This window comes from uncultured Acetobacterium sp. (assembly GCF_927416815.1).
Taxonomy (GTDB): Bacteria; Bacillota; Clostridia; order Eubacteriales; family Eubacteriaceae; genus Acetobacterium.
This window is the reverse complement of the sequence record NZ_CAKMJU010000064.1, coordinates 1-43,482: the sequence shown is the minus strand read 5'-3', so window position 1 is coordinate 43,482 and position 43,482 is coordinate 1. Positions and strand designations below refer to the sequence as shown.

General features: G+C 44.0%; 48 protein-coding genes. 13 read left to right on the top strand and 35 right to left on the bottom strand.

The window, feature by feature from the left end:
* Positions 1-134 (bottom strand): EAL domain-containing protein (locus QZ998_RS16925; RefSeq protein WP_366512430.1); only part of this gene is annotated, 134 nt, incomplete at its 3' end.
* Positions 135-228: 94 nt separating this feature from the next.
* Positions 229-387 carry a hypothetical protein gene (locus tag QZ998_RS10140; protein ID WP_296560246.1) on the bottom strand — a complete coding sequence of 53 codons (159 nt, stop codon included), beginning with the start codon at positions 385-387 and terminating at the stop codon, positions 229-231.
* A 142-nt stretch (positions 388-529) separates the two neighbouring features.
* Here QZ998_RS10140 and ybaK point away from each other — a divergent pair, with 142 nt between their 5' ends.
* The gene (gene ybaK, locus QZ998_RS10135) at positions 530-1,015 is read left to right on the top strand and encodes a Cys-tRNA(Pro) deacylase (RefSeq protein WP_296560244.1); all 486 of its coding nucleotides are present in this window, start codon (positions 530-532) and stop codon (positions 1,013-1,015) included.
* 126 nt (positions 1,016-1,141) lie between these two features.
* Here the strand turns inward: ybaK and QZ998_RS10130 are convergent, their stop codons facing one another.
* The 8 genes from QZ998_RS10130 to QZ998_RS10095 all read right to left on the bottom strand — a co-directional run bounded on the left by QZ998_RS10130 (position 1,142) and on the right by QZ998_RS10095 (position 8,057).
* Positions 1,142-1,798 (bottom strand): MBL fold metallo-hydrolase, encoded by a 657-nt coding sequence (locus tag QZ998_RS10130; protein ID WP_296560242.1) that lies wholly within the window; start codon positions 1,796-1,798, stop codon positions 1,142-1,144.
* A 199-nt stretch (positions 1,799-1,997) separates the two neighbouring features.
* Positions 1,998-2,309: a type II toxin-antitoxin system RelE/ParE family toxin gene (locus tag QZ998_RS10125; RefSeq protein ID WP_296560241.1), complete on the bottom strand. Its 312-nt coding sequence runs from the start codon at positions 2,307-2,309 to the stop codon at positions 1,998-2,000.
* A 2-nt stretch (positions 2,310-2,311) separates the two neighbouring features.
* Positions 2,312-2,584 carry a type II toxin-antitoxin system prevent-host-death family antitoxin gene (locus QZ998_RS10120; protein WP_296560240.1) on the bottom strand — a complete coding sequence of 91 codons (273 nt, stop codon included), beginning with the start codon at positions 2,582-2,584 and terminating at the stop codon, positions 2,312-2,314.
* 229 nt (positions 2,585-2,813) lie between these two features.
* On the bottom strand, positions 2,814-3,518 hold the full coding sequence (locus tag QZ998_RS10115) for a TVP38/TMEM64 family protein (protein ID WP_296560238.1): 705 nt from the start codon (positions 3,516-3,518) through the stop codon (positions 2,814-2,816).
* Positions 3,519-3,637: 119 nt separating this feature from the next.
* Positions 3,638-4,630, bottom strand: coding sequence for a DUF3089 domain-containing protein (locus QZ998_RS10110; RefSeq protein ID WP_296560236.1), 993 nt, complete (start codon positions 4,628-4,630; stop codon positions 3,638-3,640).
* Positions 4,631-4,780: 150 nt separating this feature from the next.
* Positions 4,781-5,686 carry a chitobiase/beta-hexosaminidase C-terminal domain-containing protein gene (locus QZ998_RS10105; RefSeq protein WP_296560234.1) on the bottom strand — a complete coding sequence of 302 codons (906 nt, stop codon included), beginning with the start codon at positions 5,684-5,686 and terminating at the stop codon, positions 4,781-4,783.
* A gap of 330 nt (positions 5,687-6,016) precedes the next feature.
* The gene (locus QZ998_RS10100) at positions 6,017-6,694 is read right to left on the bottom strand and encodes a hypothetical protein (RefSeq protein WP_296560233.1); all 678 of its coding nucleotides are present in this window, start codon (positions 6,692-6,694) and stop codon (positions 6,017-6,019) included.
* Positions 6,687-8,057, bottom strand: coding sequence for an AAA family ATPase (locus tag QZ998_RS10095; protein ID WP_296560231.1), 1,371 nt, complete (start codon positions 8,055-8,057; stop codon positions 6,687-6,689). Before QZ998_RS10095 ends, QZ998_RS10100 begins: the two co-directional genes overlap by 8 nt.
* A 432-nt stretch (positions 8,058-8,489) precedes the next feature.
* On the opposite strand from QZ998_RS10095, the gene QZ998_RS10090 reads away from it, so the two are divergent.
* The 3 genes from QZ998_RS10090 to QZ998_RS10080 all read left to right on the top strand — a co-directional run bounded on the left by QZ998_RS10090 (position 8,490) and on the right by QZ998_RS10080 (position 9,213).
* Positions 8,490-8,609 carry a cell filamentation protein Fic gene (locus QZ998_RS10090; RefSeq protein WP_296560229.1) on the top strand — a complete coding sequence of 40 codons (120 nt, stop codon included), beginning with the start codon at positions 8,490-8,492 and terminating at the stop codon, positions 8,607-8,609.
* A 129-nt stretch (positions 8,610-8,738) separates the two neighbouring features.
* Positions 8,739-8,903 carry a hypothetical protein gene (locus QZ998_RS10085; protein WP_296560227.1) on the top strand — a complete coding sequence of 55 codons (165 nt, stop codon included), beginning with the start codon at positions 8,739-8,741 and terminating at the stop codon, positions 8,901-8,903.
* A complete protein-coding gene (locus QZ998_RS10080) occupies positions 8,893-9,213 on the top strand; it encodes a type II toxin-antitoxin system RelE/ParE family toxin (protein WP_296560225.1) in 321 nt (106 codons plus the stop codon). Before QZ998_RS10085 ends, QZ998_RS10080 begins: the two co-directional genes overlap by 11 nt.
* A gap of 291 nt (positions 9,214-9,504) precedes the next feature.
* Here the strand turns inward: QZ998_RS10080 and QZ998_RS10075 are convergent, their stop codons facing one another.
* The 14 genes from QZ998_RS10075 to QZ998_RS10010 form a co-directional block, all read right to left on the bottom strand.
* The gene (locus QZ998_RS10075; RefSeq protein ID WP_296560224.1) at positions 9,505-9,798 is read right to left on the bottom strand and encodes a hypothetical protein; all 294 of its coding nucleotides are present in this window, start codon (positions 9,796-9,798) and stop codon (positions 9,505-9,507) included.
* Between the two features lie 127 nt (positions 9,799-9,925).
* The gene (locus QZ998_RS10070) at positions 9,926-10,240 is read right to left on the bottom strand and encodes a type II toxin-antitoxin system RelE/ParE family toxin (protein WP_296560222.1); all 315 of its coding nucleotides are present in this window, start codon (positions 10,238-10,240) and stop codon (positions 9,926-9,928) included.
* On the bottom strand, positions 10,227-10,499 hold the full coding sequence (locus QZ998_RS10065) for a type II toxin-antitoxin system prevent-host-death family antitoxin (RefSeq protein WP_296560220.1): 273 nt from the start codon (positions 10,497-10,499) through the stop codon (positions 10,227-10,229). The genes QZ998_RS10070 and QZ998_RS10065 overlap by 14 nt, the downstream gene beginning before the upstream one ends.
* An 81-nt stretch (positions 10,500-10,580) precedes the next feature.
* A complete protein-coding gene (locus tag QZ998_RS10060) occupies positions 10,581-10,715 on the bottom strand; it encodes a hypothetical protein (protein WP_296560218.1) in 135 nt (44 codons plus the stop codon).
* Positions 10,716-10,825: 110 nt separating this feature from the next.
* Positions 10,826-11,389 (bottom strand): carboxymuconolactone decarboxylase family protein, encoded by a 564-nt coding sequence (locus QZ998_RS10055; protein WP_296560216.1) that lies wholly within the window; start codon positions 11,387-11,389, stop codon positions 10,826-10,828.
* Positions 11,390-11,549: 160 nt separating this feature from the next.
* On the bottom strand, positions 11,550-12,509 hold the full coding sequence (locus QZ998_RS10050) for a hypothetical protein (protein WP_296560214.1): 960 nt from the start codon (positions 12,507-12,509) through the stop codon (positions 11,550-11,552).
* Between the two features lie 65 nt (positions 12,510-12,574).
* Positions 12,575-15,700, bottom strand: a complete 3,126-nt coding sequence (locus tag QZ998_RS10045; RefSeq protein ID WP_296560212.1) for a DEAD/DEAH box helicase family protein — start codon at positions 15,698-15,700, stop codon at positions 12,575-12,577.
* Positions 15,701-15,712: 12 nt separating this feature from the next.
* The gene (locus QZ998_RS10040; protein WP_296560211.1) at positions 15,713-17,551 is read right to left on the bottom strand and encodes a site-specific DNA-methyltransferase; all 1,839 of its coding nucleotides are present in this window, start codon (positions 17,549-17,551) and stop codon (positions 15,713-15,715) included.
* The gene (locus QZ998_RS10035; protein WP_296560209.1) at positions 17,544-18,428 is read right to left on the bottom strand and encodes a toll/interleukin-1 receptor domain-containing protein; all 885 of its coding nucleotides are present in this window, start codon (positions 18,426-18,428) and stop codon (positions 17,544-17,546) included. The genes QZ998_RS10040 and QZ998_RS10035 overlap by 8 nt, the downstream gene beginning before the upstream one ends.
* Before the next feature lie 186 nt (positions 18,429-18,614).
* Positions 18,615-19,058 (bottom strand): Fic family protein, encoded by a 444-nt coding sequence (locus QZ998_RS10030; RefSeq protein WP_296560208.1) that lies wholly within the window; start codon positions 19,056-19,058, stop codon positions 18,615-18,617.
* 1 nt (position 19,059) lies between these two features.
* On the bottom strand, positions 19,060-20,079 hold the full coding sequence (locus tag QZ998_RS10025; protein WP_296560205.1) for a DNA-binding protein: 1,020 nt from the start codon (positions 20,077-20,079) through the stop codon (positions 19,060-19,062).
* 72 nt (positions 20,080-20,151) lie between these two features.
* Positions 20,152-20,760: a DUF4391 domain-containing protein gene (locus QZ998_RS10020; protein WP_296560203.1), complete on the bottom strand. Its 609-nt coding sequence runs from the start codon at positions 20,758-20,760 to the stop codon at positions 20,152-20,154.
* 22 nt (positions 20,761-20,782) lie between these two features.
* Complete coding sequence (locus QZ998_RS10015) at positions 20,783-24,019, bottom strand: helicase-related protein (RefSeq protein WP_296560201.1); 3,237 nt, start codon at positions 24,017-24,019, stop codon at positions 20,783-20,785.
* Between the two features lie 548 nt (positions 24,020-24,567).
* Positions 24,568-24,882 (bottom strand): hypothetical protein, encoded by a 315-nt coding sequence (locus QZ998_RS10010; RefSeq protein ID WP_296560199.1) that lies wholly within the window; start codon positions 24,880-24,882, stop codon positions 24,568-24,570.
* A 673-nt stretch (positions 24,883-25,555) separates the two neighbouring features.
* Between QZ998_RS10010 and QZ998_RS10005 the strand changes: the two genes are divergently transcribed.
* The 9 genes from QZ998_RS10005 to QZ998_RS09965 all read left to right on the top strand — a co-directional run bounded on the left by QZ998_RS10005 (position 25,556) and on the right by QZ998_RS09965 (position 29,279).
* Positions 25,556-25,795, top strand: coding sequence for a helix-turn-helix transcriptional regulator (locus tag QZ998_RS10005; protein ID WP_296560198.1), 240 nt, complete (start codon positions 25,556-25,558; stop codon positions 25,793-25,795).
* A gap of 52 nt (positions 25,796-25,847) precedes the next feature.
* A complete protein-coding gene (locus QZ998_RS10000; RefSeq protein ID WP_296560196.1) occupies positions 25,848-26,639 on the top strand; it encodes a hypothetical protein in 792 nt (263 codons plus the stop codon).
* 78 nt (positions 26,640-26,717) lie between these two features.
* Entirely contained in the window at positions 26,718-27,032 is a 315-nt protein-coding gene (locus tag QZ998_RS09995) for a hypothetical protein (protein ID WP_296560194.1), read from the top strand.
* 4 nt (positions 27,033-27,036) lie between these two features.
* The gene (locus QZ998_RS09990; RefSeq protein WP_296560192.1) at positions 27,037-27,333 is read left to right on the top strand and encodes a hypothetical protein; all 297 of its coding nucleotides are present in this window, start codon (positions 27,037-27,039) and stop codon (positions 27,331-27,333) included.
* Between the two features lie 116 nt (positions 27,334-27,449).
* Positions 27,450-27,632, top strand: coding sequence for a hypothetical protein (locus QZ998_RS09985; RefSeq protein ID WP_296560190.1), 183 nt, complete (start codon positions 27,450-27,452; stop codon positions 27,630-27,632).
* A 48-nt stretch (positions 27,633-27,680) separates the two neighbouring features.
* Positions 27,681-27,905: a DUF1659 domain-containing protein gene (locus tag QZ998_RS09980; RefSeq protein WP_296560188.1), complete on the top strand. Its 225-nt coding sequence runs from the start codon at positions 27,681-27,683 to the stop codon at positions 27,903-27,905.
* A 32-nt stretch (positions 27,906-27,937) separates the two neighbouring features.
* Positions 27,938-28,162, top strand: coding sequence for a DUF2922 domain-containing protein (locus tag QZ998_RS09975; RefSeq protein ID WP_296560187.1), 225 nt, complete (start codon positions 27,938-27,940; stop codon positions 28,160-28,162).
* Positions 28,163-28,269: 107 nt separating this feature from the next.
* Complete coding sequence (locus tag QZ998_RS09970) at positions 28,270-28,695, top strand: phage holin family protein (RefSeq protein ID WP_296560186.1); 426 nt, start codon at positions 28,270-28,272, stop codon at positions 28,693-28,695.
* A complete protein-coding gene (locus QZ998_RS09965) occupies positions 28,581-29,279 on the top strand; it encodes a peptidoglycan-binding protein (RefSeq protein ID WP_366512429.1) in 699 nt (232 codons plus the stop codon). The genes QZ998_RS09970 and QZ998_RS09965 overlap by 115 nt, the downstream gene beginning before the upstream one ends.
* A gap of 109 nt (positions 29,280-29,388) precedes the next feature.
* Here QZ998_RS09965 and QZ998_RS09960 read toward each other — a convergent pair whose 3' ends face one another.
* From QZ998_RS09960 to QZ998_RS09910, 11 genes are all read right to left on the bottom strand, one after another.
* Positions 29,389-32,037 carry a valine--tRNA ligase gene (locus tag QZ998_RS09960; protein ID WP_296560184.1) on the bottom strand — a complete coding sequence of 883 codons (2,649 nt, stop codon included), beginning with the start codon at positions 32,035-32,037 and terminating at the stop codon, positions 29,389-29,391.
* Positions 32,038-32,053: 16 nt separating this feature from the next.
* The gene (locus QZ998_RS09955) at positions 32,054-33,235 is read right to left on the bottom strand and encodes a glycosyltransferase (RefSeq protein WP_296560182.1); all 1,182 of its coding nucleotides are present in this window, start codon (positions 33,233-33,235) and stop codon (positions 32,054-32,056) included.
* A gap of 8 nt (positions 33,236-33,243) precedes the next feature.
* Entirely contained in the window at positions 33,244-33,399 is a 156-nt protein-coding gene (locus QZ998_RS09950) for a stress-responsive transcriptional regulator PspC (RefSeq protein ID WP_296560181.1), read from the bottom strand.
* 91 nt (positions 33,400-33,490) lie between these two features.
* Entirely contained in the window at positions 33,491-34,297 is an 807-nt protein-coding gene (gene proB, locus QZ998_RS09945; protein WP_296560179.1) for a glutamate 5-kinase, read from the bottom strand.
* A gap of 68 nt (positions 34,298-34,365) precedes the next feature.
* On the bottom strand, positions 34,366-37,317 hold the full coding sequence (locus QZ998_RS09940; protein WP_296560250.1) for a vitamin B12-dependent ribonucleotide reductase: 2,952 nt from the start codon (positions 37,315-37,317) through the stop codon (positions 34,366-34,368).
* Positions 37,318-37,518: 201 nt separating this feature from the next.
* Positions 37,519-38,133: a glycerol-3-phosphate 1-O-acyltransferase PlsY gene (plsY, locus tag QZ998_RS09935; protein WP_296560176.1), complete on the bottom strand. Its 615-nt coding sequence runs from the start codon at positions 38,131-38,133 to the stop codon at positions 37,519-37,521.
* Between the two features lie 20 nt (positions 38,134-38,153).
* A complete protein-coding gene (locus QZ998_RS09930) occupies positions 38,154-38,423 on the bottom strand; it encodes a cysteine-rich small domain-containing protein (RefSeq protein ID WP_296560174.1) in 270 nt (89 codons plus the stop codon).
* A gap of 8 nt (positions 38,424-38,431) precedes the next feature.
* A complete protein-coding gene (locus QZ998_RS09925; protein ID WP_296560170.1) occupies positions 38,432-39,004 on the bottom strand; it encodes an indolepyruvate oxidoreductase subunit beta in 573 nt (190 codons plus the stop codon).
* Entirely contained in the window at positions 39,004-40,785 is a 1,782-nt protein-coding gene (iorA, locus tag QZ998_RS09920; RefSeq protein ID WP_296560169.1) for an indolepyruvate ferredoxin oxidoreductase subunit alpha, read from the bottom strand. Before iorA ends, QZ998_RS09925 begins: the two co-directional genes overlap by 1 nt.
* Positions 40,760-41,731, bottom strand: coding sequence for a phosphate acyltransferase (locus QZ998_RS09915; protein WP_296560167.1), 972 nt, complete (start codon positions 41,729-41,731; stop codon positions 40,760-40,762). The genes iorA and QZ998_RS09915 overlap by 26 nt, the downstream gene beginning before the upstream one ends.
* A 292-nt stretch (positions 41,732-42,023) precedes the next feature.
* Positions 42,024-43,388: a citrate/2-methylcitrate synthase gene (locus QZ998_RS09910; RefSeq protein ID WP_366512428.1), complete on the bottom strand. Its 1,365-nt coding sequence runs from the start codon at positions 43,386-43,388 to the stop codon at positions 42,024-42,026.
* Between the last annotated feature and the right edge of the window lie 94 nt (positions 43,389-43,482).

Sequence of the window (43,482 nt, the reverse complement as noted above, 5' to 3'; positions counted from 1 at the left end):
TCGGGTGGTATGCTGCCGTATAAGGGATCATTCCAACGCATCAGTACTTCATATCCCTCTACCATTTTGCTTTCGACCGAAATAATTGGCTGGTATGCAAAAGAAATCCACTTTTCATCGGTACTGCTATGCATTGTCTGTAGGTGTCAATATCGAGATATAGCCAAAAATCCGTTGTATTCCTTCCAATAGGTAGTCCTGGTTTTGAGCTTTGAATACCGCCACAGATCAACCTAGAAATAACAAAACCCCGGCGGACAACCCGCCGGGGCAACACTTCATATCCATCGGATTCTGACGAATGGCCTGAAGCTCTGCAAATTCCAGATAGGCCGTAACCAAGGGGTGCCCAGATCCGAAACTGGGCGCCCCGATGGGATTTAACACTGAGTGGCTCTAAATCGTCGTCACACTCACCAAATTACCTTTTCATTCTTAGCCGCCGTTAAATAAGAAGCATAAAAGCGTATTTTCTGATAAAATAAATGGATTGCACAACGATCTTTATTTAAAGGAGAAAACACCAACTATGGCTAAACAAAAAGAAGTAAAAACCAATGCCATGCGCATTTTGGATAAATTAAAAATTGACTATAGCCACCAAAGCTATCAATGCAATGCATTTGTGGACGGGCCACAGACAGCTGACTTACTGAACTTACCCTATGAACTGGTTTATAAAACCCTGGTAACCGAAGGAAAAAGCAAGAATTATTTTGTCTTTGTGATTCCTATCGACAAAGAACTTGATATGAAAAAAGCCGCCAAAGCGGTAGGCGAAAAGTCGGTAGCGATGATTCAGCTAAAAGATCTGACCGCGATCACCGGCTATGTCCGGGGCGGCTGCACCGCCATTGGCATGAAAAAGCAATTTAAAACGATCATCAATGACACCGCCAAAGAGCTGGATAAAATCTACATCAGCGGCGGTAAAATCGGGTTGCAGATTGAATTGCGACCCGATGATTTCTGCACCGCGGCCGCCGCCGATTATGGCGATGTTATCACTTTCTGAACATGCCACCCTGGTACTTTAATTTGCCGCTGTCGGGTTGTAACAATCGGTGCTGGCCAGACAGCTGCTGCTGTTTAAGTGGGATTTGATGTGTATGCCCAAACCTACGTCCCATTTGTTATTGTTTCAGGGAGATCGGAGTTGGGCTGTTTTGCTTATCGGTGTTGATCGCCCATGACCGTAGTATATCGTTTTTACTGGCAGTTGCAAAACCGCCTGAACACTTTTTTGCATGGCTGTGATATCGTCCCAGAGATAGGCTGGTTGCGGGGAGGTCAGATTCATCAGGGTATCCCCTACAAATAATTCGCCGCTTGGAAAGGAAATCCCGATCGAGCCCCGGGTATGACCAGGCAGCGGATGGATGGTCTCACCGAAACCCAGCCGGTTGGTTTGAGTCCCAGTGATGATTAGATCCGGTTTGAAGCGTTGTGGTGGATGCTTCTTCATCGCACCCTTGCCCACCCATTTAATCATTTTGCCGATCGGATGGGTGGCTTGCATCGGCTGAGACAAGGGATTATCAATCAGTGCGATGTCATTTTCATGGATGACAATCGGGAGTCGATATTTTTCCTGAAAGATAGCGGCATTACCAATATGATCGCTATGGCCATGAGTCAGAACCAGATAACTGATTTGGTCGATGGCAATCTTATTTTGCGCCAGGGTTCGTTCGATTTTGGCGGCCATTCCCGGGGCACCAGCGTCAATCATCAGGTGTCGCTCGCCTTGGGAGAGCAGGTAACAATTAGAACCTGCGGAGATGGTGATGATGTTCATTTTTGATTCTCCTTTTTAAGTCAGCCCTACCCTTTTGGTATCGGTGCACAGGGACATATTAACCGCGTCCCTTTGTGAACCCGGCTACCTGATACAAGCCTCTGTATGAATTTTGCTTTTTAGGTTTTATTTATCCTAAAATTATAGTACAATAGAGCAAATATAAGTTGCTGTCAGGTACATAATATTCCGACACCCCTTAGATTAAATTCAAATATGCTCTCCTGCTATCCACCACAGCATAAAGTGTCACCAGCTGTTTATCTTCATTTACCTTGTAAAAAAGGATGTGCTTTTCAACAATTAAAACCCGATAACCCTGCTTTTTCAAAATGCGATAGCGGGGACTGCTTCCACTCAGCGGGAAATCTTCCAGTAGCTTCACTGCTTTTTCAATTTTTTCAAGATAATGAAGCGCCGCATCAATTGCGTCTGCATCACCAGCGATGTAATTAATGATTTCATAAAGCTGATCATTGAATTTGTCCGTTCTGATAATCGCGTACTTCATGATCACTTTTTCCTGGCGAACAGCGATTGGCGGATTCCTTCAAAGGTCTCTTCGACCGGGGCAACCCGCTGCTGTAAAACATCCTCTTCGGCTTCGGCAAGGGTTCTCAATAATTCAAGCTCTGAGTTCATCTGATGGTAAGTCTGTAAATCAAGTATGGCAGTATCGCCGCGACCGTTGACCGTAATAAAAACCGGTTGCCGCGTTTCATGACAAATCTTTGCAATCTCATTATAATGATTTCTTAAATCAGCCGATGGTCTTATAATTCCCATAATAAACCTCCCGTGTGTGATAGTCAAATTATATCATAATTAGACTATTAATTCAATATGGTCTGGTAAATCCCGACATCGATAAGGTGGAGTCAGGTACCTAAGTTTTCCTAACTCAAGACTTCCATATCGGTTCTGATTTTTTCTTCAATGCCAAATTTCTTTCCATAATAAGTTTATAAATTGGTGTCAGGTAACAGGTTCATACGTCCTCTTGTGTTATTTGTTTTTAAATATCGATTCCTTTTTTCTTCGCAAAGTAATTAGGAATTAGAGAAATAAAAAATAATACGATTCCTGCTATTGTAAATTGAACTAATAATACGATAGAAAAACCGTTTGTCGCTATTTCACCGGCTAAAAATGCATAGATAAAAGATCCTGGTGTCATTGTTATAAATGAGACCAACGCAAATGTAAAAACATTGATGGAGGTAACACCATAGGCGTAATTTTGAACATTATAGGGAAAAAGCGGAACAAGTCGAGTTAAAATTAAAAAATTGGTGCCATTTTTTGCGGCACCTTCCTCAATTTTTTTGAATATCGGATTTGAGCAAAATTTCTCAAGTATTGTATCACGTGCAACATATCTTGCAATGATAAATGCAACCGTTCCACCAATGGTTGCACCGGTAACAGAAAGTAATCCGCCAGCTATTGAACCAAAAGCGATCCCACCAATAATTGTCAGCGCAGATGCGGGCAACATAAAAACAGCAACAACAATGTAGACAAGAATATAAGCCAGATATCCCCATATGCCTAAGCTCTGAAACCAGGCTTGCATCGTTTTAACATCGGTAAGCTTATCCGTTAAACCAAAGGCATTTAACAAAAAAAACACAAGGCCAATAACACAAAGTGTCGCCACTATTTTAATCAATCCGCTATTTTTCTTCATTGATATAGCCATTCCTTTCGTTTCACTCAAGGCACAAATCGTCCTAAAAGGTATTATTGATTTGATTATATCACCTTTCTTTCCTTTTATCTTTAATTTATTCGTCCAAAGCCTTTAAAAAGCTACGCTTAGAGCTACCCTTTATCCGCTTATTTAATATAATTGCCGATCCGTTCTTTAACATTAGCCTGGAGGTTACGGTAAAAAAACTGGTAATCATAAAGATGATACACCCCCTCCTGGAAAATATCGAGGACTGGTGGAAAATCAGCCGGGTTGACACCGGTTACGCGCAGGGTACCCCGATCAGGATCCAGATAGGCTCCGGTCAGGTTGGGCACTTCCTTGACAATCGCCCCGCTATAATCGGTAAATACCGCGCCGCTATTTTCGCTGGCAACAGCTGGGCTACTGTCTGTTCTCCAGTTCAGGGGATTGATCCCCAATGTTTTATCCGGAACAATCAGTGAGCTTTGAATCCCCTCGGCCTCTGAGTTAAAGGAAATGATCACGCCGGTGTCCCCGGAATGCTGGGCCATTTTTAAAAAGGGATAATTGCTTAAATCTTCCGGTGTGACACGCCAGCCAATCAGATAGGCGGCGACCAGCTGGTCGCTTAAAGCCGGATCGGCGAATTTTTCGGCCATCAGGCGCAAGAGCATTTCTGAACCCTGGCTAAAGCCGGCCAGCACAAATGGCCGACCCTGATTGTAATCTTTGATGTACTGATCAAAGGCCTTTGAAACATCCGCGTAGGCCAGATCAAAATACTGATCCGATTGGGATCTATCCATGGTGTAGGCGTTCAGCGCCGCCTGCCGGTAATAAGGAGCAAAAAAATTGGCGTCATCGGCGTAGAGACCTTTTTCCATATTGGTCGCCCCCAGAAACTGGGCCTTTGTTTGTTCATCACCGAGATCCATCGAATGGGAGTCAGCAGTCCCCAGATAAACCGTCGGCGCCACAAAAAAGACATCACAGTTTTTAGTAACAGCTTCGCCAACCGGCAAATACGCCCAGTTCTCGGCTTTGCTGTAATCCACCCCGAGCGGTTCTTGGATGCATCCACCCAGCAACAGGGTCATGATCAGAAAGATCGAGATCATCGCGACGGATACTGAAAGATTGCTTCTTTTTTTCATGGTGTCTCCTTGTTTACGTATTCAATATGGTCTGGTAAAATCCCGAAATCGATTCGGACTGCAGATTAAATTGCGACCCGATGATTTCTGCACCGCGGCCGCCGCTGATTATGGCGATGTCATCTCTTTCTGATCATGCCACACGATCCACTAATAAAAGGATATTTTTGTTAGTGCGGTATCGTATTCGCCATCTTGTGGGCCTTCCTGGACGGCTTTAATTTCAAAAACAATCACACTACCGGGGGCAACCGTACAATTTAAATCTAAATACTGAGGCGATGTTGTCGCTGATAGATAGAGCGTCTTAAGATAGGCACCATTAAGATAAACCCCTAGTTGCGTGACACAACCGTTTTCATAAAATGTCGTGTTCGATTTGGCATAGCCGTTGATAATTTCGACACCCTGTATTTGCGCCGTCTGAGTGCCTTTATAGGAAAAAGTAACCGTTTCGCCATAACCGTTTCCGCTAACACCTTCCACCCAGGCTGTCGCGTTGTCATAGTCGATCAGATTGGCTGCATTGTAATAGAAACCATTGATCGGACTTAAAGTAGATGATGCCCAGACGTCAAATAAACGATTGACATCGACCCCCAATCCCTTAATCGATGGGACCGAAGTGGTTGCTGCTGGGGTCTGTCCGGTAGTTGCTTCAGTCGTTGTCGTCATTTGTGTAATGATAAATTGTTGTGTTGTGATCGATGACAATTTGTTTCCATCGATCACGCGTGCATTAACGGTTGTTGTTTGATTGACCGTAAAAGAATTTTTATAAAGCAGTGAATTCGTAAGCGGCTCTGCGCCGTCAAGGGTATAGTTGATTTCTCCCGATTTGTTAGGATTAGTCATGCTAACCTGAGATGAACCATCGGTATTAACAACTGAAGTCATCTCCGGCGGTTGCAATTTACTGTTTTGACCGGTGATCAGACCGAAAATACTGGCACAACCGGTTGTCGAAACGCTCAGACTGACCAGCAAAATTACCAGCGCAGCAAGTTTCGTATTCTTTCTGTTTTGCGCTTTTATCGTTCTCTTTTTTTCATTCATTTTTCATCTTCCTCCGCTTATTTTTAGTTATAGCTTGAAGTACAAAACCTCCGTCCCCTTGTGTCTGTCCTTCTGGTGGGCTGCAGGCAGCGAATCCGAATATCATCCCTAATGCCAGTAGCATTGCAATTATCCGTTTCATAAATACTCCCTTATAATTCTAAATTAATATAAATAGCTCAACTGGTATTTTCGACATCCTGGAACTTGGCGTAATTCACCTTGACTCCGTCATCCAGATCAAGGGGGATACGGCTCAGGGCGATGCATATAAGTTATTGTTCCGGAAACAACTTGGTTTAGCTTGATGTCGACAGGCACGACCCCTAATCATTTAAGAAATATGCCAAAATTACTACCTCTAATTAACGAATTTAAATCCAGTTTGATAAATTCCCATGTTTGCTCGTAGTTTCCGACAATAAGAATCGCATTGCTGTTAATCAATTGAACAAAGGCTTTCGGATTTTCATAATAATCATCTTCCAGTTTTTCTGACAGTTCTTGCTTTTCCCGAGATGATAATTCTTCTATTTGATTATGGAGTGCGTGTTCAAGATTTCTCGAGAAATAATAGATTTGATATGGAATACCACCTATCTTAGAAGTCGTGCGCAAGCAACTAACGATTTCACGCTTAAGATTATTTCTTTTCTTAATGGCCTCACAGTCTTTTGCATAAATACAGTCTTGAGAATAATGTGTTTTTGCCCGGGTGGTTGGTACAACCGCAGAATCAGGCACAAAAGCACCATCGGTATCGATCAGATGAATGACTTGTTTCAAATCCTGCTTGGTATAGCGTTTCTTATCGAGAAATATTTTAACATGGGACCAAACCTTCTCTTTGGCGTTTTTTGTTGAAATTCCATTCCGGGTGGTGATGTCTCCGTCGGCAATCTCAAAATGAACCTGCTCATTTTCTATCAGTTTAGAAAGAATCGCGCCCAGGGCAATCTGATCGGTGATGCCTTCGACCAAAAATAACACCACCTTTTTCCTAATCATTAACCAGCCTCCCGGCTTTACGAAATGCCCGACTGATCTCAAAATCACTGGTTGCGGCATAAATTTCTTCACTCTGACCACCGAGATTAATGCTCCGCAAATAAACATCCCGCATGTTGTTGTTGCTTTTTACATTGGAAAAGCGAATATATCGGTTTTTGTCGTTGGTTGTTGTAAAAACCAATGACGATTTATGAATCATTTCCAGTGGCCTTAAGTTATGGGAGGTGAAAATTAATTGACCCTTGCCGCTTTTTTCCAGAACCTCCAACAGTTCCCCGAGCAGATACTCGTAAACACCAGCGTCCAGCTCATCAATGGCCACACAAATGCCCGGGAGATTGTATACCGCAATCAGCATATTTAAGACCGACAGAATTTTTTTGATCCCTTCGGACTCATATTTCAGCGGGATCAGCTGATCATTTCGCTGCGACAGCATTTCAAACCGAATCCCTTCGTCGCCCTCGGCCGTCATCTGTTTGCCATAGTTATGGATAACTAAAGCCATATCGGGAATCAGGGCTTTAACAACCAGATTGATACTGCTGACAATTTCGGTTAATAAATCGAACTCCTTTTGCGGAAAAACGGAAGGTTCCATTAAAGAAACCGCCAGATCGCCGAAAACATCTTTTTCGGCATTTTTCTGTTTAAAGGAGAAGGGCATCGCCAGATTCAGATTAATGACACCACAATGGATATTTTTAATAATAAAGATATTTTTGAAGGCATAATCTTTCAAACTCATTAGTATCTTAGACAGATCCGGGATATCTGAGGTCTCCGACAACTTAATGACTTCATCGGAAAAGAAAAAGGAACGGCATTCTTTCATCGCCAGCTTTTTTGCAACGGCGACATCAATGCGACGGGCCTGGTCATTCTGGATGAATTCGTTAAATCGGTATTGCGGCGTGAAGAGATATTCTTCATTTTCAACCCGATATTCCAGATTAACTTTTTTATCCTCGCCGGTGCAATTCTTGTAGCTTAGTTTTTCTTTGGTGATGTAAGTGCTTTTTTCGAAATGCTTTATTTTAAATGAATAGTCACAGTTAAAGGCTTCTTTTTTGTGTTTGATCCAGAATGAAAATTTACATTCGGCTTCATTGCTGTCTTTGGTAATGTAATCCTGAATTTCCGGTGGCAAAAAATTGCCGGACATCAGTTTTTTAAGGAATTCCAGGATTTCGATGACCGCCGTTTTACCTGAGCCGTTCTGTCCATAAATCCCCAGAATATCCGCTTTCATTTCGGAATCAACGGCTAACTGATTGCCCTGGAGTTCTATTTTCCCATAACTCACATTTTTGATATTGACTATTTCAATACCAGCTATTCTTACAACAACATCTTTCATCACGATACCTCCACTAACTTGTATCCATATGATAGCATAATGCACCCGCTTTTAAAAGGCAAAAAACAAATTGCGAAATATTTTGTATCGATTTTGATTTTTATACCACAAAATCAATCAGATAAAGAAATGAGGCCTGAGTACAAAAACTAAACAAACATTTTTTCAAGACAAGATTTTTTGATGTTTTTGAGTTTTTCAAGTTTGCGGAATAGGTTTTACTGTATTTATAGGTGTTACGGATGCCAGATCCCAATTCATCTACCAGAAGACGAAAATGGTGCTGCCATTATTTTAAAAAACAATCCCCCCGCTATGTCCTGTTTGAGTTCAGCCAGTTTCAGGAAGAAGAAGTGACGGTGACTAAGCGGTTGACGCCATTGCCAAGCGAATTCTTAAAAAACATCAGGACGCCTTTGCGGAACTGGCCAAATGAAGCGATTGTCCCGTCAGCAGGTGATGCGCCTGCACACCCTGCTGATTCACGAAACTGGCGGCAGTGATGGCCTCCGGGATGAAGCGCTGCTGGATTCTGCTCTTGATCATGTCTGACTTATTCCGAATAAGTTTATAAATTTATGTCAGGCACAGTCCCTTTACCTTATCCATTACTTAAAGTCATTGAATATCGACACCAATATGGATATAATAACATTAACCGATGGAAAGGAGATGATTGAGATGTCACCATTGGCAAAAGAACTAAAACCCAATTTAATCGAGCAGGAAAAGAATTTGTTTAAAGAACTAGATAAAGCCATTGATGAAATGGAACAAGGACAGGCTATTTCTTTGAATGAATCAATCGCACGGATCAGGGAGAAGCTGGAAATCCATGAAGTATAGGATATTACAAACGCCTGATGCTGAAAATGATGTTTTTCAATTGGCTGACTATATGGTTAACACCCTAAAAAACCACAAAGCAGCCAATGATTTTTTAAATAGATACTACCAAATGGCCGAAAGCCTTGAAACGTTTCCCTTCGGCTACCGGGGAATCAGCTTTGAATACAAAGGTTACGAAATCAGGCTGAAGCCTTATGATTCTTATCACATTTTCTTTATCGTCAATACAAATGAAATGACGGTGACAATTTTACGGGTACTAAAAGACCGTCAAGATTGGAAAACACTACTTTTAAGAACGGATTAAAGCATTATTTCTGTTGCGTAATTGACCTAATCCATCATCCTTAAATCTAACAAAGATTTTTTAAAGAAAGAGCACTGCCGGTTTTGCTGGCAATGTATTAGATTATTTTAATTACTAAATTGTGGTAGACCGCACTATACAATTATGTAAAACGCGTCAAAATACCCCTCCTACTGATTTCAGGTGTTCGCACTATTGAATGATTTAGCCAGGGGGATTTTTGTATTTAGCCAGATCGTACGTTCGGATCAGTCGTCTTCGTTCAGATAAAGTTAAGTTAACCTGGCACTGTCAAACTAAATCGGTAATCAGCTCCGGGATATGGATGTGTGAGGGTGGTACATATGATGCATTGGATGGCATGCTGCCACCGATCCAATTTTGACTCAATCGATATTCTCCCGGGGTTTTATGTTCACCGCGAACACCCTGCATCAGTTCATTGTGTATTTCTCTGATCAGTCGGGAGCTCAAAGGAAAATCATCTTGCATAATGCGATTGACTCCATGCTGAAGCGCTTTAATGTAATTATGAACTTCTCTGGCATCATCACGTTTCTCAGGGTTCAAATCTCTGATAGGCATCAGTTCTTCTTCTCAGATCGGCTTTTGTTTTGGCTCGATACTTTTCATATTCAAGCTCGGACAGGATTTTCAATCGCTCATTATCCGCTCGTTTCCGCTCAAGAAGGCGGTCGATGGAAATGAAAGACTACAAAATACGAAGCCAATCACGACGAGCATAAAGGATTCGTTCAACGTTGACGACGTGGGATTGTTCATCGATGGTAAAGAAAGCGACATAGTTCTTAATCAAAAGTTTTCGGTATCCCATTGAAGCCAGCCGGTCATCACGAACAGCCGGACATTTCTGGGGCATTTCGGATAAACCAAGCAGTGCTTCTTCAATCGTATCCATCATATTTATGGCCGTCATTGGTGATGATAATTGTGAAGATATGTACAGGATCATATCACGAAGGTCATTTTCGGCTGGCTCTGAGATCTCAATGCTATAGGTTGCCATCGGTTATCTCTTGTCGCAGGTTCTTCATGACATCAGTAAGCGGACGTTTTTTCCCCGCTTTAATGGCGGCTCGACTTTCATCAAGGGCGCGATAAAGTTCAATCTTGCCGTTTAACATTTCGTAAGCTTCGATGCTCATGACAGCCAAGTCCCCCTGACCATTCTTCGTGATGAAGATGGGTTCTTCGTGTTCATGGCAGAATTTAGAGATTTCGTTGTAATTATTTCTTAGATCCGTACTGGATTTAATATTAGGCATTTGAATGTCCTCCTTAGTTAATCTAAAGATATTATACTAGAATTTCTTTAGATTAACCATAAAAATAGCCGGTTGAGGTAGTCAAATCGCTAAAACGTGTTGCAAATGCAAGGGGCATGGGGTCACGTTTTTGGCTCGATACTTTTCATATTCAAGCTCGGACAGGATTTTCGCTTCATCATGGGGCATGGGATCACCTCCGATTAAAAAATTCATTATCTCTAAATATCTCGTTTCGTATTTTAAAAAGAATGCAAAAAACTAATAGTTAAGTCAAAAGTTAAGTTGAGCCTGGCACCGGAAATAAATAATCACACTAGGATCACTTATTCATATTTGTGGTAGAGCAAACATCGATCACTGAATCCAGCCGCTGGGATTCCCAGTCCTTGATTTAGCCTGGCCCAATAATTGACACCGGCAATAGTACTTGCAAGCATGACGATTTCTTTTTCGGAAAATTCACGGGTTATATTTTTAATAAATTGATCGGATAGTTTCGGTGGGGTACTTGACAGACTGATGGCGTACTCCAAAGCCAGCAATTCCCGCAGGCTGAATGACTGAACCGACTGGACCTCCCGTTGACCCTGTAATACGGCTAGTTCTGCTTCGGTGATGCCATGTGTTACAATCCCGGCAGCGTTCATGTCGATGCAGAATGAACAAGAGCAGATCAAGGATGCCTGAAGCCTGACCAAATTGAGCAGCCGCTGTTCCTGTTCGTTCTTCCCTTTTGCAGTCATCATCTCTAAAACACCAGAACCGATCGCGGCTCTGGGATACCAGGTTAACAGACGGGCCGGCATCAAATCTTTACCAGTTTCTTTTTTGGCGATGTACAAACCGATCCGCAGTAATAACGGAATTCTTTTCGGTGGGTTAATCATTGTTTTGGACACTTCCTGTTTTTTAAATGAATCCCGCATGATTCCATGCCATGTTCTTTCTATTATAAATTGATGACAGGCACAGTAATGTACGGAAATACCCGATAACTGGCACCAGATTCGGACGATTCAGACACCAGATACAACATTACTCTTCTTTTTAAAATTCAATTCTGAAAATCAATTTGCTATGACTCTCTTTTGCAACCTGGGAACTAATATCCGAACTTCCTTTAACCTTACCTTTGACCCCCGCCTTCTTAACAGCCATATCCATAGCATATGCTGCTTTTTCAGACATTGTCGACAGTGATGAACCTGATAATTCTAAAATCTCCGATTTGATCGCATTGCCATTTTCAAATCTCATTTCGATGAGTCTAATAATATTTTCATCATGAGCAAACCATTTAAGTACAGGCTTTTTAGGACTGTTACTTCCCACAAATTGCATTTCTGTCTTTCCTCTTCGATGATTACTTTCCTTTCTAGACATATTTTGTTCGAATTTTTCAGCTGTAGAAACTCCTTGATCTACTAAACTAACATCTTCACTAAATTTCTTTTCTTTGTTTTTTATATTTGATTCCGTGTTCGATTCACTTATTTCAATCGAACAACTCTTTGCTCCTAATGAAAAAGCAATATGTTTCAACTCAGCTATTCTTTCTTCATTTGCTCTTGTGAAAATATAATCAGCCTTAATAAATCGATTACGGTCAAAACTATCAACACAATAAACGGCATCGCATGTTACCATCGGTATGAACTGTATCCCACTCTTTTTAATTGCTGTATCATAAAGATAGAGAATTTCAATATCATTCTCTTTGCCAAGCCATCCAATTGACCCCTCACAGACATTAACATCACGTCTCACCGCGTCATCAACAATCATAATTATGTTGGGTATGTTGAAACCAGGGCTACAATAAAATTCAGGGAAAATCGGACTATATTTTTTCAACTTACGTAAATAACTGTCATTTATAGTTTTATCGGATAAAGACTTGGCGCTTTTTTGAATGTTTACCGTCGCTTTTTTACCAGCATCGTATGTCTTCTGTAAAATATTCGAAACGATTTCTGAGCTTTTTTTAGGATCTATAAATTTCTTCATGGTATAATTCCTTTCAAAACAGAATTCTTTGTAAGGTGGTGTCAGGTTCATCTAGCAATTTTCTGTCACATCTTCCCCATCACATCCAGCAAACTTTGATAACTGTCCACATCGTAATACTTCACCGCACTGGTGGAAATCTCATTGAACAGTTTTTTAGCGCAGGCAATTTTGGCTTGTTCGATCGGGCGCAGCTGGAGGCTTTCCATGGTGCCTTTGGTTTCGGCTATAAAAAAGATATGCTTGACGGCTCCTGCATTAAAGGCAATCGCCCAGTCCGGGGAATAGTTGCCGACTGGGGTGGGAATGGCAAAACCCTTGGGCAGTTTAGCATAAACACACACTTCATCTGCCGAATCAAGATCCTGGGCGAAGCGCTGCTCCACACTTTTGACCGCCGTGCCGTCAGTATAAACATAATCCTGGATATGTTTTTGAGCCCGAAAGGCTTTGTCAATGCTCTGGGCATGTTTTTCGGCGGTGAAAATCGCACTGTCATATTCTCCCGCAATCTGATCGTAGCGGATATGTTCCACCACCATGGTGGATTTCTGTTCTTTAATCAATTTAACCAGCTTGGCAATAAACTCTTCGGGGTTGTTTTTAAACATGGCAAAGGTCTGGGCTTTGATGCCTGTTAAAATGGCCGCCACGGTGCGCCGGGTAAGCATCGTTCCCGATGCAATTTTGCCGATTAGATCATACCGGATCTGGCTGGCCTGAGCCTGTTTAAGGGTCTTGGTTGCGGTTTTACCAATGGTAAAGGCGTCCTTTTCTTCCATGACTCTTAACGTCAGACCATCCTTCTGTTCACCGACTGCAGTGGTATAGAGCAGTTCCGAGACAAAGAGGCGCTCATCAATATGGCGAATGGCTTTTTCAATCAGTTCCCGGCTGTCAAAGTCGACCGTATAGGCATATTTATGATTAATATAGCCCCATAGGGTCTGAAACTCTTTTTTATAAAAGTTATCATTAAGCTCATTATCCCGGACGGTGGTCTGGCGGCCATTTTCAATCATGTCATTTAGTACCGTTTCATCAAAGATCCCCTGGATCAGCCCATGGATGCCTTCAACCATCGCTTTGAGCTCATCCGGCAACTCTTTTAAGCTATTGTTTTCCAGATCCTGGTGGTAAGCTTCGGTAATCCGGTCATCCTCATCGATATAATCTTTCTTCACCAGATAATGATAGATCATGCCCGCCTGATGATCATCAAGGACGACCAGTTGATCGCCAACCCGGATGGTTTTGCCGGTAAAATAGTCCCGGCTGGCTTTTTCGGGTCGTTCATACAGATCTTTTTTAATATCCGTTTGCAGATCGCCGACAAAATTTTTATAACTTTCACTGGCGATTACCGTCAGCTTATTGATTTGATGGACATCACTGCCGCAGGTTTCCGCATCCATGCGATGGCCGGCCTGATTGACCGATAATCGCAGACCGCGACCCACCTCCTGGCGTTTGGTGGTGGCTGAATCCGAATGTTTGAGGGCGCAGATCTGAAAGACATTGGGATTGTCCCAGCCTTCCCGGAGGGCAGAGTGGGAAAAAATAAACCGGGTCGGCTCTGAAAAACTGAGCAGCCGTTCTTTATTTTTTAAGATCAGCTCATAAGCCGAAATATCGTCGGAAAATTCCGAACCCCGTTTGGCCTTGCTGTCGATGATGTGATGGGATTTTTTATCGATGCTGAAATAGCCCTTATGGGTATCTGCAATGGCGATGCTGTTTAAATACTGCTGATAGGGGGTCTTGAACAGTTTGCGATAGTCATTGAGAATATTGATATATTCCTGTTCGAAAATCTGGCCATATTCCCCGGCGACTTCACTGCCATTTTCGTCATACTGGCGGTATTTAGCGACCTCGTCGATAAAAAATAAGGACAGCGTTTTTATCCCCAACTCAAAGAGTTTTTCTTCTTTTTCAAAATGGGAGAGGATCGTTTCGCGGATCTGAATCCGGCGCATATCACTTTCAGAGACATCCCCCACCACCTCCCCCCGGGTGATGACCTCACCGTTTAAAAAGGTCAGGGTTCCGGCAAGGGGATCAATTTCGGAAATGGTGTAGCCATTTTTATACTGCTCCATTTCTTTGGACGTGTAGTAGAGATTATCCCCCACCCCTAAAATCCGGGCTTCCCGATTGATGGATTTATGATAGGCAATTTCCAGCTCAATCCGGGCCATCGGGGGCTTCTTGCTGGAGAGGATAATGTCATCCAGATACAGGTAGTGATCGGTGCCCCGGAAATTTTTAACTTCAAAGCCCTTGACCTGGATCTTCTTGACCAGCCGGTGATTATAGGCTTCCAGGGCATCCAGCACATAGACCAGATTGTGTTGGACTGCATGGGTAGCTGAATAATTGAGACAAAAAAGTGGTTTAAAATTCTGCAGTGCTTTCTGGGTCACGTCCCCACCCATTTTCTGCGGTTCATCCAGGATAATTATCGGGCGGTTGGCACTGATCACATCGATGGGACGGCGGGAGGCGAATTCATCCCGCTCGGAATAAATGATCCGGCTTTCTTTATTATTAGCCCCCTCTTTCAAGGAGGCGGCAAAGGCCTGGGTATTGATGATCATCACGTTGATGCCTCCACTGCTGGAAAATTCATCCAGTTGGTGCAGGTTCTTGCTGTTGTAGACAAAAAAACGGGCTTTCTTGTTATAATGCTCCATAAAATGATCGACGGTCATTTCAAAGCTCTTCTTGACCCCTTCCCGGATGGCAATGGAGGGCACCACCACGATAAACTTGGACCAGCCATAGCGTTTGTCCAGTTCAAACATGGTTTTGATATAAACATAGGTTTTTCCGGTACCGGTTTCCATTTCAATATCCAGACTGCAACGACCCAGATCGTTAAATAGCGCCGCCGACTGCTTGATATTGTTGCGGTTCTGAAGTGCCTGAAGGTTCTTAAGCAGCTGCTCATCGGAAAGTGCTACGGCTTCATTTTTAAAGCCGCTGTCATCTTCCGGATCCAGGGCATCGGCATCGTAAAATTTAGAGATTAAGGTCACCTGCTCTGCGATCGGGAGACTTTGAGTCGCTACTTTACCCAGGTCTCTGATATAACTGACCGGGCTGGCAAAAGGCTGGCCGCTAAAGACGTCCATGACACTGTTCACGGCATCGGTTTGATAGGGCTGGATTTTAAAGGTAAATTTCATTTCATCAAACCTTTATAAGACCTTTCTGACCGTGTCCGGGCTGTAGGCCGCAAAGATCTGATCGAAATTGGCAGCGACCGCATCCGTGGCCATGGAGTGATCCCGGATCACAAAATAATAGGGTTTCATTTTTGCAATTGCGGTAATGGTGGCATCGGACAGACCTTTGTCAAAACAGGCCATCAAAAATCCATCAGCCACCCGAAAGACATTTTTCCCGTCAATGGTGCTGGTTTCAATTTTGCTGGACAGCAGTACCCCCAGATCCAGCATTACCTGAAAGAGGAGGTCTTCCGGCGACCGGTCAGCTTTGATGTTGTCGGTCAGGTCGGAAAACATGGAAATATTGGTGTCTTCCGGGGTGTAGAAAACGTCTTTCATATTGGTGGAAGCCAGTTTTAGCACCCGGAAACCGGTATCTAAATCTTTGGCTGTTTCAGGGTTTTCTGCCTTGATTTTGGTGCCGGCCCGACGGATCCGTTCTTTGCCGATTTCACAAATGTTCGGATAACCGGCTTTATAAGCCTCGCTTTTTTCATCGGTGGATTCGGGGATCTGAACCATAATGAACTTTCGGTTGCCTCCATCTTCAGCGTTTAATTGCATAACGGCATGGGCGGTGGTGGCGGAACCGGAGAAGAAGTCGAGAATGATTGAGTCTTTATCGGTTCCAATTTTCATCATTTCTTTGATATATGGAATGGGCTTTGGTGTCTCAAAAATGATATTTGTAAACAATTTTTTTATTTCATCTGAAGCATTAGCAGCGTTTGAAACATTGTCCCACAGAGTTTCTGGTATCTTCCCCTTGTTCTCATTTATAAATAGTTTCCGATATATATTGTCACCTATTATGATTAGTCTATCTTCAGCGTCCATTTTTTTTAAATTTGATTCGCTAAATAGCCATAGTCTTTTTTCAAAATATTGACCTTCTTTTGTAGTAAAGTCATAACTAACTCCACCTTGTGTCCCTCTTGCCCAACAGGCTAACATCCTGTAGTTACCACGCGGATCATTATCTTTGTTTTTATACGCCTTTTTTGTTTCTTCATCAAGTTCTAAATAATTTACTACAAATGAGTTTTTCATTTTTGTATATGCAATTAAATACTCATGAGATTTACTAAACCATTTTGCTGAATTGTCTCTGCCTCTTTTTCTTTTCCATATAATAGTTGCAACAAAATTAGAATCCCCGAAGATTTCATCACTTATTTTTCGTAAATTATCAACTTCTTCATCACCAATCGAAATAAAAATAACCCCATCCTCGGTCAGTAGATCTTTCGCCAGCTTTAACCTTGGGTAGATCATATTCAACCAATCGGTATGAAAACGACCATTACTGTCCAGATTTTTAACCAGTCGATTGCCTTCTTCATCGAATTGACCGCTGTTGGCCAGGTACTCACCTGTGTTTTGGGCAAAATCATCCTCATATACAAAGTCATTGCCGGTATTATAGGGCGGGTCAATATATATCATTTTCACCCTACCCAAATAGGTTTCCTGAAGGAGTTTCAGGACATCCAGGTTATCCCCTTCAATATACAGATTTTGGGTACTGTCAAAGTCCACGCTTTCTTCTACGCAGGGCCGCAGGGTTTTGGCAATCTGGGCATTGGCCAACAGAATGGATTGTTTCTTATCCGGCCAGGTAAACTGGTAACGCTCGTTGCAACCTTCCACCACAAAATCCGAAAGTTCCTGCTTCAACTTGTCAAAATCCACCACCTTGGAGATTTTGCCATCCACCTTGGCCTCAGTGACGCAATTGGGAAACAGGTTACCAATTTTTTCAATGTTATCATCAACCTTGTTGATACTGCGCATTTTAAGCTTATCCATTTACTTGCTCCTTCTGTATCGGTTCAATATCCAAAAATTTAAGTAGCTCCAGTGCAATTTCCTCAGGGGTCAACATTGCCGTATTTAATGCTGCTCTACTCGCTAATGATGGGCTAAACGCTTGAACATCCTTTTTAGTAATATTATGCCATATGGGCAAAATTGTTTTTCCATTGGTCATTTCTATTTGAAACAAACCATCCAGTTCGTATTGTGTCCACCCTTTATTAATATAATTTGTTGTGATAATGACAATCCCATATTTTGATTTCTTTAGTCCATTATCAATTGTTGAACGTAAGCTATCTCCCCATCTTATATTAATCGAATCGTACCAAACTTTGACCCCGACTTTTTGAAGTTCTTCAAATAATTCATCCGCAAAGCTCTCTTTATCTTCTGTTGCATGTGATAAAAAAACATCGAATTCTTCCTGGGAATGATCAGCATATAAATGAGTGTTATTTTCCGGTTTCATGGCTTGTTGAGTTAATTGGGACGTTAAATCAGAAATACGCTTTTCATAGTCAGCGTGGATTGCTTTCTGTTTTACTTCTGATTTTTTGGATTCTTCTGCTTCTTCTTTTCTCAGTTTTATTGAAGCATCTGCGCTCTTCGATTTTTTATCTGCAATTTTTTTACTGATATCCGCTTTATTACCGGCTATCCTTTCCAAATCATTTTGATAACCCTGTATCTGCTTTAGTTTTGATTGCTTCGTGGCGACTGATGTATTTTTTGTTATACTCTTCTGCGTAGAGTTAATACTTCTTGTTTTTTCAGCTTCTTTCTTTACTTCAGCAGCCATTTTTTTCTCTAAATCAGCCAGATCTTTATCAAGCTGATTCAATGTTCGTCTTGTTTGGTCTGAACTCATTTTAACTTCTCCATCTCTTTTTTAAATAACTTTTTGTTCAAACAGTCGTTTAACCTGGCATCTGCCTTCCTTTTGAACTATTTCCATTTTGGAAACAGTTGCGTCATCCTACCATTCACTTTCTTAAAATATTGCGTACACCTCTCCATAACTATCGCCTTTCGCACTCGATCCAGAAATCGGTACCTAGCTATCTTTTATTGCATTATAAATTTCAAGTTTGATCGCTTCATTGGTGTCATACTCACCATCAAAAATTAGCGTCATGATCTTGTTCAGCAGTTCTTTATCTATTTTTCCTGCCGCGACATGATAACTGATATTTTCCATTTTACCAATAAAATCTCTGGCAATGAGCATATAACCATTCTTTAACAAAAACTGTGTCGACAAGGTTATTGCGATTCTTTTATTTCCATCTGCAAAGCAGTGAAATTGGCAGGCGCAGAAAAATAAATGGGTGATTTTATCCACAAAAGTTGGATAATAGTCGTCATTCTGAATATGATGCAAAACACTATCGAGACGGTTCTGATCAATGCATTCCGTCAAGCCGCCACCGCTATTTACAACGGTTCTTTTATGGATCTCCATTGCTTCATCAATAGAGATATACGTGTAACCATTCATCTTATTCACGCTCTTTTAACCTTTTTAATACTTCAGCATTTTCGTTCATCAGTTTTTCGATCACATCTCCTTCTTCGCCCAGAAATAATTTATATTCTTTTTCGTCTAAAGGTGTGATGTATGCTTCTAATTGTTTATGAAATGCATCACGAAGTGCTAAATCCCGACTGGCCATCTTATTTCGCCCGCTTGTAATCAATGGTTTCCAATGTGGCAAATTCTCAAATTCATGAAAAATCTCATCAACTTCCCAGCTATCCAGTTTTTCTTTTTTTTCCTGAAATTTCTGTTTAAGTAATTCCGCCAATCCACATTCATAGGAAGCGACTAAATCTAAAATTTCCGCATAAAAAGTATCTCTTACCTTATCTTTGCTTTTGAGTTTCAGAATTTCTCGATATTCTTTTGCTTTTTCTCTAAAGATACTCTGATAAATCATATCCGTATAGCGGGCGTATTTGAAATTCCCCATATCAACAAAGTCTCTCAGTGCATCGGTAAATTCTTTTCGATAACTCTCTTCCTGTAAAAAAGCACCTAAAAAATCACGATCTCTTTGGTTGATGTATTTTGTTGAACCGCCAGTTTTCTGATTGATGATATCAATGACTACATCGAGTATCATCTGTCGTAGAATACGCGCATTTTCACTTTCAGCTAAAAGCATTCCAATATTCAAAAAACATTTGAAATCAAAAATTCCCATAACTGTTGTTTTGGTACCGACATTTATGTCGGTACCAAAATCATGCTTGAGTATTCCCAAAAATATTTTAAGGCGCTTGCCTCGAATGACTTCGTAACCATTATTTTTTAGTTCAACATTATGCTTCTTTATATATCGCTCAATTGTACGGTTATCAATGTCATAAAACTCTGCAACCATCTCTTTAGTGAATGTTATTTTTCCTTCAAAGTTGACACCCTTCAGATTTGCAGTTTTTTGTATCTCATTCAGTGCCATCTCATTATTTAAAATATTCTGTCGATCGATATCTGAATTCGTAAGGTCTTTAGCCAATTGAACACCTCCTAAAATAATAAACACGTGTTTAAGTTCTAAGCGCTACGCTAGCTTAACCCACACGATGGATTAAGCCATTTCTTTCAGACTCTTTTCCAGACTTCTGATTTTTTCCACCAGCTCAAATTTCTTTTTCGGCTGACTTTCAGCTCTTGCCTGCTTCTCAAGGGCAGCAATCTGCTTTTCCAGTTTTTGACGGATTTCATCAATGGCCAATTGCTCATCCAGGCTATTGCCATTTTGCATTTCGATGCCGCCAATCTCAATCAGCAGGTTTTCCCAAATGATATCCAGATTGAGGCCACTCAGTTTTATTTGCAGCGTCTCCAGGGGTTGCCAGGGACTTTTCAGTAGCCGGGTGTAGTAGGCAGCCAGACAGGCCTGACCCTCAACCTCTAATACAAAGACCATATGCTGTTCAATCATCTTTGAAATCAGCTGGATGTTTTTCTCATCAAAATCTTTGGTTTTAAGGGATACCCGTAACACATAAATGATCGGTACCGTTTTGCCGACTTCCGCATTAATTGAAGTCGGCGATAGCTCATGGATGATCGCCAGTTTTTTAATATCGGCGTCAAAGTGGTCTTTGGCCGGTCCTTTTAGCGCAAATTTCTTCTTGATGGCCTCTTTGGGTATTGGTTTGTTCAGTTCGGTTTTTTTTGGCAAGCCCAGCATGCGCATCACCTTCCTACATTTTTTATTTCACAACCAGAAAGCAGATCAATTCGAAATCATCCAGACCTTTAATCTCGTTTGATAAAAAGCTGATGGCTTGGCCATTTAAAAATAGATCCAGTTCATTTTGGTCTTTGACATCAATAACGGAATTAATTGCATCGCCTAACATTTCCGAAAATTTAGTCATATCCCGGCCATCCCGGGTTTCCTCATTGAAAGCCCGGTACAGCTGGGTAATGGGCGCAGTTTTATGCTTACAAAGATAGCGCATTTTATCGAGCATATTCTTTGGCGAAAGATGGTCGCAGGCAATTTTGCCGTTATCACCGAGATAAACCATATAAAAAGGGTGCAGGCGATTCTGATTGTCCAGATTGATGCTGCCGTTGATATTTTTTAGCACAAAGATTACCCCAGCTGGTGCATCGGTCTGGCTTTGTGCCACGGCATGAAGACCAAAAGGGATCTTATCCAGGTCGGGATTGTTCTTCACGTATTCCAGCAGATCTAATCGAAATTCATTAAGCCCCAGATCCATAATCGAGATCCCGGTCGACATATCCTCAATATCCACGACCTCTTCCTGAAGGCGTTTCAATTGCTGCTTGCGGTATTCCAAATCGGTTTTTTCTTCATCGCTGAGGAGATTATCATCACCGGTAGCTGACATATTGACAATTTTCATCCGCGTTTCCACCTTGGCTTTAAGATTGATGTATTCATCCAATGAAATATCTGGCCAAAAGTTCACCAGCTGGATCTGATTATTTCTGCTGCCGATCCGATCGATCCGGCCAAAACGCTGGATAATCCGCACCGGATTCCAATGAATATCGTAGTTAATCAGATAATCGCAATCCTGGAGATTCTGTCCTTCAGAAATACAATCAGTAGCAATTAACAGATCAATTTCAATCGGACTGTTCGGCATCAGCAGAGCCTTATCCTTTGACACAGGTGAAAAGCAAGTCAACACCGTATTAAGATCAGCGTGGAGTTTAGCAATGGTTGACCGTCCCTCGATCGAGCCGGTTACCATCGCGGTTTCCAGCTCAAACTGCTTTTTTATATATTTACTGACGTGGTGATAAAGATACTCGGCGGTATCCGCAAAGGCCGTGAAGATAATCACTTTATGATTACCGGGATTGATCGGATTCTCCATCTTATTTTTGAGCACCCTAAATAATTCCTGGAGTTTGCTGTCATGTTCCGGGGTGATGTCCCCAACCATCAAGGCCAGAATTTCCAGAACTTCACTGTCTTTGGCAAGATTAGCCCGCCAGGATTTATAATCCATATCGGCCAGATCAATTTTTACTTTTTTGCCAATGGTAAAAAAATCATCGTTATTCTGATCATCCTCGTCATAATCCTGTCGGTTATCGAGTTCGGTTAGGTTAAGGGTGGTCTTATCCTGTTTTTTGAAATGATCAATTTTGTGAATTGTCCCGTTGATTAAATCTTCCATCCGTTTTAGGGTAAGATTAAAGGAATGCACCGAGCTTTCCATCCGTTTCATCAGGTTGATGGCCGTGAGCCGGCGGATGCCCTGTTCCCGGTTTGCCTGGGTAAAGCCGATATTAACCGTGTTATCTTCGTACAAATCGGCGTATTTATCCATTTTACTGGGGAGGATGAATTGGGAGGGGGTATAAATGCTTAAGTTCAGGAGCATCAGCTGTTCAAAGATTTCATTGTAGTTGATAGCATTTTTTAAATCAGTGAGTGGGGGTCTTAATGACAGGGGTTTTAAACGGGTGGGAAATTTACCGATTTCAGTGGTATCATAATATTTTTCAATGTGTTTTCGGGAGCGAGCGATGGTAACGCTGTCCAGTACTTCAAAAAAATCAAAGTCCAGCATTCGCAGCAGTCGATCAGTTGAACGTTCTTCGGCTTCAAATTTAGACCACTGATTAAAGGCTTTCTGGGCATTTTTGAAAATATCATCAATGGAGCCGCGGGTGTCCAGCTTTTCGTCGATTAGGCTGGTATCCCCTTCATAGGCCAACTGGAGCTGGTTTTTGAGATCGTTAAAGCGGTTATTAACGGGCGTTGCCGAAAGCATCAGCACCTTGGTTTTGACCCCTTTGCGGATCACCTTATTGAGCAGCCTTAGATAACGGTTTTCTTTTTCATTTTCTTGGCCGTTTAGTTTGCCGCCATTTCTGAAATTATGGGATTCATCAATCACCACCAGATCATAATTGCCCCAGTTGAGACGGTCCAAATCCAGACCGTTGGAACGCCCCCGGGTACGATTGAGATCGGTATGATAAAGTACATCATAACGCAAGCGGTCGGCGGCGATGGGATTATTCAGATAATTATCTTTATAGGTATTCCAGTTGTTGGACAATTTTTTCGGGCAAAGAACCAGTACCGATTTGTTACGGTTTTCGTAGTATTTGACCACTGCCAGGGCTGTGAAAGTTTTACCCAGACCGACGCTGTCAGCCAGGATACAGCCGTTGTATTTCTCCAGTTTATTGATAATCGCCAGCGACGCATCTTTCTGGAAATTATAAAGCATCTTCCAGATCTTGCTTTCTTTGAACCCGGTGGCGTCGTTGGGTAGGACGTCTTCGGTCATGTCTTCAAGAAACTCATTGAAAATATTGTAGAGGGTAAAAAAATAAATAAAATCCGGGGCATTCTCGTTATAGGCCGCCGTGATGTTTTCGATTACTTCTTCGGTAACGACCTGGAGTTTTGTTTGATCGTGCCAGAGGCTATCGAATAAATCAAGATAGGCTTTAGAAAAGGGGATTTCCGTTTTCTGAACCATACTGTAAGCATTATTGCCGCGCTCACAGCCCAGATCGACGGTGGTAAAACCGTTGATGGGCATGTAGCTTTTGTCATCCACATTGATGAAACCCATCATGTTTTCGTTGGTTTGATTTGACTTAAAAACCGCTTTTTTTTGAATCCATTCGGCGCATTCTTTGGCGATGGCCTTCTGGGACAGCTCATTGCGGAGTTTCACTTCAAATTCGGTGCCGTAGAGGCTGCGTTCCCGGGAGAGCCGGGGGATATAAAATTCCCGCTTTTCTTTTTTGGTCTTTTCGGTGGTAAAGGTGGGTGATGTAAAAATAAAGCGCAGTTCATCAATATGCTTCAATTGTTTTTTTAGTTCCTCAAAAGCGTAAATTGAAAAGCAGGCGGCCGCAATGGATAACTTGCTGCCTTTATTTATTTCAATGCTCAGATCATCTTTTAGGGTCTTGCTTATATTATCGATCAGTTCCATCTCATTCATCTCCCCATTACTAAGCATGCAGTTGGATCAGCTGCTTTATTGATAAAAACCAGCCCATATTTATTTATAACATGCCTTATTATTATACGCCTCTCTGTAACAAATGGCTATTACTAATTACAATTTTACGCCACGGTTATTCTTTTTAATCATTAGCTGATAGCAACTTAAAAAATTGTAATTGCCTTTTATCAGATGAATGGTTTAACTAAGAGGCACGATGAGAGAGCTAGCGTCGCGGGGCCACCCCTTCGAACGTAACACCAGCAAAATAAGTAAGCCCCGGGCAATGCTCTTTTTCGAAAATTGCTGGGGCGTAGCCTCCGTATTGTTGTAATGACTGCTTGAACAGCCATAAGCGCTCCCTTAAGTATTCTCCCTTAAGTAACGATTAATTTAATTATAAACTTATTCTGTAGCAATTGTAAATACAAAGACAAATAAATATGCAAATAAATTGCAGCTTGTCTTATTAAAGTGCATTAAAAACTTGACATATGTAAACAAAAGCTAATATTAAAGCATAAGAGCCCCCCCTTTCACCCCAACCCCTTAACCACCGCCGCCGCCTTCAACTCACAAAAGCTTACCCCCTGATAAACAAAACCTAGCTCCATGGGAAAGTCACGGCAATTTCTGGGCTTCACCGTCAGGGTCTGGTTGGCTGCTTGTGCCAGCGCCCCGATGCCCTGGTAAACATGGACGCACAGGTCAATCCCACATAGGGTAATGGCGGGGTGCTGATTAAGCTGGTGGAGGGCTTTTTTAAGGGTCACCAGCTGGCTCAAATATTCCGTTGGACTGAGATCGCCATCATTTTCAGGCGCCGTTTTATTTTTTATCATTGTTTCCATCATTCTCTCCATTTCTGTTATTTTGCATTAACCTTTCCGGTAACTTTTTAGGTCAGTTAAGGCAACCTTTTATTTCTTGATTATAACAGCAGGCCTTTTAATAAAACAAGCCCTGCTGACCAGAAAGTGTATTTCAGCACAAATTGTGCGGTGGCGTTAGCACCAATTGTGCAATTAAAACACACGATTCGTGAATTTCTAAAAATACCGCTAGCCTTTTATTCTAGTTAAAGCCCACAAAATCGGGGTTTTAACCGATTTGTAAATGAATAAGGGCTAATTGCGCAAGTCATTGATAACACAATTTGTGCTATTGCAGACACTTTATAACAGATTTTGTGTTATTTTTGTTGCGTAAATACATTTGTCGTTCAAAAAAAAATCTGATTTTTATATTTAAGCTAGAGTTTCATTTTATTCATTTATGAAAATGATTATAGAACGATCAACACCCATAAAGCGTGCTAATTCGTAATTTTAAAATTCGAATGCCAAACCGCACGAAGTGTGCTGAAATAAAAAAGTTGCTTTTTTTCTATTGCAATCATTAACAAAATAATTATAATTGATTTTAATGGAAAGGAGATACGTGAATTAAAAGATATTTTAGGCGGTTATATTCATTATAAAAATCATATTCTATAAATCTAAAACTGAAAAGAGGAGTAATGCTATGTTAATAAATAGAAAACAGATTGGATTAATATTAATGAAGTTGCGTGGTGATCGGACCCAGCGGGAGGTGGCAATAGCACTAAATATTAGTGAACCGGCAATCCGCTATTATGAGTCTGGCAAGCGGATCCCTAAGGACAATATCAAAATTAAGATTGCCCGCTACTACGACAAGAAGGTCGATGAAATATTTTTCGTTAGTTTAGAAGGCTTTGATGATGCGGTTGTGGATCAATGAGCGTTAGGCTAATTAATCCGATCAACCACCAGATATAAGCGCGGCCTCGCCCATGAAAGTTAATTTCATTACCGAGATCACCGGCTTTTATCGGTTTATTCAAACCAGGCAGTTAAGCAGCAATGCTCAGCTGCTCTGGTTTATGCTTTTCTGTTTGTGGAATTCAGCCGGCTTTCCCGATTGGTTGCAAGTCGACATGAAGCGGATGGCGCTGATGATCCAGGCCAATTCCCGTAGCACGGCCGAACGTGCCCGCAATGAACTGATTGCTGCCGGCCGGATCATTTGTGTCCGCGGCAAAAGTCGGACGCCCAATTGCTATCAGTTTGTGCTTTTTGCTAGCCAGCGCAGCGCTCAGCCGGACGCTAGCACCGGCGCGGATCAAATCAACCATCACAGCGGGCATCACAGCGGACATCAAGTCGGGCATCAAAAGCTAGCTGAAAAATGCCACCAGACCGCCAATTTTCAAATCGGTGCGGCGCAAGCTGGGGATCAAAGCGATGATCACCTGCGACATCAACCGGCGCATCAACCGCTACACTTATATAAACTAAACAATCCTAAACTAAACAATATTAAACCAAACCATAAAGAAAAAAGCGCCTACGGCCAATTTGGCAATGTCTTCTTGACCGCGTCAGAAATGGAGCTGCTAAAAGCTGATTTTCCCGATAGCTGGGAAGACTGGATCCGGCGGCTCGATCTCGGCAAGGAAAGCAAGGGCTATGTTTATAGCAGTGACTACGCCGCGATTCATAGCTGGCAGCAAAAAGAAGACCAGCAAGCCAGTGATCAGGCCTACCAGGAATTGCTGGACGAATGGGAATCATTTTCGGGCTAAAGGATCTTAGCCAGTCGCTGGCGATCACAGCAAGAGTAAAAATAACAGTAAAAATAACAGTAAAAAATGGAGGAAACAATGACACAAGAATTATTTTTAGAAAACCATGGTCAATTGATTCAAAATACCCTGGTCAAGCACGAACAAGTGCGTGCCGAAGAGGCCCTATTAAAAGGCTTAAAAGAGAAACTCCACCGCAATCTGATTGACGCCGGCCTCGACCGGATCGTCACCGACGGTTTTAAAATCTTAATCGTTGGCGAGACCCGCAACACCGGGATCAACCTCAAGGCTGTCGAAAAGGCTGAGCCGGAGCTATACGTGCGGCTACTCAAGGACTATTTAAAAGTCACCCAGCGCAAGAGCTACGTCAAAGTAGAATACCTTTCCTAGCCCGATGCGACGCTATCTTAAAATTAACAAAGCGATCTTTTGCGAAAAGTATTGGCGTCGCGAAGATCGCCAGCGCGGTCTGCTGATCGAATCGGAGGCCTTTCCCGAGGCGCTCCGCTACGTCATCAAGGATCAGTCGCTGATTCTGCTTAGCGGTACTTATGGGATTTTCTGTTTTGATCTAACCGCCGCGCCAGCCTTGTTGGCTGAGCTATCGGCGCTTGTCGATTGCTATCAGGTCGATCGCGACTGCCCGCCGCCTTTACCCAGCAACCGCCCCAAAATGTTGATTGCGAATTAAAAGGACGGCAAGATACCGCACAAAGGGTGCTGAAATAACTGTGAAACATCTTGCGCAGAACCTTTTTTGAAAAAATCTGTCATAATGGCTTTAATAACAAAAGATTGGAGGTCAACATGGAAAAACCAATTAAACCGTGTCCCATCTGTGATGGGGTCTGCCAGGTTAGTGGCGAAAGCAAAGCCTATGCGGTAAGCTGTCAGTTTTGCGGCAATGTCTCCCCAACCAAAACAAGCCGGTCAGCCGCGATCACTTGCCACAACAAAATTGGCTACCGGCTTCACAAACAATTGTTATAAGCCGCTCTTAAACCGGCGGCGCCAAAAAACGCAGAAAGGAGGAACGCAATGATTGTCAGTGAATTTTTATCAAACAAGCTGGTAACCCGGCTTAATCATGGCTTTATTGATGGTAAGGAAGTCATTAAGAACAAATCCTACGGGAATATCAAAGCCGATGCCAGCCTGCCTGATCTGATGGCAGTGGGAGTCGCCATCACCGGCTTGCAGCTACCGGCGCTAGAAGAAGTGCGGCGGATTCAGGAAGACCTGATTTTTGACGATGGCCAGTAAGATTTCAAAATATTTAAGGAAAGGAGAACACGATGCCCGAATTTAAAATTGTAATGACCTTTAAAAACAGCAGTGCAAAAAACACCAACATGACCATTTCAGATGCCCGCCCCGATGTCACCGAGGCCGAAGCAGTGGCGGCCATGGACGCCATTCTGGCGGCGGATATTTTCCGTCCCGGTGGCCTGGCTCTGGTTACTAAACAGGACTGTAAACTGGTCGAAACGACCCAGTCCGATTTCTATGATGCGGCCTAAGCGGTGCGGCGCTCCTGCTAACCCAGAGCCCTTAATGAGGGCGGCCACCAGCAAACTCCTGCCTAACGATGCCGGGGTGTTTGTAAGGCTGCCCGCCGACCTGCCCGATGGGTGATTATAAAGCGCTGGCGCTAACAGGCCTGGGGCTTGTGGGCGGCTGGCTGGCTGACCTGCTGGGTGGCTGGGATACTGGCCTGCAGTCGCTGCTCATTTTTATGGCAGTCGACTACGCCAGCGGATTGATCCTGGCCGGTGTTTTTAGAAAAAGCCAAAAATCTGCCCAGGGCGCCCTTGAAAGCGGCGCCGCCTGGCAGGGCTTTTTTCGCAAAGGGGCTGCCCTGGCGGTCGTCCTGATCGCCTGTCGGCTCGATCTGCTGCTGGGCTTAAACTTTATCCGCGATGCCACCATTATTGCCTACTGCGGCAACGAGCTGATCTCAATCACCGAAAATATCGGACTGATCGGGGTCCCCTTGCCCAAACCGATTCAGGGGGCGATTTCCGCCCTCAAAGACAAGGAGGAAAAGTTATAAACGATTATCTCAAATGGCTCCAGGAAACGCTGGCCGCCCTGGGCTATGACCCAGGCCCAATTGATGGGATTGCTGGCCCTAAAACGGCGGCCGCCGTCCGCGCCTTTCAAAGTAACATGGATTTGGCGGTCGACGGGATTGTTGGTGAATTTACCAATAAGGCCTTATTACTGGCCTTAAGCGAGCGGCTCTGCCTGCCCCTGCCGGCAGACCAGGAACTGCCCGATCAGCCGGAGCTAAAAAACTTTAGCGCTACTGAATTTGCCTGCGGCTGCGGCTGCGGACTGGATGTGGTGGCGCCCCTTAAGGTCTTCGCCCAGGCGCTGCGCGACGCCTTCGGTTGGCCGCTGGTGATTTCTTCGGGTGGCCGTTGTCCGACCGTCAACCGGGCAGCTGGCGGCGTCCCCGATTCCTACCACCTCACCGGAGAAGCCTTTGACGGCTATTTCCCCGGCCAGATGAACGCCACAGTGATGGCTCAAATGGCCGACTTTGCGGTCGGCTGTGGCTTTGGGGTGATCTCTTATCCCAAGCAATTGTTTTGCCACTTCCAGCTTGCGCCCCGCAATGATCTTCGTTATTAACCGATCATTGACCCTTTAGACGACGAGCAGAAACCCCCGCCTGAACAGTCAGACGGGGGTTTTTAAATGCACATTATTATTATTTAACTAAAGCTTATTTTAGGATCATTTATTTTTTAAAATATTCCAACCGTTCCAGCACTTTTTCCAGCGTTTCGACAAATTTCTTTTGTTTGTCCCGTTCGATTTGAACAACCTTTTCCGGCGCCTTATCGGTGAAGCCCTTATTGGCCAGTTTTTGAGTGACCCGGTCAATTTCCTGGTCGAGCTTCTTTTTCTCGGCTTCTAAGCGGGCAATTTCTTTTTCCTTGTCAACCAGCTCATCCAGGTTGATATAGATTTCCAGATCGTCAACCACGGCCGAAACATAGTTTTCCTGAATATCGGCCTTGCTTATCGGCAGAATCGTTGACACGGAGGCCAGCTTCTGGAAATAATGGAGCGATTCGGCCATCAAGGACAGGTGTTCCTGGTTACTTGAAATCAGGAATAACTGGGTCTTTTTGGCATTGGGGACATCCATTTCAGCCCGGATATTACGGATGCTGCGAATGGCAGCCATTAGAAACTCAACTGCCTTTTCGTCTTCGGGAAAGACCAGGCTGTCATCAAAGTGTGGCCAGGCCGCTACCATGATATCACCGGTGGTGCCAGGCAGGTAGCCATTAATTTCTTCGGTAATAAAGGGGGTAAAGGGATGGAGCAACCGCAGGATCGTATCGAGTACCACTCTGAGCGTATATTGGGCTGAGATCTTGGTCTGCTGATCTTCGCCATATAAGCGGGGTTTAACCAGCTCGATATACCAGTCACAGTATTCGTTCCAGGCAAAATCATAGATTTTTGAGGCGGCAATCCCCAATTCATACTTGGTCATATTGTGGTTGACTTCGGCCACGATGGTATTCATCCGGCTAAGAATCCACTTATCGGTATTCTCCAGATTGGCTAAAGCCTGATCCTTTTTATCGACAATATCTTCATCCAGATTCATCAGCACAAAGCGGGCGGCATTCCAGATCTTGTTTAAGAAATTACGGCTGGATTCGACCTTTTCATCCTGCCAGCGAATATCATTACCAGCAGAATTCCCGGTGATAATGGTAAAGCGTAGGGCGTCGGCGCTGTAGGTCTCAATCAGTTCTAGCGGATCAATCCCGTTTCCTAATGACTTGCTCATTTTGCGTCCCTGGGAATCCCGCACCAGGCCATGGATATAGACATCTTTAAAGGGGGTTTGACCCATTTCAAAGAGACCCATAAAGATCATCCGGGCGACCCAGAAAAAGATAATATCATAACCGGTCACTAATACCGTGGTCGGATAGAATTTTTTTAAGTCGTCGGTCTGCTCCGGCCAGCCCAGGGTTGAGAAGGGCCATAGCCCCGAACTAAACCAGGTATCCAGGACATCTTCATCCTGGCTGATCTTTCTACTAGCGCATTTGGGGCAGGCTGTCGGCGCTGCCTTGGAAACGATCATCTCCCCACAATCACCGCAATAATAGGCCGGAATCCGGTGTCCCCACCACAATTGCCGTGAAATACACCAGTCACGGATGTTTTCTAACCAATTATAGTAGATTTTATTAAAGCGGTCGGGGATAAAATCAGTCCCGTGGTTGCGTACCGCGTCCAGTGCCGGACCCGCTAGTTCTTCCATCTTGACAAACCATTGTTCGGAGGTCATCGTCTCCACGGTGGTGGCGCAGCGGTAACATTCCCCGACATTATGCTGGTGTTCTTCAGTTTTTTCAAGCAGATCGAGGGCTTCTAAATCCGTAAGTACCGCCTTGCGACAGTCATAGCGATCCATGCCGGCATATTTTCCGGCCAGTTCGTTCATGGTGCCGTCATCGTTTAGGACGCGAATTTGTTCGAGCTGATGGCGTAGGCCGACCTCATAGTCATTGGGATCATGGGCGGGCGTCATCTTAACCACCCCGGTGCCAAAGCTGATATCGACATAGTCATCGGCGACAATGATAATTTCTTTGTTGAGTAAGGGCAGGGTCACGGTTTTGCCAATCAGGTGGGCATAGCGGGGATCGTCAGGATGGACAGCTACCCCACTATCGCCGAGCATGGTTTCGGGTCGGGTGGTGGCCACTACCAGATAGCCGTCCCCTTCGGTGAGCGGGTAACGGATATGCCATAAATTGCCCTGCTGTTCGGCATACTCGACCTCGGCTTCGGAAAGGGCTGTTTTACAGGTGATACACCAGTTGATAATCCGGCTGCCCTTATAGATCAGGCCTTTTTCGTAGAGGTTGACAAAGGCTTCGTTAACGGCCTGGCTACAGCCCTCATCCATGGTAAAGCGTTCGCGGCTCCAGTCACAGGAGGCGCCCAGTTTTTTAAGCTGGTCGGTAATCCGGCTTTTATAAGTCAGCGCCCAGTCCCAGGCGCGTTCTAAATAGGCTTCGCGGCCAATCTCCTGCTTTGTTTTGCCTTCTTCTTGGCGCAGCTTATCGACGACCTTAACTTCGGTGGCGATCGAGGCGTGGTCGGTGCCCGGCAGCCAGAGGGCGGCGTAACCATCCATCCGTTTGTAGCGGGTCAAGACATCCTGCAGGGTGCCATCAAAGGCGTGGCCCATATGGAGCTGTCCGGTGATATTTGGTGGTGGCATGACAATCGTAAAGGGCTCGCCAGCGGGATTGACTTCCGGCTTGAAGTAGCCTTTTTGCTGCCAGCTGGCATAGGTTTTATCTTCTACGGCTTTGGGATCATAGGTTTTTGACATTTCTTTTTTCATTTTGCACCTGTTCTTCTTATTGGTCTTTGATTTCTTTGATCTTGTAGGGGTCTGCTTGCGGCTCGGGGAGTGCTTTGCGGGTGGTATAGTCGGCGATCAGGTTTTTGCAGAGCTCGATCGTTTTACTCATCGAGCGTTTTTGCGCTTCCTCTGACATATTCTCGGACATCCGCTTAATGATATATTTATTCTCAAACAAGAAATCTACCATCGAGGTCAAATCTTTGATCTTATCGACCTTGATGGCCATCCCCCCATCGACCAGGTAATCGGCATTTTCTTCTTCCTGGCCGGGATAATAAAAGGGAATGATCATCGGGATATTTTTGACAATCGCTTCGGTTGTGGTCAGTCCCCCGGGCTTGGAAATAATCGCATCGGACTGATCCATCAGCTCGGAGACATTATTAACAAAACCATGGATTTCGACAATTTTATCACTGGCCGCTTCTCTGGCATAGAGACTCTTGATTTCTTTTTGAATTTTGGCATTGTTGCCACAGACCACAATAATCTGGATCTTTTCTTTGACCTTGAGCAGCGATGAAAAGGCTTTTTCCATTTGTTTGCTGCCCAAACTGCCGGCCATCAAGAGGATTGTCCCGACCACATCGGAGCTCTCCTTTTTTTCGAGCCGGTTGTTTTTTAAAAAGGTCTGGCGGATCGGGATGCCATAGGGATAAATGATCTCCTCGGCAACGCCCTTTTCGACCATCGTTTGTTTGGTATAGTCACTGCCAACGACATAGGCATCGATCATTTTTTTGAGATAAAGGGTATGAATTTTATAGTCGGTCACGATCGATAAAACCGGGACATCAAAAGTATGATGTTCCTTCAGGGTGCCTAATACATTGGTAACAAAGGGATGGGTGGTAATAATTAAATCCGGCTTTCCGGAATTGATCAGGGGGACAATGTCAGGGTTCATAATCCGGGTCAGCACCTGAAAAACACCCTGCTGGAATTGATTCATATTATTAAACTGATTATACATTTGCTCATAGAGCTTGGGCACATTGACGACGATTTGCTCGTAGCCTTTGGTAATCAGCCGATCAAGGGTGACATTGGTTTCTTTAAAGGCATCATAAACATCGCACTGGTAGCCGACCTCGTCTAAGGATTCTTTTAAGGACTGGGCGGCTAAATTATGACCAGCGCCGGTTGAAGCGGTAAAAATAAACACTTTTGACATAGCGAACCTTATTCTTCGAATTCTTTCGTGAACTTATAGTTTACCCGCATCAGTTTTCCACCCATTACTTCTTCTTTTCTTTTTTCAACAAAATAGATGCCGCCAAAAACCATTAACATTCCTGCTGCAACGGCAGAAAATCCGATCAGTATTTTCTTTAACATAAGAATCCTCCATACTTCGTATTTATTTTTTGAAACTGCGAAAGTGCCTTGCGCTTTGTTCGCTGCTAATTTTCTAAATTACTAGTCAATATTATTTCTGTGAGTCACTTAGGAAAATCGTTCCGATTTCTTGGCCATCCAAAATACCATAAAGGCTTTTACAGTCATCACCCGAAGCGATGATCACATCGATACCACAATCGGTGGCATATTTGGCTGCTCCCAGTTTGGTGATCATCCCGCCGGTACCCAGACAGGAGGCGGAGTTGCCGGCAGACTTCATAATCCGCTTATCGACGTGGTGAACGGTGCGGATCAGGCGGGCATCTTTATTGATGGCGGGGTTATCGTCATAGAGACCATCGACATCCGAGAGGATGATCAGTAGATCGGCACCGACTAAATCGGCGGTCATCGCCGATAAAATATCATTATCACCAAAACATTCTTCCTGGATTTCATCGGTGGCAATACAGTCATTCTCATTGACAATCGGGATGATTCCGCTCTCGATCAGGGCGGTGAAGGTGTTCTCGGCATTATTACGCTTGATCGCGTGTTTAAAGACGTCTTTGGTCAGTAGAATCTGTCCAACGGTCTGATGGTATTCATCAAAAAATTTATGGTAGACCCGCATCAGCAAGCCTTGTCCGACCGAGGCCGCGGCCTGTTTCTGCTTGAGGGTTTTTGGCCGCTCTTTAAGCTTCATCCGGTTCATCCCGGCGCCGATGGCACCGGATGAGACCAGCACCATTTTTTTTCCGCTATTTTCAAGATCGGTCATCACCCGAGCGAGGATTTCCAGTTTCCGCAAGTTCAGGGTTCCGTTTTGATGGGTGACTGAGGTTGTTCCCATTTTAACCACAATCGTGGTCGCGTTTTTTATCTTTTCTCGCATCACATTCTCCTAAGCTGTGTATCCTAGTTCATTATTATATCAAACAATGGGAAAACATCAAACATTTTTTAGCTACAGCCGGTGGTGGTGCCGCAGTCCAGACATAATTTGCAGGTACCGTTTTGCATCATCCGGTCGCTGCCGCAATGACTGCAGGATTCGCCGTATAAGACTTCACCAGCGACGTCCTTATTGTATTCCGGGGTGCTGTGATCAGCGGGGCTGACGCTTTTAATCATGTTTTTTTGATTCATCAGGGTGAAATTTTTGGGTTTAACCTGACAATTAGAAAAATCGCCGTGTTCAATATCAATCACCTTGCTCATTAAATCAGAAATCGATGAGGCAAATTTAATATAGGGATGTCGTGAGACAAAACCGGATGGTTCGTATTTTTGACCCCTAAGCATCTTTGAGATCTGATCAGGTGGGATATGGTATTGGAGCATATTGGAAATCGATTTAGACAAGGAGGCCAGCAGCCCTTTGACGACGGTTCCCTCTTTGTCGGTCGAGACAAATATTTCAGCAATCCCGCCATCTTCATAAAAACCGATTGTGATATACAGCTCAATATCGCCGATTTTGGCGGCATGGGTACGGCTGAGCCGCATCCCTTCGGGACGAACCCGGTTAAGAGCGGTGTTTTTGCCTTCTTTAACGATTGTTAGTAATTCGTTATAGGAGTAGTCATCGAGTGCCTTATCCTGATCTTCGGCCATCCCTGAACTCAGTGGCTGGGAAGCCTTGCAGCCATCACGATAAATAGCAATCGCCTTGGTGCCGGTGCGATAAGCCAGCAGGTGGATGTTTTCAACGTCCAGCACGCTTGCATCGTTGGGTAGATTAACGGTTTTTGAAACCGAGCCGGAGATCATTGGGGTAATGGCCGAAACCATTAACACATGACCCATTGGTGAAATGGTATTGGCGGTATCAAAAACCGGTAAATGCTCGGCTTTAATATGGGGCGCACCAGAAACCCCTTCATGGCGAAAATAGCCCTGGCCGTCTTTTTCCAGTAAATAGGTCAGGATATCGCCGATTTCTTTTTCGCTGTAACCGAGATTGTTAAGCGCCATTTCCATGACTGGGTTGACAATCTCCATCGAGCCGCCGCCGATTAGTTTTTTAAAGACGACATGATTGTAAAATGGTTCCACCGAGGTCGCGCCACAGTCCATCGCAAAGGAAATCGTCCCGGTCGGGGCAATCACCGATACCTGGGCGTTGCGATAGCCATAGGCCTCGCCCGCTTCTTCAGCCAGTTTCCAGGCATTTTTTAGCTGGCTGCTAATATTTTCAAAGCCCATCTTTTGGAGCAGCTGATGGTTGATTGGGATCGGTTGATAATGCAGTCCTTCATAGTCGTCGGTACGGGCTCCAGCCACCCGGCTGTGGTTGCGGATGACCCGTTTCATGTGGGGTTCATTGACTGGATACATCGGAAAGGCGCCGATTTTTCCGGCCATCAGACCCGAAACATGATAGGATGTCCCGGTCATGATCCCGGTGATGCCGGCAATCAGATTGCGGCTTTCAGGGGAATCATAGGGGTAGCCGAGAGCCAGCAACAGCGATGCGGCGTTGGCAATCCCCAGGCCGGTGGTGCGAAAGAGGTAGCTTTTCCGGGCGACATCTTTGGTCGGAAACTGGCCGTGGTAAATCGAGCCCTCCAGGGCGCATTGGATCAGTCCAACCAGGTGAATATAGTGGTCGAGTGAAAAGCTATTGTCTTCCGGATTATAAAACTTAAAGACATTGATCGAGGCCAGATTACAGGCGGTATCATCTAAGAAAGCATACTCCGAACAGGGATTGGTGGCATTAATGCGGTTGATTTTTTCATCGAGGTTGCCATTTTCACCACCCGGGCAGGTATGCCAGGCATTAAAAATATCGTCAAACTGAATCCCTGGATCGGCGCATTCCCAGGTGGCTAAATTGAGCTGTTGCCATAAGTCCTTAACCGGTACCTCGCGATCAACCCGATCGTCAACCCGGCCGCGCAGTTTTAGTTTATGATCGGGCTCATTTTTTAAGTTTAAGACGGCCTCCATAAACTCAGCATTAAGCCGCACTGAGTTATTGCTGTTTTGGCCGCTGACGGTCTGATAGGCTTCGCCATCCATCGAGATGTCATAACCCATCTTGCCCAGGTCGCGGACTTTTTGCTCTTCTTTGACCTTCCAGTTGATAAAATTTTCAATTTCCGGGTGATCAATATCGACAATCACCATTTTGGCTGCCCGTCGGGTGGTTCCCCCCGATTTAATGGCGCCAGCGTTGCGATCGAGTCCCTGCAGAAAGCTCATCATCCCGGAGGACTGGCCACCGCTGGTCAGGCCTTCATTGGCGGCTCTTAGGCTGGAAAAATTGGTGCCGACCCCAGACCCGCCTTTAAATAATTTGGTTTCACTGACATAGTGCTCAGAGATGGAGTGATCACCGAGTAGTCGATCGGCAATCGATAAGATAAAGCAGGCGCTGGCCTGGGTCCTTGTGTAGCGATCGGTTGATTCCAGCACCTGACCGCTTTCCTCGTCGTAATAATAGAGGTCATCTTTGGAGCCGGCAATCTGATAGCTGCGCATCAGGCCGGTATTAAACCACTGCGGTGAGTTTGGTGCCCACATCTGCATCAGGAAGGCGTAGACCAGCTCATCGTAATAGATTTGCCACTGCTCATCGCTATCGATCAGTCCTTCGGCCTTGATGGCATCCGTCCAGAAACCAACCAGCCGGTCAGCGATTTCGCGCATGCTGTGTTCATAGCCAAATTGGTTGGGTACGCCCTTTCTTCGAAAGTATTTGGTGGCGATAATATTGCAGGCATTTTGTGAGTAATGCTCAGGAAATTCCAGATTATTCATTTCAAAAATGGTCTCACCGGTTTGATAGTTTTTTAGAAAAACGTCGACAGTTTGCCACTCGAACAGGTCATAAACGGTTTTGTCTGAATTTTCTAGTTCCTTGGTAAAGACGCGTTGAAATAGCTGATTTATTTGCTTCAAATTAATTCTTCCTCCTTGGCTTGATACATGATATTGGGCTTTATCTCTAATTATAATCCTAGATCTAGTATTTCGCACTGTATTTTTATGTATTTCAGGGGCAAATTTAATCGACCCCTTTAAGCAAGTAAAAAGGCTCATTTTAAGAGCCTTTGCAATGGTTTTTTACTTTTAATAAGTTTGTTTTAATGGATTACTTTTGATGCGTTACTTTTTCATTTTGACTTTTTGGCCAATCTTACTTTCTCGTCCCTGGATGATCCGGCCGATGTTTTTACGGTGCTGGAAGATACTAAACAAACACAAAACAAAAGCAAAAATAACTTCACCAGTCGTTCGGCCTAAGAGCAGGGCGAAAATCGGCAGCATCGTGACGCCAACGATCGAGGTCAGCGAAACCATTTTCCAGATGGCCAAAACAACCAGTCCGATCATAATGGCAATCACTGCGACTTCCCAATCGTAGGTCAGAAAAACACCCAGTGAGGTGGCCGTTCCCTTGCCGCCGCGAAATTGCAAAAAGACAGGCCAGTTATGACCAGCGATGACGGCGATGCCAGCTAAAATCAGAAAGACTTCGCTAAGGTTTAAGGCATATCGACCAATAACGACCACCAGACAGCCTTTTAATGCATCCAGCAGAAATACCGGAATGGCCACATTCTTCCCCATTACCCGCAATACATTTGTTGTCCCGGCATTGCCGCTACCGTAGTTGCGGACATCTTCATTCTTTAAAAATTTCACCAGTATATAGGCGAAATTAAGATTTCCGACTAAATAAGCCGCAACAACAAAAATAAGTCCAATGATTATCGACATTTCACTACCCCTTTAAGATCCTAGATTTTCGTTACTTTGACTTGTTCAATCAGCCTTGCTAACCGCTCCAAAACCGCCTCGTAGTGATCACGGTGATGGGGAAAGTCACACTTGCTACAATTTTTAACGCCTTTATCGGTATAGGAGAATTGTCCGCCGCAATTTTTTCCTAATGCGTATAGCGGGCAATAACAGAACAAACAATTAAAATCCTCAAGCGCCTCGACCCGGTGACAGGGAAAGTATTCACAGGTGATGTGCTGAAAAAACTTATAATGTGAGTCGTCCATGTTCATGGTTAGACAGCATCGATTCCAGCATGCAAGGCCTTGATGTTTATTTGACAGAATTCAGCTTTGACATTTTGGGCAATGATGGCTTCCCAATCGATGTCAGTCAGTGCCATTGACTTGATAATTGAACCCAGCAGAATTAAATTCATGACCTTGGGATTACCCAGCTCTTCAGCCATTTTTGTGGCTGCCATCACCCGCAGATTAACTTTGCTCTTAATTTCGTCAAGAATATTCTCAGGATAGGTGGCCGCCCCAATAATCACTGACAGCGGAAAGATTTCGGTATCATTGACGATCATTTTGCCGCTGGGCTTTAGGTATTCCAGCGCCCGCAGAGCTTCCATTTTTTCAAAGGCAACGACGATATCGGCACTGCCAATTTCAATCACCGGAGACTGGACGTCATCACCATAGCGCACCAATGACGACACTGAGCCACCCCGCTGACTCATGCCGTGGATCTCGCTCATTTTGACATCATAACCGGCTTCCATCAAGCCGGATGTTAACAGTTTGGCGGCTAAAATGGTGCCCTGGCCGCCAACACCCATTAATACTATATTTTTCGTTTCCATTATCGTACCTCCACTTCAATGGCTTGTTTGGGACAGATTTGTACACAAACACCACAGCCAACACAGGGTTCTTTAAGAATTCCTGATTTTTTATTGGCACGATCAAAGGCCAATGCCGGACAACCGGATTTTAAGCATTTTTTACAGCCGATACATTTCTCAATATCGACGCTGGCAACCGTTTTAAAGGCGGTTGGGAATTCTTCTTTATCCTCAGCTGAGAACTTTTTAAGGACACACGGCCAGCGGGTGATAATCACCGCCGGGCCATCACAGTTTAAACCCCATTCGATTGCTTCTTCAACAATTTGCAGATTATTGGGGTCGATCGAAATTAAATTCTTGACGCCACAGGCTTTGACCATTGCTTCAATATCGATTTCTGGCGCAGCTTCGCCTTTTAAATCGTAACCGGTGCCAGGATTCTCCTGATGACCGGTCATCCCGGTAATCCGGTTATCTAAAATGATCGTTAAGGTATTGCTTTTGTTATAGGTGACATCAATCAAACTGGTAATGCCCGAGTGAAAGAAGGTCGAGTCGCCAAGGATTGAGACGACTTTTTTAGAATGATCGCCTTTGATGTCAAAGGCTTTTTGAACGCCATGACCTGAACTGATACTGGCACCCATGCAAATCATTGCATCAGTGGCGTTGTAAGGCGCCATCAGTCCTAAGGAATAGCAGCCAATATCACTAAAGATCATCAGGTCTTTACGGCGTCCCAGTTCATAGAAAACACCACGATGGGGACATCCGGCACACAGGGTCGGCGGCCGTGGTAAGACCATTTCGGGATTGGCCTCAATGATCTGGGGAGCTTCACCAAGCAGTGCTTGACGGATCCGGTCAGGAGTCAGTTCACCCATGGTCGGTAATTGTTCTTTGCCAACACAGTCAATCCCGGCGGCTTTGATTTCTGTTTCCATGATCGGGTCATTTTCTTCAAAGATATAGACGGTCTTTTTGCCCTTGGCAAAGGCGGCAATTTTTTCCATTGGCAACGGATAGGAAAAACCAATCTTTAAATAGGAAACCGAAGATCCAAAAACTTCTTTGGCATAACGATAAGCGACGCCTGATCCGATAATACCGATATCAGCACCATTATCTTCAATATAGTTAAAAGGAGTGGTGTTGGAATAGTCGACGAGCCGCTTAAAATTATCCGCCAGCTTAACCTGCATGTTTCTGGCAAAGGCTGGTAGCGGGCAATATTTACGGATATCCTTTTCGTAAGGCTTATCGGCTACTTCGACCCGGTCACTACACTCAACGATCGACTTGGAGTGACAAACCCGGGTCGTCATCCGAAACAGGACTGGCATATCATATGCTTCACTAACCGTATAGGCTTCTTTAAGCATATCCTTGGCTTCCTGACTATCGGAAGGCTCAAACAGACAGACCTTGGCATGGCGGGCATAGTTGCGGTTGTCCTGCTCATTTTGTGATGAGTGCATGCCGGGTTCATCCGCTGTAATCAGCACTGAGCCGGCGTTGACACCCAGATAAGCAAAGGTAAAGAGTGGATCGGTGGCTACATTGACACCGACATGTTTCATCGCACACAGGCTTCTGACGCCGCCGATTGCTGCCCCGGCAGCTGCTTCTAGGGCGACTTTTTCATTGGGCGCCCATTCCGAGACGATATCCTCATAGGTGGCAACATTTTGCAATATTTCGGTACTTGGTGTTCCTGGGTAGGCTGTGGCAAACTTTACCCCAGCCTCCCACGCGCCTCTGGCGATGGCTTCATTTCCTGTTAATAATAGCTTCATTTTCTTTTCGATGCTCCTCTCGAATTTGGTGACAATCATCCATCTCTTGAGTTAAAAATGCCCCCAAAATAATGGAATTTAATTTATTTTCATAAGAATCTGACCGGGACGTTAAAATAATGGGCACACAAGCTCCCATCACGATCCCTCCCAATTGGGCATTACCCAAATGAGTCATTACTTTTATGATGGCATTACCGGTTTCAATGTTTGGCATCACAATCACGTCAACATCCCCGGCCACGCAAGACTGATAGCCTTTGATATCGGCGGCCTTTTTAGAGATCAGCAGATCCATGGCAATGGGACCTTCAACAACGACATCTTCGCCAAAATAGTGGTCCTGTGACAAGGCTTTTAAGGCTGCCCCATCAACAGTGGCCGGCATTTTCGGATTAACCTTTTCTTTGGCGGCCAGGCAACCAACCTTAATCGGAGAAATACCCAGCAGCCGTGAAAAATCAACCGCATTGCTGATAATTCCCTTTTTCTTTTCCAGATCCGGATCAATAATCATGCCACCATCGGATAAAATAATAAATTTGTGGTAGGATGAGATCCGCACCATCATAATGCTAGACAGTAGTCGGCCAACCATTAGGCCATCCGTTTTACTAATCACCGCTTTTAAAAATATCGAGGTATCGACAAGACCTTTCATGATAAAATCGGCCTTGCCCTCAGAAACCAAAGCGACAGCCCTTTGACAGGCACTGGCCTGGTCGGGTAGGTCAATGATTTCCATTTTGCTGATGTCAATCTTTTGATCGAGGGACAGCTGTTTTATCTTTTCTTGATAGCCGACCAGGATCACCCGATTCAGATATAATTCATTTGCAGCAGCAAGCGCTTTTAATAAGTCTGCTTCTTCGGCAGCTGCGACCACCAGGGTATTCTTAGCACCAGTTTTTACAGATTGGCCAATATCATTAAAATTATCAAACATCTTAACCTCTTTTTTTATATGAATCATTATACACTAATTCAAACCGATAATAAAGGAACAATTTTCGCCCGCCGGTTTACAAAAGCATTGAAAGCGGCGTGTCAATTAACAACAGCAACTTTTTAAGCGGTTAGTAAATATTAGTTGCTAGCTAAATAATAGATGGCAGTAAATATTAAATGGCTACAAAAAAGCTTCCTGATCTATTCTAGCACAGAACAGATCAGGAAGACTATTAAAAAATAGCGCGATATTTTTACTTTCACAGAAACCGACGCTTTACTTAAGGAAGCTAGTTTCGTTCATCCATTGGTTGATAGGCGCGGCGCTCGCTGACATTCATATAGGCTGGTCGGATAATTTTACCGGCATTGATCAGTTCTTCGAGCCGGTGGGCACTCCAGCCGGCAATTCTGGCGATTGCAAAAATTGGGGTAAAGAGTTCGAGTGGTAATCCCAGCATGCTGTAGACAAAGCCGCTGTAAAAATCAACGTTGGCACTAACCCCTTTATAGATTTTTCGTTCCTCACCGATGACTTCTGGGGCTAAGCGTTCAACCATCGAATACAGTTCAAACTCATCATGTAAGCCCTTTTCTTCGGAGAGACTCTTTACATAACCTTTAAAGACATTGGCGCGCGGATCAGAGACCGAATAGATGGCATGACCCATCCCATAGATCAAGCCGGCATTGTCAAAGGCGCGCTTGTGAAGCAGATCGACCAGGTATTGACGAACCTGTTTTTCATCGGTCCAATCACTCAGGGTTTTCTTCATATCTTCAAACATCTCGACCACCTTGATATTAGCGCCGCCATGTTTAGGGCCTTTTAAGGAGCCGAGCGAGGCTGCAATCACCGAATAGGTATCGGTTCCGGAAGAGGAAACAACATGGGTTGTGAAGGTTGAGTTGTTACCGCCACCATGTTCGGCGTGGAGAACCAGGGCGATATCGAGAATCCGCGCTTCGAGCTCACTATACTGGCTGTCCTTTCTGAGGATATAAAGAATATTTTCGGCCGTTGACAGGTCGGGTTGGGGCTGATGAATAAAGAGGCTTTGATCATCATGGTAGTGCTTGTAGGTCTGATAGCCATAGACCGCCAATAGCGGAAACAAGGCAATTAACTCCAGGCACTGTCGTAAGACATTGGGGATTGAGACATTGCTGGCCTTATCATCATAGGAAAAAAGCGTTAAGACACTTCTGGCCAGGGTGTTCATCATATCTGAGCTTGGCGCCTTCATGATAATGTCGCGGACAAAGCTGGTTGGTAGACTTCGATAATTACCAAGCACCTTGGTAAAATTTTTGAGCTGCTCCTGGCTTGGCTGATCGCCAAAGAGCAGCAGATAGACGACTTCTTCAAAACCAAAGCGTTTTTCTTTAACAAAGCCATCGACCATTTCTTCAACATCAACACCACGATAAAAAAGTTTGCCTTCGGTACCGATTTTTTTTCCTTCTTCAAAGATATAGGCTTGGATTTCTGATATTTCAGTTAAGCCGGTTAAGACACCATTTCCGTCTAAATCGCGCAGACCACGATTAACTTTATATTTTTTATACAATTCCGGTTCAATGTAGCTATTTTTGACACATAACTCACTATATTCGATAATCTCAGGGGTAATTTCTGAAAATATATTATTCATCTTTATAACCATTCCTTTCGCTTCGCTCAAGGCACAAAACGTCGTGAAACATCTTGCCTTTAAGCATCATTCTAATTATTCTATAGCCATAGGA

Coding starts and splice junctions, on each gene's coding strand:
- QZ998_RS09910 (WP_366512428.1), bottom strand. CDS start 43,388: ATGAATAATATATTTTCAGAAATTACCCCTGAGATTATCGAATATAGT.
- QZ998_RS10125 (WP_296560241.1), bottom strand. CDS start 2,309: ATGAAGTACGCGATTATCAGAACGGACAAATTCAATGATCAGCTTTAT.
- QZ998_RS09990 (WP_296560192.1), top strand. CDS start 27,037: ATGCGACGCTATCTTAAAATTAACAAAGCGATCTTTTGCGAAAAGTAT.
- QZ998_RS09985 (WP_296560190.1), top strand. CDS start 27,450: ATGGAAAAACCAATTAAACCGTGTCCCATCTGTGATGGGGTCTGCCAG.
- QZ998_RS10055 (WP_296560216.1), bottom strand. CDS start 11,389: ATGATTAACCCACCGAAAAGAATTCCGTTATTACTGCGGATCGGTTTG.
- QZ998_RS10060 (WP_296560218.1), bottom strand. CDS start 10,715: ATGAATTTTTTAATCGGAGGTGATCCCATGCCCCATGATGAAGCGAAA.
- QZ998_RS09930 (WP_296560174.1), bottom strand. CDS start 38,423: ATGGACGACTCACATTATAAGTTTTTTCAGCACATCACCTGTGAATAC.
- QZ998_RS10015 (WP_296560201.1), bottom strand. CDS start 24,019: ATGGAACTGATCGATAATATAAGCAAGACCCTAAAAGATGATCTGAGC.
- QZ998_RS10000 (WP_296560196.1), top strand. CDS start 25,848: ATGAAAGTTAATTTCATTACCGAGATCACCGGCTTTTATCGGTTTATT.
- QZ998_RS10100 (WP_296560233.1), bottom strand. CDS start 6,694: ATGATTAGGAAAAAGGTGGTGTTATTTTTGGTCGAAGGCATCACCGAT.
- QZ998_RS09960 (WP_296560184.1), bottom strand. CDS start 32,037: ATGAAAAAAGAAATGTCAAAAACCTATGATCCCAAAGCCGTAGAAGAT.
- QZ998_RS09950 (WP_296560181.1), bottom strand. CDS start 33,399: ATGTTAAAGAAAATACTGATCGGATTTTCTGCCGTTGCAGCAGGAATG.
- QZ998_RS10035 (WP_296560209.1), bottom strand. CDS start 18,428: ATGAGTTCAGACCAAACAAGACGAACATTGAATCAGCTTGATAAAGAT.
- QZ998_RS10105 (WP_296560234.1), bottom strand. CDS start 5,686: ATGAATGAAAAAAAGAGAACGATAAAAGCGCAAAACAGAAAGAATACG.
- QZ998_RS09980 (WP_296560188.1), top strand. CDS start 27,681: ATGATTGTCAGTGAATTTTTATCAAACAAGCTGGTAACCCGGCTTAAT.
- QZ998_RS10110 (WP_296560236.1), bottom strand. CDS start 4,630: ATGAAAAAAAGAAGCAATCTTTCAGTATCCGTCGCGATGATCTCGATC.
- QZ998_RS09915 (WP_296560167.1), bottom strand. CDS start 41,731: ATGTTTGATAATTTTAATGATATTGGCCAATCTGTAAAAACTGGTGCT.
- QZ998_RS09925 (WP_296560170.1), bottom strand. CDS start 39,004: ATGGAAACGAAAAATATAGTATTAATGGGTGTTGGCGGCCAGGGCACC.
- QZ998_RS10070 (WP_296560222.1), bottom strand. CDS start 10,240: ATGGCAACCTATAGCATTGAGATCTCAGAGCCAGCCGAAAATGACCTT.
- QZ998_RS10095 (WP_296560231.1), bottom strand. CDS start 8,057: ATGAAAGATGTTGTTGTAAGAATAGCTGGTATTGAAATAGTCAATATC.
- QZ998_RS10065 (WP_296560220.1), bottom strand. CDS start 10,499: ATGCCTAATATTAAATCCAGTACGGATCTAAGAAATAATTACAACGAA.
- QZ998_RS10085 (WP_296560227.1), top strand. CDS start 8,739: ATGTCACCATTGGCAAAAGAACTAAAACCCAATTTAATCGAGCAGGAA.
- QZ998_RS09995 (WP_296560194.1), top strand. CDS start 26,718: ATGACACAAGAATTATTTTTAGAAAACCATGGTCAATTGATTCAAAAT.
- QZ998_RS10120 (WP_296560240.1), bottom strand. CDS start 2,584: ATGGGAATTATAAGACCATCGGCTGATTTAAGAAATCATTATAATGAG.
- QZ998_RS09955 (WP_296560182.1), bottom strand. CDS start 33,235: ATGTCAAAAGTGTTTATTTTTACCGCTTCAACCGGCGCTGGTCATAAT.
- QZ998_RS10020 (WP_296560203.1), bottom strand. CDS start 20,760: ATGCTGGGCTTGCCAAAAAAAACCGAACTGAACAAACCAATACCCAAA.
- plsY (WP_296560176.1), bottom strand. CDS start 38,133: ATGTCGATAATCATTGGACTTATTTTTGTTGTTGCGGCTTATTTAGTC.
- QZ998_RS10075 (WP_296560224.1), bottom strand. CDS start 9,798: ATGCCTATCAGAGATTTGAACCCTGAGAAACGTGATGATGCCAGAGAA.
- QZ998_RS10130 (WP_296560242.1), bottom strand. CDS start 1,798: ATGAACATCATCACCATCTCCGCAGGTTCTAATTGTTACCTGCTCTCC.
- iorA (WP_296560169.1), bottom strand. CDS start 40,785: ATGAAGCTATTATTAACAGGAAATGAAGCCATCGCCAGAGGCGCGTGG.
- QZ998_RS10040 (WP_296560211.1), bottom strand. CDS start 17,551: ATGGATAAGCTTAAAATGCGCAGTATCAACAAGGTTGATGATAACATT.
- QZ998_RS10050 (WP_296560214.1), bottom strand. CDS start 12,509: ATGAAGAAATTTATAGATCCTAAAAAAAGCTCAGAAATCGTTTCGAAT.
- proB (WP_296560179.1), bottom strand. CDS start 34,297: ATGCGAGAAAAGATAAAAAACGCGACCACGATTGTGGTTAAAATGGGA.
- QZ998_RS09975 (WP_296560187.1), top strand. CDS start 27,938: ATGCCCGAATTTAAAATTGTAATGACCTTTAAAAACAGCAGTGCAAAA.
- QZ998_RS09970 (WP_296560186.1), top strand. CDS start 28,270: ATGGGTGATTATAAAGCGCTGGCGCTAACAGGCCTGGGGCTTGTGGGC.
- QZ998_RS10010 (WP_296560199.1), bottom strand. CDS start 24,882: ATGGAAACAATGATAAAAAATAAAACGGCGCCTGAAAATGATGGCGAT.
- QZ998_RS10090 (WP_296560229.1), top strand. CDS start 8,490: ATGAAGCGATTGTCCCGTCAGCAGGTGATGCGCCTGCACACCCTGCTG.
- QZ998_RS10080 (WP_296560225.1), top strand. CDS start 8,893: ATGAAGTATAGGATATTACAAACGCCTGATGCTGAAAATGATGTTTTT.
- QZ998_RS10005 (WP_296560198.1), top strand. CDS start 25,556: ATGTTAATAAATAGAAAACAGATTGGATTAATATTAATGAAGTTGCGT.
- QZ998_RS10030 (WP_296560208.1), bottom strand. CDS start 19,058: ATGAATGGTTACACGTATATCTCTATTGATGAAGCAATGGAGATCCAT.
- ybaK (WP_296560244.1), top strand. CDS start 530: ATGGCTAAACAAAAAGAAGTAAAAACCAATGCCATGCGCATTTTGGAT.
- QZ998_RS10045 (WP_296560212.1), bottom strand. CDS start 15,700: ATGAAATTTACCTTTAAAATCCAGCCCTATCAAACCGATGCCGTGAAC.